The organism is Haemophilus parainfluenzae, from assembly GCF_900638025.1.
GTDB classification, from domain to species: domain Bacteria; phylum Pseudomonadota; class Gammaproteobacteria; order Enterobacterales; family Pasteurellaceae; genus Haemophilus_D; species Haemophilus_D parainfluenzae_J.
In genome coordinates, this window is the sequence record NZ_LR134481.1 from 115,343 (window position 1) to 173,013 (window position 57,671).

57 protein-coding genes and 1 riboswitch (2 of these 58 running past the window's edge) are annotated in these 57,671 nt (G+C 39.2%); of the genes, 35 read left to right on the forward strand and 22 right to left on the reverse strand.

Annotated features, from left to right (window positions below):
- Positions 1–1,095, reverse strand: the 5' portion of a protein-coding gene (locus tag EL215_RS00590; protein ID WP_164757086.1) for a protein-disulfide reductase DsbD. It extends 672 nt beyond the left edge of the window; the window shows 1,095 of its 1,767 coding nt (coding positions 1–1,095); its start codon is at positions 1,093–1,095; the stop codon falls past the left edge of the window.
- A 180-nt stretch (positions 1,096–1,275) separates the two neighbouring features.
- Between EL215_RS00590 and arcA the strand changes: the two genes are divergently transcribed.
- The 4 genes from arcA to ykgO all read left to right on the forward strand — a co-directional run bounded on the left by arcA (position 1,276) and on the right by ykgO (position 3,157).
- Complete coding sequence (gene arcA, locus EL215_RS00595; protein WP_049357638.1) at positions 1,276–1,989, forward strand: two-component system response regulator ArcA; 714 nt, start codon at positions 1,276–1,278, stop codon at positions 1,987–1,989.
- 112 nt (positions 1,990–2,101) lie between these two features.
- On the forward strand, positions 2,102–2,584 hold the full coding sequence (gene smpB, locus EL215_RS00600) for an SsrA-binding protein SmpB (RefSeq protein ID WP_049357636.1): 483 nt from the start codon (positions 2,102–2,104) through the stop codon (positions 2,582–2,584).
- A gap of 159 nt (positions 2,585–2,743) precedes the next feature.
- Positions 2,744–3,010 carry a type B 50S ribosomal protein L31 gene (locus EL215_RS00605; protein WP_005695437.1) on the forward strand — a complete coding sequence of 89 codons (267 nt, stop codon included), beginning with the start codon at positions 2,744–2,746 and terminating at the stop codon, positions 3,008–3,010.
- Between the two features lie 9 nt (positions 3,011–3,019).
- On the forward strand, positions 3,020–3,157 hold the full coding sequence (gene ykgO / locus EL215_RS00610) for a type B 50S ribosomal protein L36 (RefSeq protein ID WP_005695435.1): 138 nt from the start codon (positions 3,020–3,022) through the stop codon (positions 3,155–3,157).
- A 51-nt stretch (positions 3,158–3,208) separates the two neighbouring features.
- Here the strand turns inward: ykgO and cgtA are convergent, their stop codons facing one another.
- From cgtA to rplU, 4 genes are all read right to left on the reverse strand, one after another.
- Positions 3,209–4,381 carry an Obg family GTPase CgtA gene (cgtA, locus tag EL215_RS00615; RefSeq protein WP_049355464.1) on the reverse strand — a complete coding sequence of 391 codons (1,173 nt, stop codon included), beginning with the start codon at positions 4,379–4,381 and terminating at the stop codon, positions 3,209–3,211.
- Between the two features lie 27 nt (positions 4,382–4,408).
- A complete protein-coding gene (locus tag EL215_RS00620) occupies positions 4,409–5,326 on the reverse strand; it encodes a DMT family transporter (protein ID WP_049355465.1) in 918 nt (305 codons plus the stop codon).
- Positions 5,327–5,512: 186 nt separating this feature from the next.
- Complete coding sequence (gene rpmA / locus EL215_RS00625; RefSeq protein WP_005539872.1) at positions 5,513–5,770, reverse strand: 50S ribosomal protein L27; 258 nt, start codon at positions 5,768–5,770, stop codon at positions 5,513–5,515.
- Positions 5,771–5,790: 20 nt separating this feature from the next.
- Positions 5,791–6,102: a 50S ribosomal protein L21 gene (rplU, locus tag EL215_RS00630; RefSeq protein ID WP_049355466.1), complete on the reverse strand. Its 312-nt coding sequence runs from the start codon at positions 6,100–6,102 to the stop codon at positions 5,791–5,793.
- Between the two features lie 227 nt (positions 6,103–6,329).
- On the opposite strand from rplU, the gene ispB reads away from it, so the two are divergent.
- Both ispB and EL215_RS00640 read left to right on the forward strand, forming a co-directional pair.
- Complete coding sequence (gene ispB, locus EL215_RS00635) at positions 6,330–7,319, forward strand: octaprenyl diphosphate synthase (protein ID WP_126469531.1); 990 nt, start codon at positions 6,330–6,332, stop codon at positions 7,317–7,319.
- 1 nt (position 7,320) lies between these two features.
- On the forward strand, positions 7,321–8,061 hold the full coding sequence (locus tag EL215_RS00640; RefSeq protein ID WP_164757042.1) for an epoxyqueuosine reductase QueH: 741 nt from the start codon (positions 7,321–7,323) through the stop codon (positions 8,059–8,061).
- A 49-nt stretch (positions 8,062–8,110) separates the two neighbouring features.
- Here EL215_RS00640 and EL215_RS00645 read toward each other — a convergent pair whose 3' ends face one another.
- Positions 8,111–8,416: a cell division protein ZapA gene (locus EL215_RS00645; RefSeq protein WP_126469533.1), complete on the reverse strand. Its 306-nt coding sequence runs from the start codon at positions 8,414–8,416 to the stop codon at positions 8,111–8,113.
- Positions 8,417–8,576: 160 nt separating this feature from the next.
- Here EL215_RS00645 and polA point away from each other — a divergent pair, with 160 nt between their 5' ends.
- From polA to EL215_RS00660, 3 genes are read left to right on the forward strand one after another with little or no spacing between them, the layout of a single operon-like run.
- Positions 8,577–11,375 carry a DNA polymerase I gene (polA, locus tag EL215_RS00650; protein ID WP_126469535.1) on the forward strand — a complete coding sequence of 933 codons (2,799 nt, stop codon included), beginning with the start codon at positions 8,577–8,579 and terminating at the stop codon, positions 11,373–11,375.
- A gap of 11 nt (positions 11,376–11,386) precedes the next feature.
- Complete coding sequence (locus EL215_RS00655; protein WP_054419865.1) at positions 11,387–11,701, forward strand: cupin domain-containing protein; 315 nt, start codon at positions 11,387–11,389, stop codon at positions 11,699–11,701.
- A 19-nt stretch (positions 11,702–11,720) separates the two neighbouring features.
- Positions 11,721–13,025: an L-cysteine desulfidase family protein gene (locus tag EL215_RS00660; protein WP_126469537.1), complete on the forward strand. Its 1,305-nt coding sequence runs from the start codon at positions 11,721–11,723 to the stop codon at positions 13,023–13,025.
- Positions 13,026–13,089: 64 nt separating this feature from the next.
- Here the strand turns inward: EL215_RS00660 and EL215_RS00665 are convergent, their stop codons facing one another.
- Entirely contained in the window at positions 13,090–13,455 is a 366-nt protein-coding gene (locus EL215_RS00665) for a transcriptional regulator (protein WP_049355479.1), read from the reverse strand.
- A 100-nt stretch (positions 13,456–13,555) separates the two neighbouring features.
- Between EL215_RS00665 and EL215_RS00670 the strand changes: the two genes are divergently transcribed.
- From EL215_RS00670 to EL215_RS00750, 17 genes are all read left to right on the forward strand, one after another.
- Positions 13,556–14,557: a TerC/Alx family metal homeostasis membrane protein gene (locus EL215_RS00670; RefSeq protein WP_049355472.1), complete on the forward strand. Its 1,002-nt coding sequence runs from the start codon at positions 13,556–13,558 to the stop codon at positions 14,555–14,557.
- Positions 14,558–14,562: 5 nt separating this feature from the next.
- On the forward strand, positions 14,563–14,931 hold the full coding sequence (locus tag EL215_RS00675) for a hypothetical protein (RefSeq protein WP_039851547.1): 369 nt from the start codon (positions 14,563–14,565) through the stop codon (positions 14,929–14,931).
- A 9-nt stretch (positions 14,932–14,940) separates the two neighbouring features.
- Positions 14,941–15,579, forward strand: a complete 639-nt coding sequence (locus EL215_RS00680; RefSeq protein ID WP_049355473.1) for a vWA domain-containing protein — start codon at positions 14,941–14,943, stop codon at positions 15,577–15,579.
- A gap of 18 nt (positions 15,580–15,597) precedes the next feature.
- Positions 15,598–16,233, forward strand: coding sequence for a vWA domain-containing protein (locus tag EL215_RS00685; RefSeq protein ID WP_032821871.1), 636 nt, complete (start codon positions 15,598–15,600; stop codon positions 16,231–16,233).
- 8 nt (positions 16,234–16,241) lie between these two features.
- A complete protein-coding gene (locus EL215_RS00690; protein WP_049355474.1) occupies positions 16,242–17,279 on the forward strand; it encodes a TerY-C metal binding domain-containing protein in 1,038 nt (345 codons plus the stop codon).
- Between the two features lie 2 nt (positions 17,280–17,281).
- Positions 17,282–18,832 carry a PP2C family serine/threonine-protein phosphatase gene (locus EL215_RS00695; protein ID WP_049355475.1) on the forward strand — a complete coding sequence of 517 codons (1,551 nt, stop codon included), beginning with the start codon at positions 17,282–17,284 and terminating at the stop codon, positions 18,830–18,832.
- Positions 18,832–20,331, forward strand: a complete 1,500-nt coding sequence (locus tag EL215_RS00700; RefSeq protein ID WP_049355476.1) for a helix-hairpin-helix domain-containing protein — start codon at positions 18,832–18,834, stop codon at positions 20,329–20,331. Before EL215_RS00695 ends, EL215_RS00700 begins: the two co-directional genes overlap by 1 nt.
- A gap of 36 nt (positions 20,332–20,367) precedes the next feature.
- Entirely contained in the window at positions 20,368–20,946 is a 579-nt protein-coding gene (locus EL215_RS00705) for a TerD family protein (protein WP_049355477.1), read from the forward strand.
- A gap of 12 nt (positions 20,947–20,958) precedes the next feature.
- Positions 20,959–21,606 (forward strand): stress protein, encoded by a 648-nt coding sequence (locus EL215_RS00710; protein WP_049355478.1) that lies wholly within the window; start codon positions 20,959–20,961, stop codon positions 21,604–21,606.
- A 162-nt stretch (positions 21,607–21,768) separates the two neighbouring features.
- Positions 21,769–22,812: a YeeE/YedE family protein gene (locus EL215_RS00715; protein ID WP_126469538.1), complete on the forward strand. Its 1,044-nt coding sequence runs from the start codon at positions 21,769–21,771 to the stop codon at positions 22,810–22,812.
- Positions 22,813–22,821: 9 nt separating this feature from the next.
- Positions 22,822–23,043 (forward strand): sulfurtransferase TusA family protein, encoded by a 222-nt coding sequence (locus tag EL215_RS00720; RefSeq protein ID WP_005631077.1) that lies wholly within the window; start codon positions 22,822–22,824, stop codon positions 23,041–23,043.
- Between the two features lie 238 nt (positions 23,044–23,281).
- A complete protein-coding gene (locus EL215_RS00725) occupies positions 23,282–23,758 on the forward strand; it encodes a hypothetical protein (RefSeq protein WP_049355847.1) in 477 nt (158 codons plus the stop codon).
- A 405-nt stretch (positions 23,759–24,163) separates the two neighbouring features.
- Positions 24,164–25,426, forward strand: a complete 1,263-nt coding sequence (locus EL215_RS00730) for a TolC family protein (protein ID WP_049355849.1) — start codon at positions 24,164–24,166, stop codon at positions 25,424–25,426.
- 28 nt (positions 25,427–25,454) lie between these two features.
- Entirely contained in the window at positions 25,455–27,665 is a 2,211-nt protein-coding gene (locus EL215_RS00735; RefSeq protein ID WP_126469541.1) for a type I secretion system permease/ATPase, read from the forward strand.
- A 1-nt stretch (position 27,666) separates the two neighbouring features.
- Positions 27,667–28,899 carry an HlyD family type I secretion periplasmic adaptor subunit gene (locus tag EL215_RS00740; protein ID WP_049355853.1) on the forward strand — a complete coding sequence of 411 codons (1,233 nt, stop codon included), beginning with the start codon at positions 27,667–27,669 and terminating at the stop codon, positions 28,897–28,899.
- A 437-nt stretch (positions 28,900–29,336) separates the two neighbouring features.
- Positions 29,337–30,380 (forward strand): YeeE/YedE family protein, encoded by a 1,044-nt coding sequence (locus EL215_RS00745; protein WP_126469543.1) that lies wholly within the window; start codon positions 29,337–29,339, stop codon positions 30,378–30,380.
- 9 nt (positions 30,381–30,389) lie between these two features.
- Positions 30,390–30,611, forward strand: a complete 222-nt coding sequence (locus EL215_RS00750; protein ID WP_005631077.1) for a sulfurtransferase TusA family protein — start codon at positions 30,390–30,392, stop codon at positions 30,609–30,611.
- A 67-nt stretch (positions 30,612–30,678) separates the two neighbouring features.
- Here the strand turns inward: EL215_RS00750 and nanQ are convergent, their stop codons facing one another.
- Complete coding sequence (gene nanQ, locus EL215_RS00755) at positions 30,679–31,146, reverse strand: N-acetylneuraminate anomerase (protein ID WP_126469545.1); 468 nt, start codon at positions 31,144–31,146, stop codon at positions 30,679–30,681.
- A 242-nt stretch (positions 31,147–31,388) separates the two neighbouring features.
- Here nanQ and pnp point away from each other — a divergent pair, with 242 nt between their 5' ends.
- The 5 genes from pnp to EL215_RS10245 all read left to right on the forward strand — a co-directional run bounded on the left by pnp (position 31,389) and on the right by EL215_RS10245 (position 38,148).
- Positions 31,389–33,527, forward strand: coding sequence for a polyribonucleotide nucleotidyltransferase (pnp, locus tag EL215_RS00760; protein WP_126469547.1), 2,139 nt, complete (start codon positions 31,389–31,391; stop codon positions 33,525–33,527).
- A gap of 64 nt (positions 33,528–33,591) precedes the next feature.
- Positions 33,592–34,533, forward strand: a complete 942-nt coding sequence (gene nlpI / locus EL215_RS00765) for a lipoprotein NlpI (protein WP_126471965.1) — start codon at positions 33,592–33,594, stop codon at positions 34,531–34,533.
- A gap of 74 nt (positions 34,534–34,607) precedes the next feature.
- Entirely contained in the window at positions 34,608–36,458 is a 1,851-nt protein-coding gene (locus tag EL215_RS00770; protein ID WP_126469549.1) for a DEAD/DEAH box helicase, read from the forward strand.
- A gap of 95 nt (positions 36,459–36,553) precedes the next feature.
- On the forward strand, positions 36,554–37,948 hold the full coding sequence (gene mltF / locus EL215_RS00775) for a membrane-bound lytic murein transglycosylase MltF (RefSeq protein WP_126469551.1): 1,395 nt from the start codon (positions 36,554–36,556) through the stop codon (positions 37,946–37,948).
- Between the two features lie 56 nt (positions 37,949–38,004).
- Positions 38,005–38,148, forward strand: a complete 144-nt coding sequence (locus tag EL215_RS10245; RefSeq protein ID WP_164757043.1) for a hypothetical protein — start codon at positions 38,005–38,007, stop codon at positions 38,146–38,148.
- Between the two features lie 58 nt (positions 38,149–38,206).
- Here the strand turns inward: EL215_RS10245 and EL215_RS00780 are convergent, their stop codons facing one another.
- Positions 38,207–39,337: a transferrin-binding protein-like solute binding protein gene (locus EL215_RS00780; RefSeq protein WP_126469553.1), complete on the reverse strand. Its 1,131-nt coding sequence runs from the start codon at positions 39,335–39,337 to the stop codon at positions 38,207–38,209.
- Positions 39,338–39,493: 156 nt separating this feature from the next.
- Here EL215_RS00780 and EL215_RS00785 point away from each other — a divergent pair, with 156 nt between their 5' ends.
- Positions 39,494–41,794, forward strand: coding sequence for a TonB-dependent hemoglobin/transferrin/lactoferrin family receptor (locus EL215_RS00785; RefSeq protein WP_126469555.1), 2,301 nt, complete (start codon positions 39,494–39,496; stop codon positions 41,792–41,794).
- Between the two features lie 64 nt (positions 41,795–41,858).
- On the opposite strand, the gene hpf is transcribed toward EL215_RS00785, so the two are convergent.
- The 5 genes from hpf to EL215_RS00810 form a co-directional block, all read right to left on the reverse strand.
- Positions 41,859–42,182, reverse strand: coding sequence for a ribosome hibernation-promoting factor, HPF/YfiA family (gene hpf / locus EL215_RS00790; RefSeq protein WP_126469557.1), 324 nt, complete (start codon positions 42,180–42,182; stop codon positions 41,859–41,861).
- A gap of 241 nt (positions 42,183–42,423) precedes the next feature.
- Complete coding sequence (locus tag EL215_RS00795; RefSeq protein ID WP_126469559.1) at positions 42,424–43,794, reverse strand: alanine/glycine:cation symporter family protein; 1,371 nt, start codon at positions 43,792–43,794, stop codon at positions 42,424–42,426.
- Positions 43,795–43,881: 87 nt separating this feature from the next.
- A riboswitch (glycine riboswitch) is annotated at positions 43,882–44,003 on the reverse strand.
- 268 nt (positions 44,004–44,271) lie between these two features.
- Positions 44,272–44,754, reverse strand: coding sequence for a pyridoxamine 5'-phosphate oxidase family protein (locus EL215_RS00800; RefSeq protein ID WP_126469561.1), 483 nt, complete (start codon positions 44,752–44,754; stop codon positions 44,272–44,274).
- A 63-nt stretch (positions 44,755–44,817) separates the two neighbouring features.
- Positions 44,818–46,815, reverse strand: coding sequence for a transketolase (gene tkt, locus EL215_RS00805; RefSeq protein ID WP_126469563.1), 1,998 nt, complete (start codon positions 46,813–46,815; stop codon positions 44,818–44,820).
- Between the two features lie 85 nt (positions 46,816–46,900).
- Positions 46,901–47,575, reverse strand: coding sequence for a YtjB family periplasmic protein (locus EL215_RS00810; RefSeq protein ID WP_126469565.1), 675 nt, complete (start codon positions 47,573–47,575; stop codon positions 46,901–46,903).
- Between the two features lie 67 nt (positions 47,576–47,642).
- Between EL215_RS00810 and serB the strand changes: the two genes are divergently transcribed.
- On the forward strand, positions 47,643–48,587 hold the full coding sequence (gene serB, locus EL215_RS00815; RefSeq protein WP_126469567.1) for a phosphoserine phosphatase: 945 nt from the start codon (positions 47,643–47,645) through the stop codon (positions 48,585–48,587).
- Positions 48,588–48,607: 20 nt separating this feature from the next.
- Positions 48,608–49,099 carry a YajQ family cyclic di-GMP-binding protein gene (locus EL215_RS00820; RefSeq protein WP_005695407.1) on the forward strand — a complete coding sequence of 164 codons (492 nt, stop codon included), beginning with the start codon at positions 48,608–48,610 and terminating at the stop codon, positions 49,097–49,099.
- A 111-nt stretch (positions 49,100–49,210) separates the two neighbouring features.
- Here the strand turns inward: EL215_RS00820 and argH are convergent, their stop codons facing one another.
- A complete protein-coding gene (gene argH / locus EL215_RS00825) occupies positions 49,211–50,584 on the reverse strand; it encodes an argininosuccinate lyase (RefSeq protein WP_126469569.1) in 1,374 nt (457 codons plus the stop codon).
- Positions 50,585–50,814: 230 nt separating this feature from the next.
- Here argH and rho point away from each other — a divergent pair, with 230 nt between their 5' ends.
- A complete protein-coding gene (gene rho, locus EL215_RS00830; protein ID WP_126471967.1) occupies positions 50,815–52,077 on the forward strand; it encodes a transcription termination factor Rho in 1,263 nt (420 codons plus the stop codon).
- 61 nt (positions 52,078–52,138) lie between these two features.
- On the opposite strand, the gene rplS is transcribed toward rho, so the two are convergent.
- The 7 genes from rplS to tatC form a co-directional block, all read right to left on the reverse strand.
- Positions 52,139–52,489, reverse strand: coding sequence for a 50S ribosomal protein L19 (rplS, locus tag EL215_RS00835; RefSeq protein ID WP_049358025.1), 351 nt, complete (start codon positions 52,487–52,489; stop codon positions 52,139–52,141).
- 36 nt (positions 52,490–52,525) lie between these two features.
- Entirely contained in the window at positions 52,526–53,266 is a 741-nt protein-coding gene (trmD, locus tag EL215_RS00840) for a tRNA (guanosine(37)-N1)-methyltransferase TrmD (protein ID WP_126469572.1), read from the reverse strand.
- Positions 53,267–53,303: 37 nt separating this feature from the next.
- Positions 53,304–53,831 carry a ribosome maturation factor RimM gene (gene rimM / locus EL215_RS00845; RefSeq protein WP_126469574.1) on the reverse strand — a complete coding sequence of 176 codons (528 nt, stop codon included), beginning with the start codon at positions 53,829–53,831 and terminating at the stop codon, positions 53,304–53,306.
- A 43-nt stretch (positions 53,832–53,874) separates the two neighbouring features.
- Positions 53,875–54,120, reverse strand: a complete 246-nt coding sequence (gene rpsP / locus EL215_RS00850; RefSeq protein WP_049374354.1) for a 30S ribosomal protein S16 — start codon at positions 54,118–54,120, stop codon at positions 53,875–53,877.
- Positions 54,121–54,347: 227 nt separating this feature from the next.
- Positions 54,348–55,697 carry an NADP-specific glutamate dehydrogenase gene (gene gdhA, locus EL215_RS00855; RefSeq protein WP_126469576.1) on the reverse strand — a complete coding sequence of 450 codons (1,350 nt, stop codon included), beginning with the start codon at positions 55,695–55,697 and terminating at the stop codon, positions 54,348–54,350.
- A gap of 233 nt (positions 55,698–55,930) precedes the next feature.
- Positions 55,931–56,953 (reverse strand): porphobilinogen synthase, encoded by a 1,023-nt coding sequence (hemB, locus tag EL215_RS00860; RefSeq protein ID WP_126469578.1) that lies wholly within the window; start codon positions 56,951–56,953, stop codon positions 55,931–55,933.
- A 56-nt stretch (positions 56,954–57,009) separates the two neighbouring features.
- Positions 57,010–57,671 carry the 3' portion of a twin-arginine translocase subunit TatC gene (tatC, locus tag EL215_RS00865; protein ID WP_049358029.1) on the reverse strand. It continues 133 nt past the right edge of the window, so the window shows 662 of its 795 coding nt (coding positions 134–795); its start codon lies beyond the right edge, outside the window — the gene reads right to left on this strand; the stop codon is at positions 57,010–57,012.

Sequence of the window (57,671 nt, forward strand, 5' to 3'; positions counted from 1 at the left end):
AAATAAAGTGATTAAAATCAGCGGTACGCCCATACCCAACGCGAGCAAATAAAGCGTGATCGCACCTGTAAACAAATCCCCACTCTGCGCCACATAAAGCAACGCGCCAGAAAGTGGTGCTGATGTGCAAGGTGAAGCTACAAGTCCCGCAATCATGCCCATTAAGAACACGCCACCCAAAGCGCCAGCTTTTTGCTGTTGGCTAAGTAAAGACAGTTTTGTTTGTAAGGAGCTTGGAAGCTGTAAGGTAAATACACCGAACATCGACAAGGCTAACAAGACAAAGATGATTGATAAACCAATCATCACATAAGGATGTTGTAAAGCCACTTGGAACGGTAAACCAATTGCGGCGACAATCAAGCCTAGCAAGGTATAAGTCAGCGCCATCCCCTGCACATACACAAAGCTTAATGCAAAAGCACGCCACATATTAGGTCGCTGATTTTGGCCAATCACAATCGCTGAAAGCAGTGGTAGCATTGGCAATACACAAGGGGTAAAGGCCAATCCTAAGCCTAATAAGAAAAAACCAAATACGGCATATTTGCTATTAAATAAGCTTTCCGCTAAACGGTCTTGTTCTGCTTTGGGTTGTGCTGAAAGTGCGGTCGAATTTTCCGATATTTTTTCAGTATTAGCGACCTGTGCAATAGGCAAATCTGCCACTTTAATTTCTTTCACTTCAGGCGGATAACAAAAGCCCTCAGTACAGCCTTGGTAAGCAATCTCAACCACATCTTCTGCTTTTAATGGCGACTGACTCGCTTTAAAAATAGCTTGCACGGGCTTTTTGAAAATTTTCATCAAGCCAAAATAAGGATCGTTATAATCCTCGGGGGAAATAGAAAATGTCGGTGCATCAAATGATGCATTTTCTTCTTGATTGAGCTTGACGGAAATTTTCTCTTGATAGAGATAATACCCTTCTGCAATCGACCAATTGACGATCACATTTTCTTGATTCTCACTTTTCGCAGCTGAAAATTGAAAAGCTTCATCAATAGGTAAAAAAGCCGTTTTCTTATCAAAAAGACTAGCTTGAGTGGAAAGTGTGGTAAAAATAAAAAATAAAAAAAGAAGAATTCGCTTCATCATAAAGTTCCATTTGTTGTTCCTATTAAAATTCTAGCATAGATAAAAAGAATGTTAATAATTTATGACTCAGATCATAAAATTAAATGTAATTTAAAAAAATCGTCACACTTTTCTGTTGTTGCAGCAATGTTACAATTATAAAATACACCCAGAACAAAGTATAACAAGGAGAGACGAATGGCTACCCCAAAAATTCTCATCGTGGAAGATGAAGCGGTAACCCGTAATACGTTAAAAGGAATTTTTGAAGCTGAAGGCTATGAAGTATTACAAGCACAAGATGGTGCGGAAATGTATCACCAGTTAAACTCAGAAATAGTCAATCTCATCGTATTAGATATTAATTTACCCGGTAAAAATGGTTTATTACTGGGTCGCGAATTACGTGAGAAAGCTGCAATTCCGTTAATTTTTCTCACAGGGCGAGATAACGAAGTCGATAAAATTTTAGGCCTAGAAATTGGAGCGGATGATTATCTCACTAAACCATTTAACCCAAGAGAGCTCACTATTCGTGCACGAAATTTATTGCATCGCTCCATGGTATTAAATGGTAAAGAACCCCATTTACAACGTGAAAATTATCGCTTTAATGGGTGGATTCTGGATTTAAATAGCCATAATTTAATTACACCTGAAGGCGTCGAGTTTAAGCTCCCCCGTAGTGAATTTCGTGCTATGTTACATTTCTGCGAAAACCCAGGTAAATTACAAACTCGTGAAGAATTATTATTAAAAATGACGGGGCGAGAATTAAAACCACAAGATCGCACAGTGGATGTAACAATTCGTCGTATTCGAAAACACTTTCAAGATCACCCTAATACGCCTGAAATTATTGCGACGGTACATGGTGAAGGCTATCGTTTCTGTGGTGAATTAGAGGAATGATCTAGCCTTAAGTAATAAAAGGCTGGATCAAATCAGCCTTTTGTTTTTTGCTATCCACGGCGAGATTCGGTAAAATCAACGCCAATTTACGATTAATAAACAACGGATAACAATGACCAAGAAAAAAGTCAAAGTCGGCTCCAACACCATTGCGTTAAATAAACGAGCTCGACACGAATATTTTATTGAAGATGAAATTGAAGCCGGCCTTGAATTACAAGGTTGGGAAGTAAAATCAATGCGCGCAGGTAAAGCCAATATCAGCGACAGCTATATCATTTTTAAAAATGGTGAAGCTTATTTATTTGGTGCGACCATTCAACCATTGAGCTTAGCCTCTACCCACGTGGTTTGCGATCCGACGCGTACACGTAAGCTTTTATTGAATAAACGTGAATTGGATAACCTTTTCGGCAAATCAAGCCGTGATGGTTTTACCATTGTTGCCCTTTCTCTTTATTGGAAAGGTGCTTGGGCAAAGATCAAAATTGGTCTTGCGAAAGGTAAAAAACAACATGATAAACGTGATGATATTAAAGAACGTGAATGGAAGGTGGCGAAAGAGCGTATTATGAAAAATGCGCATCGAGGATAACTCTCCCTCCAAACGAAAAAATGCCTTTCAACCGAAAGGTATTTTTCTTTTTCTCAATATGAAAAAAATTCTCATCGTCATGAATAAAAGTACATTGATAATCATTTGCTTTTGAATTAGTATCTTCGCCCAATTATTTCCGTCATATAAGGAGTTCTAATGAAAAAAGGCATTCACCCTGAAAATTATCGTACCGTTTTATTTTACGATTCCAATGCGAAACAAGGCTTTCTCATCCGTTCTTGCGCTAAAACCAACAACACCATGAAATGGGAAGATGGTAACGAATACCCTGTATTTATGTGTGATACCTCATCTGCATCTCACCCATTTTATACTGGTAAAACTCGTCAAATTGGTAACGAAGGTCGTGCAAGTGAATTTGCAAACCGCTATGGTAAATTTGGTGCATTTAAATCTAAATAGGAATATTCAATGAAAGTATTATCTTCACTCAAAAGTGCTAAAAACCGTCCAGGCTGCAAAATTGTTCGTCGCCACGGTGTCGTCTATGTTATTTCGAAAACCAACCCTCGCTTTAAAGCGCGTCAAGGTGGAAAAAAGAAAGGTTAACCCCAATAAAAAAAGAGCGGTCAAATTTCCGCTCTTTTTTTCATTTAGGCATTAAGGTTTATAAATAAACTCAACGCCTTCTTCATCTTCTTCGTCCCAATCATCCCAATCGTCATCTTCATCATCAAATTGATGTTCAGCAAGCTGTTCTTGATGGTAATCTTCCCATTTGAATTTCACTTCTTCCGGTTTATTTTCTTTTACTTCCGCATCACGTGGATTTGCTTCAATGAAATCCATAATATCACGACAAAGTGGCGGTACATTTTTACCGGTTGCGGCAGAAATAAGGTGATACCCTTCTTCCCAGCCAAGACGTTCGGTAATCGCTTGTGCTCGTTCATGAGCCTCTTCTTCAGTCATCGTATCAATTTTGTTGAAGACTAACCAACGCGGTTTATCTGCCAATTTTTCGCTATATTGGAATAATTCTGACTCGATGATCGCAATATTATCTGCAGGATCAGATTCATCAATTGGGTTAATATCTACCAAATGAATTAACACACGACAACGTTCTAAGTGCTTTAAGAAACGAATTCCCAAACCCGCACCATCCGATGCACCTTCAATCAATCCAGGAATATCTGCTACTACAAAGCTATGACTCTCATCCACTTTCACTACGCCTAAACTTGGCACTAAAGTGGTAAATGGATAATCAGCAACTTTTGGTTTTGCAGCTGAAACGGCGCGAATAAAGGTGGATTTACCCGCATTCGGTAAACCTAACATCCCGACGTCCGCAAGAAGCATTAATTCTAATAATAAATCGCGTTTTTCACCTGGTGTCCCCATGGTTTTTTGGCGAGGCGCACGGTTCACTGAAGATTTGAAACGTGTATTACCTAAACCATGATAACCACCTTTCGCCACTAACATTTTGGCGCCATGCTTTGTTAAATCGCCAAGTACTTCTTTAGTGTCATTATCAATTGCACGCGTTCCCACCGGCACACGTAACGTAATATCTTTACCGCGACGACCGGTACAATCTGAACTATGACCATTCTCACCGCGTTCTGCAGCAAAACGTTTAGTAAAGCGATAATCGATCAAGGTATTTAAGTTTTCGTCTGCAACCAAATAGACATCACCTCCATCACCGCCATCTCCCCCATCCGGGCCACCTTTGGGGATAAATTTTTCACGGCGGAAACTGACACAACCGTTTCCACCATCCCCTGCTTCCACACGAATCAGGGCTTCATCAATAAATTTCATAAAAACTCTCCAATATTTAACCGCACTTTACTTTGATTGCGGTAATAACTTATGTCCTATTGCCGACAAAATTGCTCCGCATACTACAACAAACGCCCCGATATAGCTAATCATATTTAATTCTGGCGCGGCAAAATTCTCAGGGTTCGCATAATGTGCAAGATGAGCAAAGAAAATGGTAAATAACGGCACTAAGGTTATCACAACGCTCACTTTAGAAACTTCCCAACGATTAAGGGCTTCGGCATAGGCACCATAACCAAATAGGGTATTTAAGCAACAATAAGCTAAACAACCAAATGCTAACGGGCTGAGCTCTCTCACTTGGGAAAATTCAGCAATAGGCGTAAATACCAAAAGACAACCGAAATAAATCATTAATAAAATCTGTGGTGAACTAAAACGACGAAGCATGAGCTTTTGCGCCATACCATAAGCAACCCAAATTAACGAGCCTGCCAGACTTAATAATACGCCCGTTAAATAGCGGCTTTCCCCTTGAAACCCATCTAGCTTATCATTGAAGAAAAGCACTAATCCTACAAGTAATAAGACTAAACCTATTTTTTGGTGTAATCCGAGCTTTTCTTTAAAGACAAAAAGACCACAAATCAACATGCCAAAAGAGGAAAAGTGAATAAAAATTTGAGCCGAAGAAGGATCGATAAACTTAAGTGAGCTATTAAATAAGAAGAAGTTACCAGACAACCCTATGACACCAATTACTACCAACCAAATAAATTGACCACCTTTCAAAAATTGTGGCAATTTTTTCTTATAGGCAAGCAAAATAAAGAGCGCTAAAAATGCCACAATAAAGCGATACCATACGATCGTTTGTGGCGTCATCACGGATAAAACCTGTTTTAACGCAATAGGTAAAGATCCCCATGCCATCGCTGTAATTAAAGCAAATAGAAATCCTAAAAGAGGTTGTTGTTTCATGATGTCTTCCTTTATTTGGCTAAAGCACAGTTAGGAATTCAGATAGATTTCATTCTCAAAAATATTGAAGAGAATGAATGACAGTGCCAAGATAACAGATTTGATTAATGATTGTAAATCACAGGTAAGAAAACAAAGAAAACGCCCCACAGACAATGCGGGGCGTTTATCAAATCAGATGTAAAATTATTCAGTTACAATACTTACGTATTTACGGCTTTTCTCGCCTTTCACTTCAAATTTTACTTTACCGTCAGCGGTAGCAAATAAGGTGTGGTCACGACCCATACCTACGTTGTTACCTGCGTGGAATTTAGTACCACGTTGACGTACAATGATGCTACCTGCTAATACAGATTCGCCACCGAAACGTTTAACACCAAGGCGTTTAGCTTCAGAATCACGACCGTTACGAGTTGAACCACCAGCTTTTTTAGTTGCCATCTACTTGATCTCCTCTGAAATTATGCTTGAATCCCAGTGATTTTCACTTCTGTGAACCACTGACGATGACCTTGTTGCTTACGGCTGTGTTTACGACGACGGAACTTAACGATTTTAACTTTATCGCCACGACCTTGTGCCATAACTTCAGCCACTACTTTTGCGCCAGCTACTACTGGTGCACCAATTTTAACATCTTCACCATTAACGACCATCAACACTGAGTCGAACTCAACTGTTGCGCCAGTTGCAAGTTCAAGTTTTTCTAAACGAACGACTTGACCTTCGCTCACACGGTGTTGTTTACCGCCACTTTGGAAAACTGCGTACATAAATACTCCGCTATAATTATGCTTATCCTTTTATTTTCGGTTAGCACTTCACAATTCATATAAATAGGTCGCAAATTCTACGGAAAAAACCGCTCGATCGCAAGCACTTATTTGCAATAAAATAAAAAAAAGCACTTTCCCTCGAGTTTAATTTCAGAAACCCTGAAAAATCAGGTAAAATTCACCAAACTTTCCTTTTTCATATACAACCATCGAACCAAATGAAGATGAACAAACAAGATTTAATGGATATGCATGCAATCCAAGCATTAACTGATGCGGATATGCAGAAAGTAGACCGAGCTATTCTAGCACAAATTAACTCCGATGTGCCGATGGTTAATCAGCTTGGTTTTTATATTGTACAAGGTGGCGGAAAACGTATTCGACCACTTATTGCGGTTTTAACGGCTCGTGCATTAGGCTACGAAAGCGATAAAGTGGCAACTTGTGCGACTTTTGTAGAATTTATTCATACCGCTTCTTTATTACATGATGATGTGGTTGATGAATCGGATATGCGTCGCGGCCGCGCAACAGCAAACTCTGCCTTTGGTAATGCGGCTAGCGTATTAGTAGGCGACTTCATTTATACCCGTGCATTCCAGTTAGTGGCACAGCTACAATCGCTAGATATTCTTCGAATTATGGCTGACGCCACCAACGTTTTGGCAGAAGGTGAAGTTCAACAATTGATGAATGTGAATGATCCCGATACCACGGAAGAAAGCTATATGCGTGTGATTTATAGTAAAACAGCACGTTTATTTGAAGTGGCGGCACAATCTGTGGCGATTGTTGCGGGAGCTGAAAAATCAATTGAAAGTGCATTTCAAGAATATGGTCGCTATCTTGGCACCGCATTCCAATTAGTAGATGATGTGTTAGATTACAGCGCAAACGCTGCCGCATTAGGCAAAAATGTGGGTGACGACCTCGCCGAAGGTAAACCGACTCTTCCTTTATTACACGCAATGCGTCATGGTAATCCACAACAAGCCGCACTTATTCGTGAAGCCATTGAACAAGGCGGAAAACGTGATGCAATCGATGACGTGCTTACGATTATGGCTGAACATAAATCCCTTGATTATGCGATGGATCGTGCGAAACAAGAAGCCAAAAAAGCCGTTGATGCCATTGCTTTATTACCTGAAAGCGAATACAAAAAAGCCTTAATTTCACTGGCTTATTTATCGGTAGACCGAACTTATTAATATGACTGAAGAACAAATTCAACCGCAAAGTGCGGCCGATTCTCAACCTAAATTTCAAAAAACACGCAAACAAAAAGTGCGTAAGGATCCTAATGCGCCTTTTATTCGCGAAAAACTTGAATTACCTGAAGGACATAATAAGTTACTTCTCCACTCTTGCTGTGCGCCTTGCTCAGGTGAAGTGATGGAAGCTATTTTGGCCTCAGGTATTGAATTTACAATTTATTTTTACAACCCGAATATTCATCCCTTAAAAGAATATCTAATTCGTAAAGAAGAAAACATCCGCTTTGCCCAAAAATTTGGGATTCCGTTTATTGATGCAGACTACGATCGCCAACAATGGTTTGATCGCGCAAAAGGTATGGAATGGGAGCCAGAACGTGGCATCCGTTGCACCATGTGCTTTGATATGCGTTTTGAAAAAGCCGCCGAATATGCTCATGAGCATGGTTTCCCTGTATTTACCAGCTGTCTTGGTATTTCTCGCTGGAAAGACATGGATCAAATCAACGGTTGCGGTCACCGTGCAGCTGAAAAATATGATGATGTAATTTATTGGGATTACAACTGGCGTAAAGCTGGCGGATCGCAGCGCATGATCGAAATCAGTAAGCGTGAACGTTTTTATCAGCAAGAATATTGTGGCTGTGTTTATTCTTTACGAGATAGCAATAAATGGCGTGAAGAAACAGGGCGACAAAAAATTGAAATTGGTAAACTCTATTACACACCTGATTAAAAACACATAAAAAAAGAACCGCACTTTCAACATGTGGTTCTTTTTTTATTTAATCTATGATGAAACGCCCACCTAATGCATTCTCTAAAGAATGATCTAACTGCTGAATTCGCGTACATAACACGTTTTCAATCTGGGCATTTTTGTTTTTTTCTTGGGTTAATTCGAAACTTAAATTTAAGGCAACAATAGAAAGCACACGGTCTAATTGCAATAAACCTGTACGCTCTTTCATTTCAGATACTTGGAGATCTAAACTACGCGCAGCCTGACGCAAAATCTCCTCTTGTTCTGCAGGGACATTCAAGCGCAACACTTGCCCTAATACAACAACTTCAACCAGTTTTAATGACATGCTATTCCCTTATGTTGAATATTTAAGTATACCTATTATGCCATAGCCAAATGCCTTCGTCATACTTTTTACATTTAATTAACCGTACTTTATATGTTCGCCCCATTTCCCAATTTAGGCTATAATGCGGCACTTTTCATTATTTTTGAACGGAATATTTATGCCAACTATCGCTCCTAATCCATTAGTCCTAGTGGACGGTTCATCTTATTTATATCGTGCTTTTCATGCTTTTCCGCCACTTACCAATTCTGCCGGTGAACCGACTGGCGCCATGTACGGTGTATTAAACATGCTTAAAAGCCTGATTTCGCAAGTGCAACCAAGCCATATTGCGGTGGTCTTTGATGCGAAAGGCAAAACTTTCCGTGATGAAATGTTTGAACAATATAAATCTCATCGTCCACCAATGCCTGACGATCTGCGCAAACAAATTCAGCCGTTACACGATATTATCCACGCCCTTGGCATTCCTCTTTTAGTTATTGAAGGCGTGGAGGCTGACGATGTCATTGGTACTTTAGCGGTAGCGGCTTCTAAAGCTAATCAAAAAGTCTTGATCAGCACTGGCGATAAAGACATGGCGCAGCTAGTGGATGACAACATTATGCTGATCAACACCATGAATAATACCTTATTAGATCGCGAGGCCGTGATTGAAAAATACGGTATTCCGCCAGAACTCATCATCGATTACTTAGCACTAATGGGCGATAGCGCCGATAATATTCCAGGCGTAGCAGGTGTGGGTGAAAAAACCGCACTTGGCCTCTTGCAGGGTATCGGCAGCATGGCAGAAATTTATGACAACTTAGACAAAGTGTCTGAATTGCCAATTCGTGGGGCAAAAAAATTAGGAGATAAATTATTGGCGGAAAAAGAAATGGCTGATTTATCCTATCGTCTTGCCACCATCAAAACCGATGTTGCCCTTGATATCACCCCAGAACAACTCACTCTTGGTGCAAGTAATAACGATCAACTCACTGAATATTTCGGCTGTTATGAATTTAAACGTTGGCTCAATGAAGTGATGAATGGGGCTGATTCAATCACCAATAATCACGAACAACCGACCAAGATTAATCACTATCAAGCTACGCCTGCACTCGCTCAAGACAATAGCGAGGAAGCATTGCCGGCAATTCAAATTGATCGCAGCCGTTATGAAACCTTACTCACTGAAGCGGATTTAAATCATTGGGTGGACAAACTCAAACAAGCCAAACTTTTTGCCTTAGATACAGAAACCGATAATTTAGATTATATGGCTGCCAACTTAGTGGGCATTTCCTTTGCGTTAGAAAACGGTGAAGCAGCTTACTTACCGCTGCAATTAGATTATTTAGGTGCACCAAAAACCCTTGAAAAAACAACCGCACTTTCGCTGTTAAAACCGATTTTAGAAAATCCAGCCATTCAAAAAGTCGGGCAAAACTTCAAGTACGATCTCACTATTTTCGCCCGTAATGGCATTGATGTGCAAGGTGTAGCTTTCGATACCATGTTGGAGTCCTATGTCCTCAACAGCACTGGTCGCCACAATATGGACGATCTGGCGAAACGTTATTTAGGACACCAAACCATCAGTTTTGAAGAAATTGCAGGCAAAGGTAAAAATCAGCTGACCTTTAACCAAATTCCATTAGAACAAGCCGCCGAGTATGCGGCGGAAGATGCTGATGTAACAATGAAGCTGCAACAAGTGCTATGGGAAAAACTTTCTAAAGAACCCACGCTTGAAAAACTCTTTAAAGAAATGGAATTGCCATTGTTAGGCGTACTTTCCCGTATGGAGCGTCGCGGTGTCTTAATTGATAGCGACGCACTATTCCTACAATCTAATGAAATCGCTAACCGTTTAAGTGAACTAGAAGAACAAGCCTATGTCTTGGCGGGGCAGCCATTTAATTTAGCCTCAACCAAACAATTACAGGAAATTTTGTTTGATAAATTAGGTTTGCCGGTTATTCAAAAAACACCAAAAGGCGCGCCATCCACCAACGAGGAAGTATTGGAGGAACTCGCATTTAGCCATGAATTACCGAAAGTGTTGGTAGAACACCGTGGTCTCAGCAAACTAAAATCCACCTACACTGACAAATTGCCGCAAATGGTGAATCCGCAAACGGGTCGAGTGCATACTTCCTACCATCAAGCGGTAACAGCCACCGGTCGTCTTTCATCAAGCGATCCGAATCTACAAAACATTCCGATTCGTAATGAAGAAGGCCGCCGTATTCGCCAGGCATTTATTGCACGCGAAGGCTTTACTGTTGTTGCTGCCGACTATTCACAAATCGAGCTGCGCATTATGGCGCACCTATCTCAGGATCAGGGCTTAATTAACGCCTTTACCCAAGGCAAAGATATTCACCGCTCTACCGCAGCAGAAATCTTTGGTATCGCACTGGATGAAGTGACATCCGAACAACGCCGCAATGCTAAAGCGATTAACTTCGGTTTAATTTATGGTATGTCAGCCTTTGGATTATCGCGTCAACTCGGTATTGGCCGTGCGGATGCCCAAAGCTATATGGATTTGTATTTCAAACGCTATCCTGGCGTACAAACCTTTATGCACGATATTCGTGAAAAAGCTAAAGCCCAAGGCTATGTGGAAACCCTATTCGGCCGTCGTTTATATCTGCCGGATATTAACTCCTCTAACGGTATGCGCCGTAAAGCTGCTGAGCGTGTCGCAATCAATGCACCAATGCAAGGCACCGCCGCAGACATTATCAAACGTGCCATGATTCAATTGGATCAAAAACTACAAAACGATCCCGATATTGCGATGATTATGCAGGTACACGATGAATTGGTGTTTGAAGTGCGGTCAGAAAAAGTCGCGTTTTATAGCGAACTCATCAAAACACAAATGGAAAGCGCAGCCGATTTAGTGGTGCCACTGATTGTAGAAGTAGGTCAAGGTACGAACTGGGATGAGGCTCACTAACAAATTTAGTCATGAATAAAGTTATTAGAAGTCACCTCTTTACGGCTGAACGCGCTTGGGGATCCCTTGATATTACCAATATGAATGGCATTTCCGTTCGTCTTCACTGGACAGACAAACCTTACAAATGGCATATCAATGACGGTGAAGAGGTCTTTGCGGTCATGGATGGGACGGTGGAAATGCGCTACAAAGAAGAGGGTCAAGAGAAAGCCGTATTGCTCCATACGGGTGATATTTTTTATGCGGGTATCGGTACCGAACATGTTGCGCATCCACAAGGTGAAGCGCGCATATTAGTCATAGAGAAAGAAGACAGCATTTAACAGACTTAAAAAGAATTTTATGAATCAAGAAAGACTCAACGAAATCGAAAAACCATTACTTCACCTTGTGGAACGCGATGTGGTTCCTGCACTTGGCTGTACTGAGCCTATCTCTTTAGCGCTTGCAGCAGCAACGGCGGCTAAATTTTTAGGCAAAACACCTGAACGTATTGAAGCTAAAGTATCACCAAACTTGATGAAAAATGGATTGGGCGTTGCTGTACCAGGAACGGGCATGGTGGGCTTACCTATTGCGGCGGCGATTGGTGCTTTAGGCGGTGATCCTAAGGGTGAATTAGAAGTATTAAAACACATCACACCAGAGCAAGTATCCCAAGCCAAGGCAATGCTTGATAAAAAACTTGTTAATGTGGATATTCATCAAACCGATCATATCTTATATTCAGAAGCCGTGTTATTTGCCGATAATGACCGAGTGAAAGTAGCCATTCAGGATCAACACACAAACATCATTTTAATTGAAAAAAATGGCGAAGTTGTTTTTGAGAAAGAACACGATGAATGTGCTGATTGCGATCCCTATGAAGTTTTTAAACAAATTAGTGCTCGCGAGATTTTTGAGTTTTCCAATGCTGTTGAATTAGAAAAAATTCGTTTTATTAGTCAAGCTGCAAAGCTTAATCGTGCGCTCTCAGATGAAGGTTTGCGAGAAAATTATGGTTTGCATATTGGTCGCACGTTGAGAAAACAAGTGGGTAGCGGTTTAATTTCTGATGATTTGCTAAGCAAAATTATGATTGAAACCACAGCCGCATCAGATGCAAGAATGGGCGGAGCAACTTTGCCTGCGATGAGCAATTCGGGCTCGGGCAATCAAGGGATCGCGGCAACGATGCCTGTTGTCGTTGTTGCAGATTATCTCAAGGTGAGTGAGAAAAAACGAATACGCGCACTTTTCTTATCTCACTTAATGGCCATTTATATTCATAGTAAATTGCCAAAACTATCCGCCCTTTGTGCGGTAACCACTGCCTCTATGGGGAGCTGTGCAGGCATTGCCTATTTGCTTACGGGTAAATTCGAAACCGTGTGCATGGGGATTTGCAGCATGATCGGTGATATTAGCGGAATCATCTGCGATGGCGCATCCAATAGCTGTGCAATGAAAGTGTCCACCAGCGTAGCATCTGGCTATAAATCAGTTCTCATGGCCATGGATGAAACCCATGTTACGGGTAATGAAGGCATTGTCGAACACAATCTTGAGCGAACCATTGATAACCTCTGCGCTATTGCATCAAAAAGTATGCAACATATAGACAGACAGGTTATCGAAATTATGGTGAGTAAGCCTTGTCCTTAACGAAAATAAAGTGCGGTAAAAAATCCATATAATTTTTTGCCGCACTCATTGTGTATAATTTTGATTAGAGTTTATTTTGAAAAGAACTAATAAAAGCAATTAGTGCTGATTTTTGCTGTTCCGATAGTCCAACAATCATCTTCAACAAAACTTCATCTAACATTGTCATTTTTTCATTATCACCCACACCGTAACGCAACCATTCTGGTTTAACTGATAACCACTTAGATAAGGTTTCAATTTTATCCATTGATGGTATAGCCAAACCATTAAGCCATTTATGGACAGCTTGTTGAGTAACTGACTCATTTGGGTGCTGTAAATTAAATTTAGTTGCTATTTCACTTGTCTTCAAATTCTGCATAGCCATTGCTGAAAGAGCTAATTTTAAACGTGCACTAAATTTTTCTTTTTCACTTAATATTTGCATAATGAAAATAATTATGACTAAATCTAAAAAGATCTTGTAAACCATTCTGGTTTTTATATAAACTATATTGGTTTATAGCTTTTCATTTTAGGTTTCATCTATGCATCATTTTGGTTTTCCTTTAGAAGTTCTTATTGTCTTCTTTTCAGCCATCTTATTTTCTGTTTATGTGGATTTAATATCTCACCGTCAAAGTAAAGAAATTACAGTAAAAAATGCCGCACTTTGGTCAATCTTTTGGATTTCATTAGCATTGGCGTTCTACGTTTATCTTTATTTCCGTTTTGAGCCAGAATGGGCAGATCTCTATCTTTCCGGTTATGTACTTGAAAAGAGTTTATCCATTGATAACTTGATGGTATTTGTTGCGATCTTTGCATCTTTTGGCATCAAAGATCATCTTCAACATCGAATTCTTTATTGGGGTATTTTAGGCGCATTAATTTTCAGAGCTATTTTCGTTTTGATTGGAACAGGATTATTTGCCGCAAGTCCTTGGGTTGGATTTATCTTTGCTGCTTTTGTACTTTGGAGTGGTTCGAAAATGTTACGAGGCGGAGATGATAGTGAAGAAGAAATCGAAGACTATACTCATCACTGGAGTGTTCGTTTAGTAGGGAAAATGATGCCTGTTTTCCCAAAACTAGTGCAAGAAAAATTCTTTGTAAAACATCACGAATTAAATGCAGATCAAATAGTTTCCGTCACTCGTCAAGGTTTGCGTTACGCAACACCTGCATTTTTATGTTTAATGGCAATTGAAACATCTGATGTAGCATTTGCCTTTGACTCAGTACCCGCCGTGATTGCCGTAACTCAAGAACCTTTATTGGTTTATGCCGCAATGATTTTCGCCATTCTTGGCTTGCGTAGTCTCTATTTTATTCTTGCTGCACTCACAAAATATCTTGTTCACCTCGAAAAAGCTGTCATTGCCTTATTGTTCTTTATTGGTATCAAAATGGGAATTCAATCTTGGAATCATGCGGTATTTGATACAGGTATTCATATTCCAGCAAACGTAAGTCTTTATATTGTATTAGGTGTTTTGCTAATAGGAGTTATTGCTTCATTTATTTTCCCTGACAAAGAACAGGAATAATCTATATGGTTACTAAAAAATTAATACTACTTTCAATCGGTTTAATTTCCATTAATACAATGGCTAATCAATATTATGTTGCCCCACCAACATCTTCTACGAGGGGGCATGTTCCGGTTATTAGTGATGAACAAATGGAGAAATGTGTTGAAATCTATAACCAATCAAAATGGTTAGGTGATTCACTTCAAAATACTTATGTTGATCAATATTCGAGTGCATCAGTAAATGCTTATAACCAAAAAATAGCTCAACATTCACAAATGATAAATTGGTTTAATCAAAATTGCGCAGGAAAACAATCACGTTCTGCTTGTGAAGCTGCAATGGAACTAAATCGTAAAAATGGGATACCAACACAAAATTGCTATTAGGAGAAATTTATGCGTCGTTTACCTGTTTATTTATTAGTCGACACTTCTGGCTCAATGATGGGCGAGGCTATTGAATCTGTGCGTAATGGTTTACAAATGCTAGTTTCTGCGTTACGTCAAGATCCTTACGCATTAGAAACGGCTTATCTATCTGTGATTACTTTTGATAGCAAAGCCAAACAAGTTACACCACTAACGGAGCTAATGAGTTTCCAGCTTCCAACTATTGAAGCATCAGGCTTAACATCAATGGGCGAAGCGTTAAGTTTACTTACAGATTGTATCAATCGCGAAGTACAAAAAGGTTCTGCTGAAATAAAAGGTGACTGGAAACCAGTTGTATTTTTACTTTCTGATGGTGTGCCAACAGACGATCTGCAAAAGGGAATTAATGCATTGAGAACCGTGAAAACTGGCACCTTTGTGGCTTGTGCGGCAGGTGCTGGAGCAGATACCAATGTATTAAAACAAATTACAGAAAGTGTAGTGTCATTAGATACCGCAGATGCTAACTCTATTAAAGCCTTCTTTAAATGGGTATCTGCCTCTATTTCTGTATCAAGTCAAAAAGTAGATCTCAACAAAAAAGATGTAGGCGGATTAGGTGAGCTTCCTCCACCACCAGCAGAATTAAATATTGTTTTATAATTTAGGTGGTTAGTAGATATGTCTAGAAGACTACTCACTTATATTTGTATTGATACATCAGGCTCGATGAAAGGCGAACCAATTGAAGCAGTGAATGTTGGTTTGCAATCACTGCTTTCCGCCTTACGACAAAATCCTTATGCGTTAGAAAGTGTGTATCTCTCCATTTCAACATTTGATACGCAAATAAAAAATGTGCTGCCATTAACCGCACTTGAAGATGTGGTATTGCCGACCATTAGTTGCCCTGATAGTGGGGCAACCTTTCTTGGCAAAATGTTAGAAGAAATCTCACAAGCGGTTAAAAAAGATCGTATTCTTGCTACATCTGAACAAAAAGGCGATTGGCGACCGATTTTAATTTTACTCACAGACGGAAAACCTTCCGATACATTAGCTTATGAACTCGCCATTCCACAAATTAAAGCCTTAAATTTTGGCAATATTGTCGCTTGTGCAGCAGGTCCAAAAGCGGATCCAAACATCTTAAAAAAATTGACGGATACCGTTGTATCACTCGATACAATGGATGCAAATAGCTTTGCACAGTTCTTCCAATGGGTTTCTGCTTCGGTTGCTCAAACCAGTGTCAGTGTGGGCTCAACAAGCAATGCTCTCCCGCCTCCACCTGATGAAATCACTGTTGTATTTTAGGAGAAATTATGCGTCGTTTACCTGTTTATCTTGTTGTTGATATCTCCGAAAGTATGGCTGGCGAAAATCTTCGTCAAATGCAAGAAGGCATTAGCCGCTTGGTTAATCAACTTCGCCGTGATCCTTACGCGTTAGAATCTGTTTATCTTTCTGTGATCGCATTTGCTGGGGCGGCTGGTACGCTTGCACCATTAACGGAATTAATGAGTTTTTACCCACCTCGTTTGCCTATTGGTTCTGGCACATCTATTGGTGCAGCACTGAATCATTTAATGGATTCTTTAGAAAAAGATATTGTGCGTAGTACTCCAAGGAAAAAAGGCGATTGGAAACCATTGATTTACATTATGTCAGACGGTTCGCCAACAGATGATCCTGCACAAGCTATTTCTCGCTGGAAACACCATTTTCAAAATAAAGCGAAGCTAATCAATATTGGCATTGGTAAATTTGCCAACCTTGACACATTAAGTGAAATTAGTGATTTAACCTATCGACTAGATGATGAAGATATAGAAAAAGTTTACCGTGCTTTATGTGAATCTGTTGCGGATTCCATTCTAAGTCAAAGTCGCTCGTTGGGTGTGGAATTGCCTATATCACTGAATAAAGAAATTTTAGAAAGCGGTGCGATTTCTTTGATTAAAGAAAAAGAGCAAGCGGTCGCTTTAGATGAAAATTATGCAATCATCGTAGGTAAATGTAGCAAGGTGAAATTGCCTTATTTAATGAAATATGAACGGCTTGAAAACAGTCCGCTTGATAATGCGATTTTTCAATATGTTGGTGTTTACCCTGCTGAAAAAGATTACGTAGATTGGTCTGATCATCGCCCAAATTACAGCAAAATTTCTACCTCACAATTATGGGGTGGTGGCGGTTGCCCCCATTGTGGAGCTGCTTTTGGTTTGTGTATGTGCAACTGTGGGCAAATTTTCTGTGCTAACGGCGAAAAAGAAGTCGTCTGCCCTGGTTGTAATGAAACCTTGTATTTTAATGATGAAACCAATGATGTTGATTTCAATATTACTCGTGCAAGGGGCTAAAAATGAATGCAATTGAGCAATTAGAGAAATTTAAAACGTGGCTAAATCAAGCGGATGAAAAATGGCTTGATGCTTTTGCAAGCCAAAATTTTACACTGATTGCCCACCTTTCAGAGGTGTGGCAACGCTTTCAAACATCTACAAATTCAACATTACTGGAAAATGATATGTTGATACATCAACCAACAGAAATTACTCCGATACACAAAAAAGATCTCATTATTACGCTTCCAAATGCGAAGCAAGACGAACCTTACTCTTATTTAAAACCAACCGAATTGTCTTTAGTTCAATCCATCAAAACAGAAGATGAGATTGGCTTAACTTGGAATATAGAAAACCAAACTTTGGAAGGTACTCCGACAAAGAGCGGTGAATTTTTAGTAACTTTTCAACTTAATGAAGGTCATTTAGCTCATGCTACGTTGTTTGTTAATCCAAATCCTAAGTATTTATGGAAAAATATTCCTTCCGATCCTAAATCACGTTTTTGGAAATCGGATAGTGCAAATAAAAGAATTACAACAGAGAGTGGTCAATTAATAGCAGCACGTATGCGCGGACGTACTCATGCAATGAAAGGAACATGCTGTGATGATGATTTTGCTATCGGGTATCACGAAAAATCAAAATTTCATTTCATTGCTGTTGCCGACGGTGCTGGAAGTGCAGAATTTTCTCGCCAAGGCTCAAAACTAGCTGTAGAGGCTGCAAAAAATAAATTTTTTGAGTTACTGAATATTGAAGGTAAGGACTACCAAAAACTTTCCCAAAAAAACGAACAAGAACTCGCTTATATTACCAAAGTGATGTTTAAAGAAGCGGTTCAAGCCGCTTATCTTGCCCAAGAAACAGCGGCAAAAGATTATGTCATTGAACAGAAATCACTTTCTTGCACATTATTGCTTGCGTTTACATTGCCTTTAATTGATGGGAAATGGTTCACTGCTTGTTATTGGGTGGGGGATGGTGCAGCAGCAATCTTTGATCCCGCTATACAAAAAATCAAATTATTGGGTGAAGTGGACTCAGGACAATATTCAGGTGAAACGCAATTTTTAACTTTAGCGGAAGCCAATGCGGAAAAAATTACCGCACGCATTGATACAGATGTTCGTGATTATCCTCCAATCCTGATATTAATGACAGATGGCGTTTCCGATCCTAAATTTCATAGTGATGTACAGCTCAACACCTTTGAAGCTTGGCAAATCTTTTGGCAAGAATTACGTGAATCATTACAAAAAGAGCAACCTGAAAAAGCTTTGGAGGAATGGCTAGATTTCTTCTCAAAAGGAGAGCACGATGATCGCACTTTAGCGATATTTATTCCGCAGTCAGAGTGGCAAGCGATGACTTATACATCAATGAATAATGAAATTTTGGAGAAAGAGTCAACAATAGTGAATGAGATAGCTCCACAAGCGGCTGAAAATAATCAAGAATTTGCTAATGAAGAAGTCAGAACTATCAACATTACTCAGAACAATGAAACAAAAACAATCACGCTCCAGAAAGCAAGTGATGTACAAGTTCAAAAAGGAGTTGAGTAATGAGTAAGGTTATTACGCTCACTGCAACAAATGGTGAAACCATTCAATTTGTTGATGAAATCAAGGCTCAAGGTGGAATGAAAGATGTGATGTTCTCACCTAATAAAGATTATGTTGTTGCTTTCTTCCGAGAACCAGCCGATCTTGCTACAAAAGAGCGGTTAGAAATGATCACTGGAACATATCGCGAGAAAATCTTTAATCAAGAAGGGGGCGAATATCTTAAAAAATTATTCTGCTGGCCCACTGCCGTGGTGGAACATCAAGGAAAACTTGGTGTGGTGAGCCCTTTTTATCGTGATTGCTTTTTCTTCCAATATGGCAGCCGTAATAACGATATGTTGGGCATTAAAGGTAAAGATAAAGATGGTAAATGGTTCGCCAGTGCATCTAATCGCAATAAGTTTCTTGACTCACGAGAGCTAGGCGATTGGATGTTGCATTTGAAAGTCTGCTTGATGCTGGCTCGTGCCGTTCGCCGCATGCATATGGCCGGATTAAGTCATAGTGACTTAGGTTACAAAAACTGCTTAATCGATCCAACAACTGGTCAAGCGAGTTTAATTGATATTGACGGCTTAGTTGTGCCAGGAAAACATCCACCAACAGTGGTGGGAACACCTGATTTTATTGCACCTGAAGTAGTGGCAACTCAACATTTAGACAAAAGTGATCCGAAACGTAAATTACCAAGTCGAACCACCGATCTACACGCATTAGCTGTTTTGATTTATATGTATTTACTTTATCGACATCCGCTTCGGGGAGATAAGGTCTTTGATACGAATGATAGCCAGCGTGATGAAGAATTAGGAATGGGAGAAAAGGCGTTATTCATTGAACACCCAACTGATCATTCTAATCGTATAAAAGTAGGAAATGTTAAACCTAGCGAACAGCCTTGGAAAGACACACAAAAAATGCCTTATACCATTACTGGCCCTTATTTAAGCGAATTATTTAAACGAGCTTTTATTGACGGATTACATAATCCTATTGCTCGCCCGACAGCAGATGAATGGGAACAGGCATTAGTAAAAACAGTAGATTTGCTTCAGCCTTGTCAAAACGCTAATTGTGATCAGAAGTGGTATGCTTTTGATAATTCTAAATCGCCTAAATGTCCGTTTTGTGGCACAGCACATCAAGGTAAATTGCCCGTGTTAAATTTATATTCTGCTGCACCAAATGGTAGTTATCGTCCTGATAATCACAGAATTATGGTCTACAGCGGGCAATCACTTTTCAAATGGCATTCAGATAACCGTATTTTCCCTAATGAGAAATTAAAATCGGAAGATGCAAAACGCATTGGCTATTTCGTGTTACATCAAGGAAATTGGTGGCTTGTGAACGAAAATCTGACTGATATGGTAGATGTTAATACGAAACAATCTATTCCTATTGGTGGAAAAGTGAAGCTCAAGGAAGGCACCAAAATTCTTTTGAAAAAAGGCGAAGGCGGACGACTTATCGTTGTTCAAATGGCTGGTGCATAAGATTTATTAACCTAATAACAACTGGAGAATTACAATATGGCAATTTCATTAACTAAAGGTCAAAACGTTTCACTTAGCAAAACTGATCCAAGTTTAAAAAATGTATTAGTGGGTTTAGGTTGGGATGCCCGTTTAACCGATGGACAAGACTTTGACTTAGACGCAAGTGTATTTATGGCAACAGAAAATGGTAAAGTGCCTTCTGATAGACATTTTATTTTCTATAATCAATTAGTTTCACCTTGTGGTGGCGTAGAGCATACTGGCGATAACCTCACTGGTGATGGAGAAGGTGATGATGAAAGCGTGATAGTTCGTTTGGACAAAGTTGAAAGTAATATCAAATCACTTTTTATTACTGTAACTATTCACGATGCAGAAGCTCGCCGTCAAAATTTTGGTCAAGTCAGCAATGCATTCGTACGTATTGTTAATAATGATACTGGTGATGAAATTGTTCGCTTCGATCTTTCTGAAGATTACAGCACTGAAACAGCAATGGTGTTTGGTGAAATTTATCGTCATAATGGTGAATGGAAATTTCGTGCAATTGGTCAAGGATATACAGGGGGATTATATTCACTTTGCCAACAATATGGTGTAAATGTAGGCTAATTGGAGTGAAAAATGGTTTCATTAAATAAAATTACTTTAGAAAAAAAAGGTGATTCACATAAAATTAATTTATCGAAATCAACTGATCAGCAAATTACTATTAACTTAAATTGGACTCAACAAAAACCCACAGGTTTCTTCAGTAGCTTATTTGGTTCAAATAAAGAGATTGACTTAGATCTTGGGTGTTACTGGGAGTTACAAGACGGAACAGCTTCACTTATTGACGGTTTGCAATTTTCCAAAGGTCAAGGCGGTCCCAAAGATCGTTTTACTCGTCAAGGATGCTATACACAAGCGCCTTGGGTATGGCATTGCGGAGATGATAGAAATGGGAGTTCATTCGAAGGCGAAAATATTCTCGTCAATCCTAAAGGTATCAAAGACTTACGACGTTTGGTAATTTATTGCTTTATTTATGAAGGAGCCGCTAAATGGGCTGAATCCGATGCAATTATCACTGTCAAAGTTCCTAATCAACCTGAAATTGTAGTTGAAATGGGAAAACAAACTGACCCTCGAACATTCTGTGCTATTGCAACGATTGATTTTGAGTATACACAAATGTCTGTCCGTAAAGATATTAACTTCTTTAATGGACATGCTGATTGTAGTCAATATTATGGTTGGGGTTTTAACTTCTCCGCAGGCTCAAAATAATCAAAAATTCTCTCCCCTGTGCGCTCAGAAAAATACACAAATTTCTGAGCGCACTTTTTTTATATCAAAAAAACATATTTTCTAGCCAAAAGTTATTGGTGCTACCTTCTTATTTTTTTAGAAAATACCGACCTACTCAGTTCTAAAAAAGAAGGAATATTTATGCTTTTAACCGGATTACTTTGCGGAATTTTACTCGGATTTGTGATGCAGCGTGGGCGCTTTTGTATTACTGGCGCATTTCGCGATATGTATGTCACCAAAAATAACAAAATGTTTGTTGCCCTTCTACTGGCGATTACCGTGCAATCTATTGGTTTCTTTCTCTTAAAAGAAATCGGTGTTTTAAATGTTGATCCCGCTGAAAATTTTGCCTTTTTAGCGGTGATTATCGGTGCCTTTGTGTTTGGCATCGGTATTGTTCTTGCTGGCGGTTGTGCGACAGGTACGTGGTACCGTGCTGCGGAAGGCTTAGTCGGTAGTTGGGTCGCGTTGTTTACTTATATGTTATTAAGTGCCATCATGCGCACCGGCCCATTAGGTGAATTTAATAAAACTTTACGCAATATCAATATTGAACAACGCAATATTTACGATACATTCGGTATTTCACCTTGGTGGTTAGTGGCACTATTAACTTTAGTGACAGCTTTCTATGTGTACAAACATCTCAGTAAACCCAGCGTAAAAGTAGCGGCATTAAAACCGAAAAAAACGGGGCCTGCTCATTTATTATTTGAAAAACGCTGGCACCCATTTTTCTCAGCAGTGCTAATCGGATTAATTGCGCTTGCCGCTTGGCCATTAAGTGTCGCTACGGGTCGTGAGTTTGGACTTGGGATCACTGGTCCATCCGCTAATATCATGCAATTCCTCGTTACTGGCGACGGTAAATTTATTAACTGGGGCGTATTCTTAGTTTTAGGGATTTTTATCGGCTCATTCATCGGCGCGAAAGCAAGCAATGAATTTCGTGTCCGTGTACCAGATGCCACTACGATTCTACGCAGTGGACTCGGCGGTATTCTTATGGGTATTGGTGCAACGCTTGCGGGTGGCTGCTCTATCGGTAATGGCTTAGTCGAAACCGCCTTTTTCTCTTGGCAAGGTTGGGTATCATTACCATTGATGATTTTCGGCACTTGGATGGCCGCCTACTTCACCATTATCCGTCCACAACGTTTAAAATTAGCAAAAGCATCATAAGGAGTTTATATGATCGTTAAATTACCAACACTCGGCCTTGTTTGCCCATTTCCTCTCGTTGAAGCTAAGGAAGCCATGGCTAAGCTAAATAAAGGCGATGGCCTAGAAATTGAATTCGACTGTACACAAGCCACTGAAGCCATTCCCGCTTGGGCTGCTGAAGAAGGCTATGAAGTGACAAACTTCGAACAAATTGATGATGCCAAATGGTCAATTACAGTGATTAAATAATCAACAAATATTGATTTAAAAAAGAACTATCTCTTTACCTTTTGGCTTGATTACGTTCATAATCAAGCCTTATAAAACAATTAGTTAAGATTTTTTTGTAAATTAAATGTAAAAAACTATAAATAGCCTTCCTTTATTATAAATTTCAGGTAGAATCTTGCGCCGAGCACAAGCAATATCTGTGCAATTTTTAGTCACTACAGACTGTAATTATCATTATTTACATTGGGAGCTACCTATGAAACTTTCTAAATTATTAACTGCAGTCTTTACTGCCTCCATATTAGCTGCTTGTACATTAAGCAATGAAAAATGGTCAAATTTTGATAATCAATCAGCGAATGTTAACCCACAAGAAAATCATGCTGGTTTAGTATTTTTCCGTACTGATGCGGGTTCAAACTCTATTGCTGTGAATATTAAAGTAAATGGAGAATACCTTTCTTCTCTTCAAGTCGGTGGTTTTACCAAGACAGAAATTTGTGCAAAACCAACCACAATTGAAGCATACTATGTTGAAATGAAGCCAGGAACAAACTTAAACGTAAATCTAGCAAAACAATCTATACGTTATTTCGCAATAGATACTTCAAATACATCTAATCCTCAAATCATAGAGGTTGATACAACATCTGCACAAAAAATATTAAAACAACTTAAACATCAAGCTCATACTATTTCTCGCATAAACAATGCAACTTGCCTTGGGAATTAAAGAATATAAAACTTATCTAAAACATATTAGCTTAAAATAAATAAACACTAAAAATAATTGAAACCAAAAAGAATCAGTAATTTTTTAGCTACGAGCCATATAAAAATCACCAGCAAGCAAGAAGATGGATGTCACCCTAAGTCACTTTAAATACTCATCATGTTTAAAGGCCTTAACTTATCCGATTGTACTATAGGTGAAAATTGTGGCTTGCCTCTCTCCTATTCATTATTGATATAAATACTAGTAAGAAATCAGCTATTTTCCTGCCACTAAAAATAAATATATTGATTGCTAAATAGTCAGAAAATTTACATATAATTTACATTTAAAGTATCCACACTGAACTAATTTGAGCTATAATCCTCAGACTGTCTTTTATACTTACCGCGAAGAGTCCATTCTATGAAACTAACACGTAATAAAATCTTCTCATTACTAATGTTTGGCGCACTGCAATCACAACTTGTATTTGCCGAAGACTTAGCTTCGATCCTACAACTCTCGCTTCAACAGGATCCTGTGTTAACTGAAGCTAATGCAAATACTGAGGGTGCTTACAATGATATGAAAGCATCAGAAGCAGGTCATTACCCAACCCTATCCTTAACGGGACAAAACGTATTAGCCCAACAACATACATCAAATAATTCTAAAATGCGTGATGATGTCGGCGTAAGATCCCGTTTAAATCTATATGCTTGGGGTGGAATTCAAGCAGCAGTTGAACGAGATAAATCGAAAATGGAATATTTTCAATATAAATATTATGAAACACGGGAAGAACTCGCAAATACAATAAGTACGCTTTATTTAACCGCACTTCGCGCAAAAGAGTCGATATCAATCGCCAAAAAAAATATCCGTCGACATGAAAAATTCATCGCAGATTTGAAAGTAATCAATCAATACGATGAAGGTCGTCGTTCTGAAATTGCACAAGCTCAATCTCGCTATTTACAAGCGCAATCCACAGAAGCAAATTTAGAAAAAATCTTATCCATCAACTTAAGTAAATTGAGTAAATATACCTCTAAGAAACTCACAGAAAAAGATATTGTTGATCCATTTAATAAACAAAACTCAACTCAATTAATCGCTTTATTCGATAATGTGGAAGCTAATAATCACCCTAGTTTTAAAGCTCAAGAAGCTGAATATAATAGTGCCTTAGCAGATTCAGAAGCAACTAAAGCATCAAAATATCCTTCTATTAATTTGGAAGGTAGCGCCACTCGCCGAGATAGAAGTATTGCGTTAACGATGTCTTGGGATTTATATAATAAACCTGTAGACTATGCTACAGAAAAAAGCCGAGCAGTTGTACTATCAGCTAAAGCTCGCTCACATGAGATGCTAAGAGATATTAAAGAACGTGCCGAAACCGCCAAAGTTGATATGAAGCAAAGTGAACGTCGAGCTAAAATTGCGAAATCATTGATTGCAACCCAAACTCAAGTTGCCCAAGACTATGAGCAACAATTTTATATTTCCAATAGAACCTTATTAGAAGTATTAGACTCTTATGCAGAGTTAGCCTCAACTGAAACGAATTATGTAGAGGCCCAAAATGATTATCGTGATGCAGCAATCGCCTACTTACTTGCTAAAGCTAGTTTAGCAAAATGGGCAAAAGTGCCAGATTTCAATACAACTAATCATTTTTAAAGTTCAATCATTATTGTAAATAAATTTTATGAATTCAATTATCAAACATTTAGCCATAGCAACAAAACTACTTAATCAACCGGTTGCTGAAGAAGCGCTAGCCTCAAATGTTGCTAGAGATCGAAATTTAAATGCCAATATTCAATCTTTAAGTGAGGTTTTACGTAGTTACGGGTTCGAAAATCATATTTCTCGTCGAAAACTCTTAGAGATACCTTCGCTTGCAATGCCTGCTATCATTATTCTCAATAATGAGGAAGCTGCAGTTATTACAGACGTAAAAGGTCACGGAGAAGAGCGCACTTACGTTATTCGCCAGGGTGATGCTCCAGCACATGAAATATCTCACAAAGATCTCGAGTCAAAATATTTAGGCTTCTGTTGGTTTATAAAGCCTAAATTAACTGCAGATCATCGTTCAGAATTACCTGAATATCATTTACCCAAAGCCTGGTTTTGGAAGGTAATTGCTCGTTTTAAAAAATATTATTATCAAGTTATTCTCGCTTCCTTTTTAATTAATATTTTAGCGTTAATTAGCTCCTTATATGTAATGAATGTGTATGACCGCGTCATTCCTAATGAAGCCTATTCAACATTATGGGTATTGAGTATCGGTGTATTTCTCGCCATTCTCTTCGAGTTTATCGCTAAAATGATACGGTCCCATTTAACCGATATTGCAGGCAAAAAAGCAGATTTGATAATCAGTTCTGCACTATTCAGACGAGTAATGGCATTACGTCTGATTGAACGCCCGATTTCATCCGGTTCTTATGCTAATAATCTTAGAGATTTCGAAGCTGTACGTGAATTTATGACAAGTGCCAGCTTACTAGTATTGGTAGACGCGCCATTTTTATTATTATTCCTTTTTGTAATGTTTATTATTGGGGGAAAATTGGCAATCGTACCTGCGGTGATTTGTACTTTAGTATTAATTGTTTCTTTTGCTGTTCAGCCTGTTTTAGCAAAACGTATCAATGAGAGTATGAGAGAAAGTTCACAGCGGCAAGGTTTAGCTGTCGAAGCAGTGGAAGGTATTGAAACATTAAAAGTAAATAATGCAACGAACTGGGCCCAGCAACGTTGGGATCGATTAAATGCGTTAACCGCAGCTAGTTCAATGAAAGTAAAGGAAATTAATGAGTTTGTGTCTAACCTTACAGTTGGATTACAGCAACTGAATACAGTGGGGTTAGTGCTCTTAGGGACCTACTTAATTCATGATGATGTCGTTGAAGCTCGAATTACAATGGGGGCCGTGATTGCCTCAGTTATTCTTTCTGGTCGAGCACTCTCATCATTGGGTCGAGTAGCTGGATTGGCTATTCGTTTCCAACAGGCAAAAAATGCGCTAAAAGGTGTCAATGCAATTATTGAAAGACCTATTGAACGTAGTCCTGAACGTTCTTACGTTACACTGACCCAAGTACAAGGTCAGCTTACATTTAAAAATGTTGTATTTCAATACAATGAAGATACGCAACCGGCTATTGCCAATTTAAATTTAACGATTCGACCAGGCGAAAAAGTAGCTATTCTTGGACGAATTGGTAGCGGAAAAAGCACCTTATTAAAATTAGCTGGCGGCCTATATGAACCAACAGGCGGAAATATTTTGTTAGACGATGTTGATACTCGCCAAATTGATCCAAATTTCTTGCGAGATAAAGTGACATTACTCAATCAATCACCTCGTTTATTCCTTGGTACATTGCGTGAAAATTTAGATTTGGCTCGAATGGATGGATATTCTACTGATCAAGAATTACTTGCTGCATTACGAAATTTCCATCTCGATCAATTAGTCAGAAATCATCCAAAAGGATTAGATATGCCATTAGGAGAGGATGGGTTAGGTCTTTCTGGGGGACAAAAACAGATCGTTTCATTAGCTCGTTTAACTTTAAGACATCCTAGAGTGGTATTACTTGATGAGCCTACAACGGGATTAGATGAACAAACAGAACGCCAAGCCCTAAATGTTTTAGCTCAATGGGCAAGAGATAAAACCGTTGTTGTTGTGACACATCGACTACAAGTATTACCTATGGTAAACAGAGTAGTTGTTGTAGACAATGGTCGCGTAGTGATGGATGGACCACGTGATGCTGTGATTGCTAGATTACAAGAAAATGAGGCTCGTCATAATCAAGCCACACCAGCTCAGACTTCACCTAATGAAAATAATACGCCGAAAAATGCAGTTAAAAAACAAGAAGAGAAGAGTAAATAATATGTCAAATCAGCCACAAGAAAAAATTAATAAAGAAGATTTAAAGCTGATTAATGATTTAAGTGCAGCTTTACAATCCGAGAAACACACCGGTTATTTTGCAATTATTAGCCTGTTTTTGTCTTTCATGGTTGTTTTTATCATTTGGGCTTATTTCAGCCCGCTTGAAGAAGTGGCGCAAGGACAAGGACGCATAATCCCAAGTAGTCGTGAACAAATCGTACAAAGTCTAGATCCTGGTACTATTCAACAGATGTTAGTAAAAGAAGGTGATACTGTAGAGAAAGGACAAATTTTACTGAAACTAGATGATACTCGAAGTTCTGCAATTTTACGTGAAAGCAAAGCCAAAGTAGAACATTTAGAAGCAATGGTCGCACGTTTACAAGCTGAAGCATATAACACAAAACTGACCTTTCCTGAGGATATTTCTGATGAACTAAAGAAACGTGAAGAAGCTGCCTATGTCTCTCGCCGCCGAGCAATGGAGGAGCAAGTTTCAGGGCTACAGAAAAGTAAAGCAGCATTAGAGCAACAAATTGCAATTACAACGCCTATGGTAAAACGTGGAGTAATGTCACAAGTTGAACTATTAAGAATGCAACGAGATTCACATGATTTAGCCGTGCAAATTACTGAACGCCAAAATCGTTATACTACTGATGCAAGTAACGAATTGGTAAAAACGGAATCCGAGCTAGCGCAAGCCAAAGAGAATATGGCTATGCGAGCAGATCCTGTCGAACGTTCACAAATTCGAGCTCCAATGAAAGGGATTGTAAAGAATATCCGAATTAATACTATTGGCGGTGTTGTAAGTGCTGGACAAGATATTCTTGAAATTGTCCCTATTGAGGATAATTTATTAGTTGAAGCTTATATTAGACCTAACGATGTGGCATTTATTCGACCTGGATTACCTGCTGTAGTCAAGTTAACGGCTTACGATTATGCTATTTACGGTGGATTAGAGGGTAAAGTCACATTGATTAGTCCAGATACACTAAGCGATGAAAAACGTAATGCAAGTGAATTAAAACTAAATATGAATAACGTATATTATCGAATTTTAGTACAAACTTCAGGTAGCAATCTCGTCGACAAAAATGGTAACGAAATGCCAATTATTCCTGGAATGGTTGCGACAGTGGATGTCAAAACAGGTGAGAAAACTGTGTTTCAATATCTAATTAAACCGATTACACGAATGAAACAGGCATTAAGAGAGCGATAAATTTAAAAGTGCGGTCAGAAAAATATATAAATTTCTGACCGCACTTTGATTTATGCCCCAAAATTGGATGATTAATTGATTAAATAGAGAGCCCTGTATGTCTAGAACTTCCGACCTTAAGATACTTAAAAGTTTTAAATCAAAGCAGTCTCCCTTCTGATAATGCCTTTGTATTATTTTATCTTCCCAAATCTCCCCCCATTCTTCAGCCCATAAAGCATAACTTGGATCATTCTAAATATGTGATAAACAGTAATAATACCTAAGCCAAATTAGGGATAATGGACAAATCTATATCTCAACTAGGTATCTAATTTGAGTAACAAATTACTTTTTATATCAAAAAAACATATTTTCTAGCTAAAAGTTATTGGCGCTACCTTCTTATTTTTTTAGAAAATACCAACCTACTTAGTTCTAAAAGAGAAGGAATATTTATGCTTTTAACCGGATTACTTTGCGGAATTTTACTCGGATTTGTGATGCAGCGTGGGCGCTTTTGCATTACTGGCGCATTTCGTGATATGTATGTCACCAAAAATAACAAAATGTTTGTTGCTCTTTTATTGGCAATTACCGTGCAATCCATTGGATTCTTCCTCTTAAAAGAAATTGGTGTATTAAATGTTAATCCGGCTGAAAATTTTGCCTTTTTAGCGGTGATTATCGGTGCCTTTGTGTTTGGTATCGGCATTGTTCTTGCTGGCGGTTGTGCGACAGGTACATGGTACCGTGCTGCAGAAGGCTTAGTCGGCAGTTGGGTCGCATTATTCACTTATATGTTGTTAAGTGCCATCATGCGTACTGGCCCATTAGGCGAATTCAATAAAACTTTACGCAGTATCAATATTGAACAACGCAACATTTACGATACATTCGGTATTTCACCTTGGTGGCTAGTCGCATTATTAACTTTAGTGACGGCTTTCTATGTGTACAAACATCTCAGCAAACCAAGTGTAAAAGTCGCAGCATTAAAACCGAAAAAAACGGGGCTTGCCCACTTATTATTTGAAAAACGCTGGCACCCATTTTTCTCTGCTGTATTAATCGGATTAATCGCACTTGCGGCTTGGCCACTCAGTGTCGCTACTGGCCGTGAGTTTGGACTTGGGATTACTGGCCCATCAGCCAATATCATGCAATTCCTCGTTACTGGCGACGGTAAATTTATTAACTGGGGAGTATTCTTAGTCTTAGGGATTTTTATCGGGTCATTCATCGGCGCGAAAGTAAGCAATGAATTCCGTGTCCGCGTACCGGATGCCACTACGATTCTACGCAGTGGACTCGGCGGTATTCTTATGGGTATTGGTGCAACGCTTGCGGGTGGCTGCTCTATCGGTAATGGCTTAGTCGAAACTGCCTTTTTCTCTTGGCAAGGCTGGGTTTCATTACCATTGATGATTCTCGGCACCTGGGTGGCCGCCTACTTAACTATTATCCGTCCACAACGTTTAAAATTAACAAAAGCATCATAAGGAGTTTATATGATCGTTAAATTACCAACACTCGGCCTTGTTTGCCCATTTCCTCTTGTTGAAGCTAAGGAAGCTATGGCTAAGTTAAATAAAGGCGATGGCCTAGAAATTGAATTCGACTGCACACAAGCCACTGAAGCCATTCCTGCTTGGGCGGCTGAAGAAGGTTATGAAGTGACAAACTTTGAACAAATTGATGATGCAAAATGGTCAATTACGGTAATTAAATAATAAAAAAGTGCGGTCAGAAAAATATATAAATTTCTGACCGCACTTTTTCTTTAATAAATCGAAATAATTAAATTAATTCTACCGGTACTTTCACCACCAGTTTTTTCACAAAACTTGATTTACCGTTTACGGTGCAACCTGGTTTATGTGGCTCATAAGGGAAAAAGACAGCGAACATTTTTGGTAAAAGTGTCACGGTGCTTTTATCTTCAATTTGTGGGGTAAGTTGGTAATCATCTTCATCACGATATTCATCGTATAAGCTGAGATTTGGATAAGTTGCGCTTACTTCAACATTTTCTTCGCCACGAATAAGTAATTGAATATCTAGATATTTATGGTGAAGTTCAGCCTGTTTGCTATCCGCTTCAACCGTATCAAATTCCATGACATTCATATAAACTTGCTCGCTTAAATCATGACGACCATTTTCTAATGCTTCAAGATCTAAAGTATTGAGATGATCGCAAATGTCCGCGATAACTTTTGGTAAACCCACTTTGAAATTTGGGTTATTTAATGCACTGATAATCATAGTGTCTCCTTACGTATGTATTTGTATGAGAATATGATAACAAGTTGCTTATATTAAATAAAGTTACCAATAAATTTAAAACTCTGTATAATAAGCTGGCTTTATTTTCTGCATTAGCGTGCGGCTATCAAAAGAGAGTTTTAAACGCCCAAAGTGCGGTCATTTTTTCAAGAGATTTCTTTTGCTAGTCGCAATCTGGAAAATAAAGCTTTGTTTTAAATATTATTTTGAAGGAAAACATTGTGAATCCAATTGTTAAACAATTTAAATACGGTCAACATACCGTTACTCTAGAAACCGGCGCAATTGCACGTCAAGCAACGGCTGCGGTTATGGCAAGCATGGACGATACCACGGTATTCGTGACTGTTGTTGCTAAAAAAGATGTGAAAGAAGGTCAAGACTTCTTCCCATTAACCGTAAACTACCAAGAGCGTACTTATGCAGCAGGTAAAATCCCTGGTGGTTTCTTCAAACGTGAAGGGCGTCCATCTGAAGGCGAAACCTTAATTGCACGTTTAATCGACCGTCCAATTCGCCCATTATTCCCAGAAGGTTTCTTCAACGAAATACAAGTTGTGGCAACTGTGGTTTCTGTAAACCCACAAATCAGCCCAGACTTAGTAGCAATGATTGGTGCTTCTGCAGCATTAACCTTATCTGGTGTACCTTTCAACGGCCCTATCGGTGCAGCGCGCGTTGGTTTTATCGACAACCAATTCGTATTAAACCCAACTATGGCTGAACAAAAACAAAGCCGTTTAGACTTAGTGGTTGCAGGTACTGACAAAGCTGTATTAATGGTTGAATCTGAAGCTGACATTTTAACTGAAGAACAAATGTTAGCGGCGGTCGTATTCGGTCATCAACAACAACAAGTTGTAGTTGAAGCAATCAAAGAGTTTGCGAAAGAAGCCGGTAAACCACGTTGGGATTGGGTTGCGCCACAACCAAACACAGATTTAATCAACAAAGTAAAAGCGATTGCTGAAGCACGTTTAGGCGATGCATACCGCATTACTGAAAAACAGGCACGTTACGAACAAATCGATGCGATTAAAGCGGATGTGATTGCACAAATCACAGCTGAAGATGAAGAAATCAGCGAAGGTAAAATCGTGGATATTTTCACCGCACTTGAAAGCCAAATCGTTCGTGGTCGTATCATTGCCGGTGAACCACGTATTGATGGCCGTACTGTTGATACCATTCGTGCATTAGACATTTGTACTGGTGTATTACCACGTACTCACGGTTCTGCAATTTTTACCCGTGGTGAAACGCAAGCATTAGCCGTTGCAACATTAGGTACTGAACGTGATGCACAAATCATTGATGAATTAACAGGTGAACGTCAAGATCACTTCTTATTCCACTACAACTTCCCTCCATACTCTGTAGGTGAAACCGGTATGATTGGCTCACCAAAACGTCGTGAAATCGGTCACGGTCGTTTAGCAAAACGCGGTGTCGCTGCGGTTATGCCAAGCCTTGCAGAATTCCCGTATGTCGTGCGTGTTGTATCTGAAATCACCGAATCTAACGGTTCTTCTTCTATGGCTTCTGTATGTGGTGCGTCTTTAGCATTAATGGATGCAGGTGTACCAATCAAAGCCGCTGTTGCAGGTATCGCAATGGGCTTAGTGAAAGAAGAAGAGAAATTCGTGGTGCTTTCAGATATCTTAGGTGATGAAGACCACTTAGGTGATATGGACTTTAAAGTGGCTGGTACACGTGAAGGTGTAACTGCACTTCAAATGGACATCAAAATTGAAGGTATCACCCCTGAAATTATGCAAATTGCATTAAACCAAGCAAAAGGTGCGCGTATGCACATTCTTGGCGTAATGGAACAAGCAATCCCTGCACCACGTGCAGATATTTCTGACTACGCACCGCGTATTCACACCATGAAAATTGATCCTAAGAAAATCAAAGATGTTATCGGTAAAGGTGGTGCAACTATCCGTGCATTAACTGAAGAAACTGGTACTTCTATCGATATCGATGATGATGGTACAGTGAAAATCGCTGCGGTAGATAGCAGTGCAGCGAAAAACGTGATGGCACGTATCGAAGAAATTGTTGCTGAAGTTGAAGCGGGCGCAATTTACAAAGGTAAAGTGACACGTCTTGCTGACTTCGGTGCATTCGTTGCTATCGTAGGAAATAAAGAAGGTTTAGTTCATATTTCTCAAATCGCAGAAGAACGCGTAGAGAAAGTGAGTGATTATCTTCAAGTAGGTCAAGAAGTGACGGTTAAAGTGGTTGAAATCGATCGCCAAGGTCGTATCCGCTTAACCATGAAAGATCTTGCACCAAAACAAGAAACTGAAGTAGAATCTGCACCAGCAGAAAACATTTCAGAAGAACAAGAATAATCTCACAGGGTGTGTGAATTTAGTTTATACACCCGCCTTGATTATCAAACTAACTTATAAAACAATGCAGTATTTTCGGTTATTCCGTTTTCTAGTTTCGTTGTCTAGCCTAAGTGTGATTTTATTTATTTCTGGTTGTGTTCAATCGGGAAATGTGTTTGTCGCACCAAATAAAGTTGTGCTAGCGGATCAAACCCCGAATACGCACTTCGAACAAGAAGTGATGATTACCCGAATCGGGCAGGTTTTATTAGTTGGAAAAATGAGTAATGAAGAACGGGCGATGCTTCACTTTGAACGTGGCGTATTATACGACTCCCTCGGTTTATGGGGCCTCGCACGTTATGACTTTACACAAGCCCTTGCATTACAGCCAAAGATGGCTTCTGTTTACAATTATTTAGGGCTTTACTTACTGCTTGAAGAAGATTACGACAGTGCATTAGAAACCTTTAATGCGGTGTTTGAATTGGATCCAAGTTATGACTATACCCACCTTAATCGTGGTTTAAATTTTTATTACGTCGAACGCTATAATCTTGCTGAAGACGATTTTATGAAGTTTTATGAAGCCGATACCAAAGATCCCTATCGCGTACTCTGGCTCTATTTGAACGAACAAAAATTAAAACCACAAGAAGCCCATGCCAACCTTGTTGAACGAGCGAAAGGGCTATCTAAGGACTTCTGGGGAACAAATATCGTTCAATACTATTTAGGTAATATTTCCGTGAGTAATTTGCAAGAGCGGGCAACCAAATTTGCAGAAAACTCGCAACAATATGCAGAAATATTAACCGAAACCTATTTTTATCTAGCAAAACAAAAACTCAATATAGGGCTAGTAGATGAGGCTGCAGCCCTATTTAAACTAGCTATGGCAAATCAAGTTTATAACTTTGTTGAGTATCGTTTTGCCGCATTTGAACTAATGAAATTAAAACCTGTTCAAATAGAAGACGAAAAAGAAAAAAGAAGTGCGATCGCAAAAACGGTTGTTTTTTAGCTCTTCCACTTTCTTTTTAACAAATGAACTTGAAAGCTAAATTGAGCTTTCCTTACTTACATTCGAGTATCTTAATGACTGACAAAATCACTTTTAATGATTTAGGCTTGCCTGAATTCATTCTAAAAGCCGTTTCTGACCTTGGTTTTGAAACACCTTCGCCAATCCAACAAGCTTGTATTCCTGCTCTTCTAGAAGGCAGAGATGTACTTGGTATGGCACAAACCGGTAGTGGTAAAACTGCCGCATTCTCGTTACCTATTTTGGCTAAAATTGATCCCGCCGCAAAACATCCACAATTATTGGTGATGGCACCAACACGTGAACTTGCCATTCAAGTTGCCGATGCTTGCGAACACTTCATGAAATATGCCAAAGGTATCAATATTGTGACTCTTTATGGTGGTCAACGCTATGACATCCAATTACGTGCATTAAAACAAGGTGCACAAGTTGTTGTAGGTACACCAGGTCGTATTTTGGATCACATCCGTCGTAACACATTAGATCTATCTGAATTAAAAGCAATCGTACTTGATGAAGCAGATGAAATGCTTCGTATGGGCTTTATTGATGATGTAGAAACCGTTATGGCTGAATTACCAGAAGAGCACCAAACTGCCCTTTTCTCTGCAACCATGCCTGAGCCAATTCGTCGTATCACAAAACGCTTCATGAATAATCCGCAAGAAGTGAAAATTAAAGTAAATAACGATAATGCGCCTGATATTGAGCAAAATTGTTGGTATGTTCAAGGTTTCCGTAAAAATGATGCATTATTACGCTTCTTAGAAGTGGAAGATTTTGATGCGGCTATCATTTTTACCCGTACTAAAACAGGCACACTTGATGTGACTGAATTATTAGAAAAACACGGTTTCCGTGCTGCAGCTTTAAACGGTGATATGACACAACAATTACGTGAACAAACCTTAGATCGCTTACGTAATGGTAGCCTTGATATTGTGGTTGCAACTGATGTTGCTGCGCGCGGTATCGATATTGAACGAATCAGTCTTGTGGTGAACTATGACATCCCACTTGATGCAGAGTCGTACGTTCACCGTATCGGCCGTACTGGTCGTGCTGGTCGTTCTGGTCGTGCATTGTTATTCGTTGAACCACGTGAACGCCGTTTACTTCGTAACATCGAACACTTGATGAAAAAACCAATCAATGAAGTTGAATTGCCAAATCATGAAGTGTTGCAAGCCTGTCGTCGTAAGAAATTCCAAGACAAGATTACCAAACAATTGGAACATCACGATCTGGAAATGTATCGTAGCCTATTGGAAGATTTATTCACGGCAGATCAGGATCAAGAAGATATTGCAGCAGCCATGTTGATGTTGCTTCAAGGTAAACAAAAACTGATTCTTCCACCTGACCCACCAATGGATAAGCGTCGTCGTGACCGTAATGATCGCGCTGATCGTCGTGAAAACCCACGTTCAGCTGAACGTCGTGGTGAGCGTAAAGGCTATGGCACCCCACAACCGATGGATTTATATCGTATCGAAGTAGGTCGTACAGATGGTGTAGAAGTGCGTCATATCGTAGGCGCTATCGCAAATGAAGGTGATATTAACAGTCGTTATATTGGTCATATCAAACTTTATGATGATTACTCTACTGTTGAATTACCACAAGGCCTGCCGAAAGAATTACTTCAACAATTCGGTAAAACTCGCGTTTTAAACAAACAAATGCAAATGAGCTTTATGGGTGCGGCACAATCAGACAGTGGACGTGGTGGTAACGATTTTGGTGGGAAAGGCCGTCGTGATGGTCGACGTCATGAGCGCGGAGAGCGTGGCCAAGATCGCTTCCGTAGTGAGCGTAATGGTGAACGTCGTCAGCGTAAATTTAACGATAAAAACGACCGCACTTTTAATGAACGAAGTCGCCGAGATCGCCAACGTTAATCCTTATTTAGCAGCCCCTTGAAGTAAAAGGGGCTTTTTTATTATCTTAATTCTGGTTACAATCGTCTCTTATCTCAATTTATAAGGTTTATCTATTGAAAGGTTTATTTCTACGTATTATTGCTGCTTTTGCATTATTACTTTGGGCCATTGATATGGTGTTCCCTTGGCAAAAAATTATGCAGTCAGAGCAAAACCCTTATGCTGCGATCAAAAACCGCGGTAGCCTTATTGTTGGCACCATTAACAATCCCATTTACTATTTTATTGGGAATGAAGGTGAATCTGGCTTGGAATACGAATTAGCAAAAAACTTTGCTGATTACTTAGGGGTTCGCTTACAAATTAAAACCTTAGAAAATAACGATCAACTTTTTAACGAATTAGAGAACAACAATATTGATATTGCAGCTGCGAATCTTTTGTTCCAGCCTCAACGTGCAGAAAAATTTCAGTTAGGACCCTCTTATACTTCTGCCTCTTGGCAGCTTGTGTATAAAAAAGGGGAAAATCGCCCGAAAGATTTGGCTCAAGTCCAGCAAGAAATTATTATTTCTGCGGGAGAAGACTTAGAAAAATTACTATCTCAAGCACAGAAAAAACACCCTGCACTCAAATGGCAGAATAACAAGCAATTGACTCAAGAGGAATTATTGATTCAAGTGGCGGAAGGGAAAATTCCTTACACCATCGCCAATAGTATTGATGTGGCTGCGGCACAACAAATTCGCCCTAACTTAGCGATTGCATTTGACCTAACAGATGAAATGACCGTGCATTGGTATCTCTCCAATAAATCCTATAATGAGCTACAAGCAGGCTTGTTAGATTTTATGAATAATGCCATTGAAACAGGATTAATTGATCGCATTGAGGAAAAATATTTCCGTCACATTACCACCTTTGATTATGTGGATACTCAGGCTTATTTAGAGGCCGTAGAAAAAATTCTACCCCAATATCAACCGCTCTTTGAAAAATACAAAGGGAATTTAGACTGGCGATTATTAGCGGCTATAGCCTACCAAGAATCGCATTGGGATCCTTATGCGACCTCGCCTACAGGTGTACGGGGCATGATGATGCTAACCAAAGATACGGCTGCACGTATGAATATTAATAACCGTACCGATGCCGAACAAAGTATAAAGGCGGGCTCGGAATATTTACATTGGCTACTCAATCAAATGCCTGATAGTATTTCAGAAGAAGATCGAATTTGGTATTCTTTAGCCGCATACAATATGGGCTTAGGACATATTCTAGATGCTCGACGCCTAACTAAAAAGTTAGGAGGAAACCCAGATAACTGGTTAGATGTAAAAAATAATCTTCAACTATTATCGGAAAAACGTCATTATTCTAACTTAAAATATGGCTATGCTCGCGGTTATGAAGCCTACCAATATGTCGAGAATATTCGCCGTTACATGAACAGTATTATGAATTATCATCGTGTTCAAGAAAACCAAGCGACCGCAACAGAATAAGTGCGGTCAGAAAAAATAGCGTTTTTATTGAATAGAAAGAAAACAAGGAGAAAAAAATGTTAAAAAGAAAAACCTTCTTAAAGAAAAAAGCATCAAGAGATATCTCTGCCTCACGCAACTTACGTTTAAGACGACTAAAACACCGCAAAGAGCAGCAATTTCAACGTCAGGCTTTACAATTTGTAATTCAAAATATTTAAAAAAAGGCGAACAATTATGTTCGCCTTGTGCTAATTATTGGTTAAAAATCATATAACATCATTCTTTAATGCCACCGAATGCTCCACGAGATTGATCTGCTTCATTAATAAATAACCCTGTCATTTCCTTGGCATTTTCACCAAAGAAACCACCTTGGGTTTTGATACCATTTACTTCACCTGAAAAGCTATTACCTGTGATTTTACCACCAAAATTCATACCTGGTACGGCATTAGCTTTTTCCGTAATATTAATGTCAATGACTTTATTAGCAAAATCAGCTGTAGCTTTCATTTCACTACGCTCACTATTACTTCCATCTTTTTGATAAGCTATACCACCTTTATACTCCACCAATCCTGTTGTTGGGATTTGTGCTATAGCTGTCGGTAAGCCTTGTGCAAAGAAATATTGATTACCACTTAAGTTGTCAAAATATGTACCAAATGCACTAGCTTGAAAATTGCTATTACTTAAAATAGTTTGTCCTTCTTTACGAAGATTATATAAATCGTTATATTCTTCATAAGTCCATGGGTCAATATCCCCGGCTCTTCTCAAGATATCAATGTCAACTAATTTACCTGATTTATCAATTATTGTCAGATCTCGTATATCTCGAGTTAACGGACGATTTACATCGCTTCCTTCTGAGGCTAAAACGCCCCCAGAAATAGCATCCTTCATCTCACCATTAATGCCACCAAAGATCTTATCACTCAATGGAATTCTTGCCTTTTCATCAGCTTTTAGATTTTCTAGTTGCTTTAATCTTTCCTCTGCAGCTTTTTTAGCTTCCTCTGCAACTTTTTTGGCTTCCTCTGCTACTTTTCTCTCTGCTTCAGCCGCTTTTATCGCGGCTTCAGTTGCTTTTTTCTCTTCTTCAGTTTGATTGCCATTGCTTTGAGCTACCTTGATGGCTATTTCTGCTTTTTTTATAGACTCCTCTGCTTTTTGCACGGACTCATCCGCTTTTTTCACAGACTCTTCTGCTTTTTTCAAAGAGTCTTCGGCTTTTTTTGTAGCAGTTTCAGCTTTCTTATTCGCCTCCGTGATTCTTTGATTTAATTCAGTCTCAGCTTGTCGAAGCTGCTCTGAATTATCTGTACCACCTTTTGAGCTAGAAGAACAAGCGCCTAATGCCATAACACATGAAAGCGCAATGATGGAAAGTTTAATTTTGTTCATAAAAAGATCCTTATTATCTTGTTTTTTAGACTAAATGATGACTTCACACAATTTAAATGAAATAAAAATAATTTTCAATACCATTGAAAGGTTTCTTTAACTTTTGTAAACTTCGCTCCGGATTCTACTAAATTAGATAAAATTTCAGGTAAAAATATGACTCATAAATTTCTCCTTTCTTTAGGTGCATTCTGTGTAGCCTTCACTTTACAAGCTTACGCAGAAGAACAAACAACATTAGATACAATTACTGTTAATGCTAATGCCTCTGAAGTCAAAGCAAATCAAATAAAAAAGACACGTAAAGCCATCCAAGAAGAACTTGTTTCTGATAACTATGACTTAGTACGTTATGCTACTGATGTCGGTATTAGCGATAATGGCCGTCGTAATAAAGGTTTTGCAATGCGTGGTGTTGAAGGGAATCGAGTGGGCATCAGTATTGATGGCGTTAATTTGCCCGAATCAGAAGAAAACTCACTTTATGCACGTTATGGTAACTTTAATAGCTCACGATTAAGTATTGACCCTGAATTAGTACAAGGTATTGATATTATGCGTGGTGCCGATTCTTTCAATGCGGGAAGTGGTTCTTTAGGTGGTTCTGTAAACTACCGCACGTTGGGTGCTGATGATATTATTCTACCAAATAAAAAATGGGGTGTATTGCTTAAAAACGGTTATGCGAGTAAAAATAGCGAATGGACACACACTTTAGGTGTGGCTTATAAAGATGACAAATTTGATGCAACTTTGCTCTATTCCTACCGCAATGGGCATGAAATGAAAAGTAGAGGAAAGGGACAAGATATTTTAGGTAATGCTCGAGGTATTCCTGATCCATCCCATCATAAAAATCATAGCTACTTAGCTAAAGTTGGCTATTTTATTACTCAGACACAACGTGTAAGTGCATCATTTAACGCTCAAAAAGCAAATAATTTTGTTGATGAAAAGTCTTATCAACTTGCAGGGCTTTGGCGGGAGTCGGATGATATTAGTAAACGATATAATGCAAATGTTGCTTACGAATATTTTCCAGAAAATAGCCGCTGGTTAAGTTACCTAAAGACCGAACTAGATTTTCAAAAAACCAATATTGGCTCAAAAAATTATAAGGGTGGACATCGCTATAATTCTGATTTTAGTGCATACATAGGAAAAGATTTAATTGAAATCCAGGACACGAGTATGAATAGCCGTTTTATGCGAGCTTCTCTACGAGCAGATTTCATGCCATGGGAAAGTCGCTTCGGTAGTCATCAATTTACGCTAAGAACGGGTATTTCACAAAAAGATTTTGATAATCGCAATGATCATGAATATCCCAATGTAGGTGCCAATGGTAGTAGTGCTAAAGATAGTGAATCTATTCAACATCCAGTCAGAACCCGTTCATTTTTCGCTCAATTACAAGATCATGTCATGTGGAATGATATTTTTTCTAGTCAATTAGGTATTCGTTATGACTGGGATGAATTAGTACCGCAAGATTTAAAAGCCTTTTGCCGAGCTTGTAGCCGTAAACCCGCATCAAATACCTTTCAAAGTTTAAGTGGCTCGTTTGGATTAGAGGCTCAGCTTAATGATATTTGGAAGATCGGCTATAACATTTCTACTGGCTTTCGCATTCCAACCGCTTCAGAAATGTACTTCTCTTTTGAACATCCTGCTGGTAACTGGAGACCAAACCCTGATTTAAAAGCTGAACAAGCATTAAATCAATCTATCTATATCCAAGCAGAGTATCAATTAGGTACATTTGGGCTGAATTTTTATCACACACATTATAAAAATTTCTTAACTGAGCAAGAGTCAACTTATAAAAAACGTAACCCGTATTACAATGCCTATAGTGCAAGTTATGGTCAACAAGCTTATTACACAACGATTGCCCAACAAGCTATAAACATTGATCAAGCGCGTATCTCTGGTATTGAATTCACGAGTAAAGTTAATTTAGATCAGATTATTTCTGTAATTCCACAAGGTTGGAAATTTACAGCAAATCTCGGTTATGCAAAAGGGAAACTAAGTGGTACTGAGGCTAGCCTACTTTCTATCCAACCAATCAAAGTAATTTTAGGAATTGGCTATGAAGATCCAAATGATCGCTGGGGAGTTAACGTCAAAGCGAGTTATCTTGGTGCTAAAAAAGCTAAAGATGCCCAAATAGTACAATATTCAACTAACTTTGTTAGAGAAGTAAAAACTTACCCTTATCTTAATAATTCGGCAGTATTATTTGATTTGTATGGTTTCTATAAAATCAATCAAAATATTACACTCCGAGCAGGACTTTATAACTTATTTAATCGCAAATATCACACTTGGGATACCCTACGTGGTATTAACAAAATAAGTACGACTGATTCTGTTGATAAAGAAGGGAAAGGTTTAGAGCGTTTTTATGCACCAGGGCGTAATTTCGCAGCATCTGTTGAAATTCGTTTTTAATTCATTATTTCCTTAATAAGAAAGGGCGAACATCATGTTCGCCCTTTTATTTACTTACTATTCTTTATTTTTCAAAAGAATCTTTCAAACGTTCTTCTGCTCGACGGGATTCACCTTTATGTTGAAGTTTATTCAATTGACGCTCCAATTTCTCTTCTACTTCATTAATGGCTTTATACATATCATCAGCGGTTGCAGTCGCAAGCAGATTACCTAATGGGGTTCCAATTGAAGCCTCTACAGAAAAGCCGTTTGGTACTTTACTTAAAACAAAGTGCGGACTAATCAGTTGAGTGTGCCATTTCTCTAATTTTGCAAGTCTTCCCTCCACATGTTCACGAATTGCAGGGGTGATATCCATTTGTTTACTTGTGATATTGAGTGTCATAGCATTTACCTCTTTTGCTTAAATGAACCCTTCGGTTCCGTTCATCTTTAATAACAACATATCGACCTTGAACCACTTTTTCAAGTGCTTTTAGGTAAATAAAAAAACAAATGTTCAAAAATATGATCGGGATCTAATTTCTGCAAAAATGTAATTTCATTTCTGTGTAAACTTGTTATGATGTAAAGCTGTAAACAACAAAGGGAGGCACTCGACTTCCCTTTTCTTTTTATGAGATAAATTAGGCTAACTCATCTTGATCATGTTGTGTTGCTTTTAAACGTTCGAAGTAATCCTTAGTTTCTGAAATAATTTCTTTACGCAAACCAATTAATGCTATCAAGTTCGGGAAGGCCATTAAACCATTCACGATATCCGCTAAAATCCAGATTAAATCTAAGGTGAGGAATGAACCCGCTCCAACCAGAACAATAAATACGAAGCGATACAATTTAATACCACGAATACCAACTAAATAAAGAAAACAACGCTCACCGTAGTAACACCAACCTAAAATTGTGGTGAAAGCAAAGAATAATAAACCAACGGTTACAATAGTTGCACCAATTGATGTACCTAATCCCTGTGCAAAAGCATAGTTAGTCACACTTGCACCTGAAAGCTCTGGGTTACTCCATGCTCCTGTAATCACAAGCACTAAGCCTGTCATCGTACATACGATGATGGTATCTAAAAACGTCCCCGTCATCGAAATTAAACCTTGGCGAACGGGCTCTTTCGTTTGCGCTGCTGCGGCTGCGATCGGCGCACTCCCTAAACCTGATTCATTTGAGAAAATACCGCGCGCCACACCTGATTGAATGGCTTTCATCACGGTAAAGCCAACTGCACCACCTAAAGCTGCCTGAGGATTAAACGCACTCTGAATAATTAATGAAATTGCAGCAGGTAATTTGTCGTAATTAACGATTAAGATGATAATTGAGGTCGCCACATAGCCGATTGCCATAAAAGGCACAATCACTGAAGAAGCTGTCGCAATACGTCTTACACCACCGAGAATAATCATAGCGACCAATACGGTCACCACTGTTGCCGTAATAATAACGGGTACATTGAATGTGTCTTGCATCGCATGCGTAATGGCATTTATTTGAGGGAAGGTACCAATACCGAAAAAGGCCACTAATACCCCAAAGAGCGCAAATAATTTGGCTAACCATTTAATACCAAGACCACGCTCAATGTAATACATTGGTCCACCGGCCATAAAACCGTATTTATCTCGAACACGATATTTCACGGCAAGTAAACATTCAGCATATTTAGTTGCCATGCCTAATAATGCAACCAACCACATCCAAAAAATCGCACCTGGTCCACCTGCTTGCACCGCAGTGGCTACACCAACGATATTCCCTGTACCAATAGTTGCTGCTAATGCCGTACAAAGTGCGGCAAAAGAAGATACATCTCCCTTGCCTTTATTCGCACCACGAGCAAATAAATAGCCCAATGCACGCGGCAAATAACGAATTTGTAAGAAACCTAAACGCAGGGTGAGATAAAGTCCGGTTCCGGACAATAGAATGAGTAGAGGCGGTCCCCATACAAAGCTGCTAATAGCAGATAAGGTTGTCTGTAATGACATTGATGATTCCTCGTCGTTTAAAATACAAATAAACTCGACAAGGAGACAAGAAGAATCCCGATAGAAATATTTTGATAATACCGATTGTCTTTTGCCCCTGTCCTTTTGCCTGAGCGTTTGGAAAACAATCGAAAAATCGACCGCTCTTTTGCGCCTTCGGCGTCCATTTACATCAATAAAATGCAATGGATCTCTCCAAGGGTTCGTCCAGTAACAGTCCCTGCAATCTTGCGATTGCGCCTGAAAGATTTTACCTCGTCGGCGTAGGGGCAATTCCCTACTCTCCAGCTACCTTCTTCCGAACTCACTTTTTACGTTTTATTCTTATTGCAAAAAGTACCGCAAATTTTAACAAACTTGGAAAACTAACTCAATGGATTGACAAAAAAAGGCTTTGATTACAAGGTGAAAGCAGATAAAAATAAAGTGCGGTCAAAATTTTTCTTATTTTTGACCGCACTTCTCTCAGCAATAAAATTAGTGCTCTTTACATGACCATTGAGTCACATTCATCTTAATAACTACAATTTTGTTTAGCTCATTCTCACTAAACTGCCAATCATTTTTCTGTGTATAGTGTTCCATTAAATATTGTAGAGCATCAATCTTCTCATCTTTATCTTCAATAATGAATAAATTCCCTTTTCCAATAATGCTCTGATATAAAAAAGAATAATCACAGGCAATTTCTGCTTTTACAATTTCATGTTTTCGGTCCATTTCAAAACCAGCTAATTTATTCTTTTTAATCAGTTCAATCTTTTTCCCTTTAACAAATCCATGGAAATAAAGAGTAAGTTCTTCATTATCTGCCTTAAAACCAAAATTTAATGGAACAATATAAACACTTTCATCATCTTGTAATCCTAAACGGCAAATATCACACTGCTTCATAATTTCTAACATACGGTGATAATCAGTGATCGCCCTATCCTTACGTCTAATCTTAGAACATTCCATATTATACTCCCCCTGCTTATTAGATAAAAAAGGCAGATAAATATCTGCCTTCAATTTTAATAATTATAAAATCTCTTTTGCTTTTGCTACCACGTTATCCACGGTGAAACCAAAGAGTTTGAATAATTGATCTGCTGGAGCTGATTCACCGAAGCTATTCATACCTACCACGCGACCTTCAAAGCCGACGTATTTATACCAGAAGTCTGCAATACCTGCTTCGATTGCAACACGTTTGGTTACGGCTGCAGGTAACACACTTTCACGATACTCTGCATCTTGTTTATCGAAACGGTTAGTACTTGGCATAGAAACTACACGTACTTTTTTACCTTCAGCACTCAATACATCTGCTGCTTTCATCGCTAATTCTACTTCAGAACCTGTTGCAATGAAGATTAACTCAGGTGTGCCATCACAGTCTTTTAACACATAGGCACCACGTTTAACCGCATCTAATTGTGCAGAAGTGCGGTCCATTTGGGCTAAGTTTTGACGGGTAAAGATCAACGCACTTGGACCATCTTGACGTTCAACCGCTTGTTGCCATGCGATAGCTGATTCCACTTGATCACATGGACGCCATGTTTCAAGATTTGGAATTAAGCGTAATGAGGTGGTTTGCTCAACTGGTTGGTGAGTTGGACCATCTTCACCTAAGCCGATAGAGTCATGAGTATAAACGAATAAAGCGCGTTGCTTCATTAATGCTGCCATACGCACCGCATTGTGTGCATATTCGTAGAACATTAAGAAGGTTGCACCGTAAGGAATGAAACCACCATGTAAAGCAATACCATTCATGATCGCTGACATACCGAACTCACGCACACCATAGTTAAGGTAGTTACCGCCTACGTTTTCATGAGCACGAATTGGTTTAGAGCCGCTCCATAACGTTAAGTTAGAGCTTGCTAAGTCTGCAGAACCACCTAAGAATTCAGGTAACACATGAGCATATGCTTCGATTGCATTTTGTGATGCTTTACGGCTTGCAATACTCGCTGGATTTGCTTGTAATTTTTCAATGAACGCTTTGGATTCAGCTGCCCAGTTTGCTGGTAATTCACCGTTTACACGACGTGTAAATTCTGCGGCAAGTTCTGGATATGCTTTTGCATAAGCAGCAAATTTTTCTTCCCAAGATTTTTCTGCTATCGCGCCTTTTTCTTTCGCAGACCATTCTGCATAGTATTCAGCCGGAATTTCAAATGGAGCATATTCCCAGCCTAGCGCTTTACGCGTTAATGCGATTTCTTCATCACCTAATGGTGCGCCGTGGGAATCATGAGAACCTGATTTATTTGGTGAACCAAATCCGATGATGGTTTTACAAATAATTAACGTTGGTTTTTCTTTCTCTGCTTGAGCAAGAATGGTTGCAGCACGAATTTGTTCTGCATCGTGACCATCTACATTACGAATTACTTGCCAGCCATAAGCTTCAAAACGAGCTGCAGTATCATCGCTGAACCAACCATCAACATGACCATCAATCGAAATGTTATTGTCATCGTAGAATGCGATTAATTTACCAAGGCCTAATGTTCCCGCTAAAGAGCAAGCTTCATGAGAAATCCCCTCCATTAAACAACCATCACCTAAGAACACATAAGTGTGGTGGTCTACGATTTCATGGCCTTCACGGTTAAATTGCCCCGCTAAGGTTTTCTCAGCAATCGCCATACCCACCGCATTAGTGATACCTTGTCCTAACGGACCAGTTGTGGTTTCAACACCTGGTGCATAGCCATATTCTGGGTGGCCGGGGGTTTTAGAATGTAATTGACGGAATTGTTTTAAATCTTCGATAGAAAGATCGTAGCCTGTTAAATGTAATAAGCTATAAATCAACATTGAACCGTGTCCGTTAGAAAGCACAAAACGGTCGCGATCAGCCCATTTAGGATTGTTTGGGTTGTGTTTTAAGAAATCGCGCCATAATACTTCAGCAATATCCGCCATTCCCATCGGTGCACCTGGGTGGCCTGATTTTGCTTTTTGTACTGCATCCATTGATAGCGCACGAATTGCGTTGGCGAGTTGTCTACGAGTTGCCATGTTTTTCTCCTATCTAAATAATTCTCAGTATTCTACCCTATTTACTGATTGGCTTAACCAATATTTGCAATTTTATTTAACTTGATCAAATTCTTCGACGACGTTGATGAAAACGCAAACTACTCGATTTACTTTTTTTAACCACATTTGTTGTCTCTATCGGCTTACGGTATGCTCGACGATAATGACTTAAAAAATAATGAATAGAGCTTGCAAATAACGCGCCCAACAAAAAGATAATGATCAATTCACCATATAAACGATGAAATACTTGATTAATTTTACCCTGTGTCGTTTGCATATATTGGGCATCAAAGGTTACACGTAAAAAACCACGAATACCGTTATTTGAGCTGGAATAAATAGGCTCTACGATCTGTTGCGTCGAAAACTCGCTTTCATTTTTATGTTCTAAGCCAAGTTGTTCACGCAAATTACCTGTATTGCTGCTCTGAGCTAGCACTTTACCGTTATAGTCATAGATCGTTGCATCCAACACAAAATTTTCTTTCGCTAAGTTATCTAAATTTTCAGTGAACTGCTCTGATTTCGCATTATTAGTCAACAATACTGAAAACAAATTTGCTTGCTGGCGCACCAAAATATGCGATAAATTTGCAACCTGATTGACACTTGAAAGCTGTGAGCCGATCTTAAATTGCTTCACACCAAATAATATTACGGCCATTGCACTTACACAAAACACAACTATAAGCCCAAGCATCAGTGATTTTTGAAGTTTTTCTCTAATTAATTGCACGTTATCTTTCCATTTTTTTACCAAGATAGCTAAAATAAACAAGTTTTCACAATTTACAGGATTTTCTATGCAAATTCAAAACCTTGCAAGTATTACCCAAAAATATCTCAAATTTCCCACCGCACTTTCGTCTGATTTACCTCATTCCGATGAAACACATGCATTTATTTTATACGGAACAACGCTGAATTTAACGAAATTACTTGAATTCCAACAAAAGTGTGGTCAATCTTTTCAGTGTTTTGATGCATGGAACGTTGAAAAAAATACCGTTGTCCTTTTAAAAGGCGAATGGCTAGGCGATTTTATAGTCTATGCCCACGACCTACAATTAGACATCGCCAAACTGGATTTTGATGCAAAATTATCAGAAAAAGGTTTATTGGTAATGGATATGGACTCGACTGCCATTCAAATTGAATGTATCGATGAAATTGCCAAACTGGCTGGCACGGGTGAATTAGTTTCTGCCATTACTGAAAGCGCCATGCGTGGCGAGCTTGATTTTGAACAAAGTTTGCGTCGTCGAGTGGGTACACTTAAAGGTGCACCAGAAAGTATTTTGCGGCAAGTACGTGAAAAATTGCCTTTAATGCCAGGCTTAATTGAAACCATTAAGACATTACAACAACATGGTTGGAAAACCGCCATCGCTTCTGGTGGTTTTACCTATTTCGCCGATTATTTAAAAAATTTATTAAACCTCGACTTTGCGGCTTCTAATCAATTTGAAATTATTGATGGCACGCTGACTGGCAATGTAAAAGGTAGCGTAGTCGATGCACAATACAAAGCGAATACCTTGCAAAAACTCGCTGAAGAATACAATATTCCACGCAAAGACACCCTTGCTATTGGTGATGGCGCCAATGATTTGGCTATGATGAATGTTGCAGGATTAGGTGTGGCATTTCATGCGAAGCCGAAGGTGCAACAACAAGCGCAAATTGTGGTAAACTTTGCTGACTTAACCGCACTTTTATGTCTTTTAAGTGCAAATGATCGAATTTAATTGATTTTGGGAGAAAATTTATGCCATCTTTTGACATCGTATCTGAAATTACTATGCACGAAGTGCGTAATGCGGTTGAAAATGCAAACCGCGTATTAAGTACACGTTATGATTTCCGTGGCGTGGAAGCCGTCATTGAATTAAATGAAAAAAGCGAAACCGTGAAAGTGACCACCGAATCTGATTTCCAATTAGAACAATTAATTGAAATCTTGATTGGTGCGTTTGTAAAACGTGGCATTGAGCATAGCTCGTTGGATATTCCAACAGAAAGTGAACATCACGGCAAACTTTACACCAAAGAAATCAAATTAAAACAAGGGATTGAAACGGAGATGGCGAAGAAAATCACTAAACTAGTGAAAGATTCAAAAATCAAAGTGCAAACTCAAATTCAAGGTGAACAAGTGCGCGTAACAGGTAAATCTCGTGATGATTTACAAGCTGTTATTCAATTGGTAAAAGGCGCTGAATTAGGCCAACCATTCCAATTTAATAACTTCAGAGATTAAGAAAACGAAAGAGCGATCAAAAACACAATATTTTTTGACCGCTCTTTGATCTGCCCCCCAAAAAATCTGAATACCTACTTTGAAGTACAGATCACTTTTTATTTACGCTAATTAAGTTAATCTCACTTTTGCTTCTGCAATCGCCTCTGCTACTCGAAGTGGTGAAACCCCACCTTTCGCACAACGTTTATCTAAACAAGATTGCAAAGAAAGAATGTCATAGACATCATCCCCGACCACATCACTGAATTGACGGAATTCTGGGATGGTTAAGTCTTCCAAGGCTTTGCCTTTTTCAATGGCATAAACTACCGTTTCACCAACAATATGATGAGAATCACGGAATGGTACACCTTTTGCCACAAGGTAATCCGCTAGCTCTGTTGCATTTGAGTAACCTTTTAAGGCAGCTTTGCGTGTACGGTCGGTATTCACTTTTAATTCGTCTAATACAAAAGTCGCCATATCTATACAATCTTGCCAGGTATCTAGCGCATCAAAGATCCCTTCTTTGTCTTCTTGCATATCTTTGTTATACGCTAATGGCAAACCTTTTAAGGTCATCAACATACCGGTTAATGCCCCCATGACACGGCCCGCTTTACCACGAATCAATTCACAAGCGTCTGGATTTTTCTTTTGCGGCATTAAAGACGAGCCTGAAGTCACACGATCTGACAACTCCACAAAATTCGCTTCACCACTATTGAAAATAATCATATCTTCTGCGAAACGAGAAAGGTGCGCCATACTTAAAGACGCCGTTGAAAGTAATTCCACAATATGATCACGATCAGAGACGCTATCCAAACTATTACGCGTCGCAAAAGCAAAACCAAGATCGGTGGCTAATTGTTCACGATCGACTGCATAGGCTGTTCCTGCAAGCGCACCACTGCCTAATGGGCAGCTATTCATGCGTTTATAAGCATCGGTAAGGCGTGAATAATCACGCTCAAACATTTCCACATAAGCCATACACCAATGGGCAAAAGTGATTGGTTGTGCACGTTGTAAATGGGTATAACCCGGCATCACCGCATCTTGCGTATTTTCAGCAGTTTGTACCAAGTGACGTTGAAGATTACGAACAGACTCTTGCAACTCAACTACACGCTGTTTACACCACATTTTAATATCAAGTGCAACTTGGTCATTACGGCTACGACCCGTGTGTAATTTTTTACCTAAATTACCCACCTTATCGATAAGTTTACTTTCCACCCAGCTATGAATATCTTCTGCATCATCTTGTAAAATTGCTTGTAGATTTGACCGCACTTCGATTAATAATTCATTTAAGGCAATCTCTAGCTGTTGTTGCTCTTCAACACTTAAAACACCAACATTCACTAAAGCTTTAGACCAACCAATGGAGCCTTTAATATCTTGCTCTGCCAAGCGATAATCAAAACGCAGGCTATCATTAAAATCTTTAAAACGTTTGTCTGCCGCTTGTGTAAAACGACCACCCCAGAGAGCCATAAGTTATCCTTATCTCGATTATAAAAATGATTAATTATTCAATTATCACGCATAATTAATCAATATGCAATGATAATCTCTATATCGTCCGCTATTTTACCCTGTTTTTTCTAACAAAAACTAGACAGTACTGCATTTTAGTGGTAATTTACGTAGCATTCTTAAGGGCATTGCCCACCATTCAAACAATTCAGTATTATCAACTCTTATTAATTCCAACATTATTAATTATGCATCTTACAGAACTTAAAAACACGCCTGTTTCTGATCTTGTGAAACTTGGCGAAGAACAAATGGGTTTAGAAAATCTTGCCCGTTTACGTAAACAAGATATTGTTTTTGCTATTTTGAAACAACACGCCAAGAGCGGTGAAGACATTTTTGGCGGCGGCGTGTTAGAGATTTTACCCGATGGTTTCGGTTTCTTACGCTCCGCAGACAGTTCCTACCTTGCTGGTCCTGATGACATCTACGTTTCCCCAAGTCAAATTCGTCGTTTCAATCTACAAACTGGTGATAAAATCGAAGGCAAAATCCGTCCACCAAAAGAAGGTGAACGCTATTTTGCACTTTTAAAAGTCGACCAAGTCAACGATGATAAACCTGAAGTCTCTCGTAGCAAAATCCTTTTCGAAAACTTAACCCCACTACACGCGAATTCTCGCTTAAGAATGGAACGTGGTAATGGCTCAACCGAAGATTTAACTGCACGTATTTTGGATTTAGCATCTCCAATTGGTAAAGGGCAACGTGGTCTTATCGTGGCTCCGCCAAAAGCCGGTAAAACCATGTTATTACAAAACATTGCACAAAGTATCACGCACAATTATCCAGAATGTGAACTTATCGTGCTTTTAATTGATGAGCGTCCAGAAGAAGTAACCGAAATGCAACGTTCGGTAAAAGGTGAAGTGATTGCCTCTACCTTTGATGAACCAGCAACCCGTCACGTTCAAGTGGCAGAAATGGTTATTGAGAAAGCAAAACGTTCTGTTGAGCATAAAAAAGATGTGGTGATTTTACTCGACTCTATTACTCGTTTAGCGCGTGCTTACAACACCGTGACACCAGCATCCGGTAAAATTCTTTCTGGTGGTGTGGATGCAAATGCTTTACATCGTCCAAAACGTTTCTTTGGTGCGGCGCGTAACGTAGAAGAAGGTGGTAGTTTAACCATTATTGCGACTGCACTTGTGGATACCGGTTCAAAAATGGATGAGGTTATCTTCGAAGAATTTAAAGGTACCGGTAACATGGAATTACATCTTTCTCGCAAAATTGCAGAAAAACGTGTATTCCCTGCAATTGACTTCAACCGTTCTGGTACGCGTAAAGAAGACTTACTTACCACTCCGGATGAATTGCAAAAAATGTGGATTCTGCGCAAAATCCTTAACCCAATGGGTGAAGTGGAAGCGATGGAATTCCTCATCGACAAACTTATGATGGCTAAAACCAACGATGAGTTTTTTGAAATTATGAAACGGTCTTAATTCTGACCGCACTTAAAAAATAAAAAAGGCTTGGAAAACCAAGCCTTTTTTATTTTGCGAATTATTCGCCCAAACGCTCTTTAATACGAGCAGATTTACCTGAACGTTCACGTAAGTAGTAAAGTTTAGCTTTACGTACTGCACCTTTACGTTTAACAGTGATTGAATCTACAACTGGTGAGTGAGTTTGGAATACACGCTCAACACCTACACCGTTAGATACTTTACGTAAAGTAAATGCTGAGTGCAAGCCACGGTTACGAATTGCAATAACCACGCCTTCGAATGCTTGCAAACGACGTTTGCTACCTTCAACTACCCATACTTTAACTTCTAAAGTATCACCTGGGCGGAAGCTAGGTACGTTTTGTTTTAATTGTTCTTGTTCAAGTTGTTTGATAATGTTAGACATTGTTTGATCCTTTATTGATCCTAGATGTAACTGAAACTAACTGTTATGCTCGGCTTGCGCCTCTTTTAACAGTTTACGTTGTTCGTCAGTCAGAGCTAGGCCTTCTAAGAGCTCAGGGCGTCGGAGCCACGTTCTTTGTAGCGATTGTTTTAATCGCCATTTCCGAATTTCTTCGTGATGTCCCGACATCAGCACGGATGGCACAGTTAATCCTTCTAACACTTCCGGTCTGGTGTAATGCGGGCAATCTAATAAACCGTCTGCAAAAGAATCTTCTTCTGCGGAGGCTTGTTTGCCTAATACACCGGGAATAAAACGCGCAACAGCATCAATTAATGTCATTGCCGGCAATTCCCCACCGGTCAGAACGTAATCACCAATTGACCATTCTTCATCAATTTCAGTTTGAATCAACCGTTCATCAATACCTTCGTAACGCCCACATACCAAAATCAATTTCTGATTTTGAGCAAGCTCGGTTACGCCACCTTGATCGAGTTTACGTCCTTGTGGCGAAAGGTAAATCACCTTTGCGCCTTCTCCTGCCGCTGCTTTCGCAGCATGAATCGCATCCCGTAAAGGTTGCACCATCATCAGCATTCCCGGGCCACCACCATAAGGACGGTCATCCACAGTTTTATGCTTGTCGAATGTAAAATCTCTTGGATTCCAACATTCCACTTGCAGAAGATTATGTTTTACAGCTCTACCTGTAACCCCAAATTCCGTAATCGCTTTAAACATTTCGGGAAATAATGAAATCACCCCTATCCACATAAAAAGCCTACTACATTACGTTTGTGCATACTTGAGATTAGAAACCAGCGTCCCAATCCACTTCAATTGTTTTCGTGGTGAGATCGACTCTTTTAACTACTTGTTCATACAAGAACGGAATTAACCGCTCTTGTTTTCCAAAAGCATCTTTGGTATTGGCTTTCACCACTAACACATCATTAGAACCGGTTTCCATCATCTCTGTTACCGTTCCCATTGTATAACCTTCTAAGTTTACGACTGAACAACCAATTAAATCGTGCCAGTAATAATCCCCTTCTTCCAGTTCTGGGAATATAGATAAATCCACACCAATTTCAACATTTGCTAAAATTTGTGCGGCTTCACGGTCATCAACGCCTTTTAATTTAACGATGATTTCGTGATTATGATGACGCCAATTTTCTAATTCTGCAGGCTGCCATTCACCTTTGATTTTTAAAAACCAAGGTTGATAATCAAAAATACTTTCAGCTTGTTCTGTTGATGAATAAATACGTAACCACCCACGAATACCGTAGGTTGAGCCTAATTTGCCCACAACTTCAATACGTTGTTGTTCCATATTTTCACCTATCTTAGTTTAAGAACTAAATCAAAAAGCGAGATTATGCTTTTTGAGCTTCTTTTACCAAAGTTGCAACACGGTCTGAAAGTGAAGCACCTTGAGCAACCCAGTGGTTTACACGCTCAAGATCAACACGAAGACGCTCTGCGTTACCTTGTGCGATTGGGTTGAAGAAACCTACACGCTCAATGAAACGACCGTCACGTGGTGAACGACTGTCAGTTACTACGATTTGATAAAATGGGCGTTTTTTAGCTCCGCCACGAGATAAACGAATGGTTACCATAACCTTCCTCTAAATGTTTAATGACTAAAAGAATATTCTCAAATTCGAAAGTGATTTAAGAATATAGCTTACTTTTTTCTCTGTATATATAGACAAAAAGCCTGAAGATTTTACACTTTTTGAGCAAAAAAGCAAGCCACAAGCCCATTTCAAACTTGAGAAATTCACCATAAAAAATGACCGCACTTCATCACAAAGTGCGGCCAAATTTTCATTCATTTATTGGATTAATAAACCCCTTGCGCCAACATTGCATCAGCCACTTTCACAAAGCCTGCGACATTTGCCCCGACAACATAGTTGATGTTTGCTTGACCAGCGACAGTGCCATATTTTTTACAGTTTGCATGAATATCTAACATGATACGATGAAGCTGTTTATCCACCTCCTCAGCAGTCCAATACAAACGTTGTGAGCTTTGTGCCATTTCTAAACCTGACGTTGCAACGCCACCCGCATTTGCCGCTTTACCCGGGCCAAATAACACGCCCGCCTCTAAAAATGCCTCTGTTGCTTCAATAGTGGTTGGCATGTTTGCACCTTCAGCCACTAATTTCACGCCATTCGCAATTAAGGTTTTAGCGTCTGCAATCTCTAATTCGTTTTGAGTTGCGCAAGGAAGCGCAATATCTGCTTTTACTTCCCACGGGCGTTTACCCGCGACATATTGCAAACCAAACTGTTCCGCAAATTCTTTCACTCGACCACGTTTTACATTTTTGAGCTCTAATAACGCCGCTAATTTTTCATGGTCAAAACCTTCTGGTAAATACACATAACCCGCCGAGTCAGAACAAGTCACTACTTTTGCTCCGAGTTCCATCGCTTTTTCAATGGCATATTGAGCCACGTTACCCGAACCAGAAACTGAAACAGTTTTACCTTGGAAGCAATCTCCTTTTTCTGCGAGCATTGCTTGTGCAAAATACACTAAACCATAACCCGTCGCTTCAGGACGAATTAAACTTCCACCGAATGAAAGACCACGCCCCGTAAACACACAAGCAGCTTGGTTTGATAATTTTTTCATATAGCCTGCAAGATAGCCTACCTCTCGACCACCTACACCGATATCACCTGCCGGCACATCGGTATCCGACCCAACATGACGATAAAGTTCCGCCATTAACGCTTGGCAAAAACGCATCACTTCAGCATCTGATTTACCTTTAGGATCAAAATCTGAACCCCCTTTCGCACCGCCCATTGGTAATGTGGTTAAGGCATTTTTAAAGATCTGTTCAAAACCTAAGAATTTTAAAATTGATAAGTTAACGGATGGATGAAAACGAATTCCACCTTTGTATGGACCAATTGCACTGTTGAATTGCACACGGAAAGCACGGTTTACTTGAACTTGGCCTTTATCATCAGTCCATGCCACACGGAATTGGATTGCTCGCTCAGGTTCTACTAAACGCTCTAATAAAGCTTCTGAACGGTATTTAGGGTTTGCCTCCAAGAAAGGCCAGATTGACGTAAAGACTTCACGAACGGCTTGTAAAAATTCAGGTTGCTGGCCGTCACGTTGAGCCACTTTTTCAAGAAATACGTCTAATGATGCTACTGCTGACATAGAATTTTCCTTCTAGTAGTGAGTGAGTATGATGTGTATAGCGTTATTTTATTTATCACCGTCTTGTTGCGGCATGTCATTAATATAACAATAGAAAAATCAACTAGGCAATAGCTTTTTTATAGGAAAAATGAAGAAAAAATAAAAAACGAGAAAACATTTAATATTTTCTCGTTTCTATTAGATAAGATCTAAAATTAGCATCCAAGCTAACACTTCAACTTAAAAAATCTCTATTTATTTTTACCTTCTAAGTAAAGCCACTCTGCAACCTGCTTCGCAAAGTACGTCAAGATACCATCTGCACCCGCACGTTTAAAACAAAGCAATGATTCCATAATGCATTCTTTTTCTTTCAACCAACCATTTTGAATGGCGGCCATATGCATCGCATATTCGCCAGAAACTTGGTAAGCAAAAGTTGGCACGCCGAAATACTCTTTCACGCGATAGACCATATCCAAATATGGCATACCTGGTTTCACCATCACCATATCAGCACCTTCTTGTAAATCAAGAGCCACTTCTTGCAGACCTTCATTACCGTTGGCAGGATCGAGTTGATAGGTTTTCTTATCGCCACCTTTCAAATTACCCGCAGAACCGACTGCATCACGAAATGGGCCATAGTAATTAGACGCATATTTCGCTGAATACGCCATAATTTGTGTATTAATATAACCACTCTCTTCCAATGCCTGACGAATACGACTAATACGTCCATCCATCATATCACTCGGCGCCACAATATCAGCACCTGCTTCAGCGTGTGAAACAGCCTGTTTAATCAGGATATCTGTTGTGATATCGTTCAATACATAGCCTTCTTCATCAATGATCCCATCTTGTCCGTGTAATGTATAAGGATCGAGTGCGACATCTGTTAACACACCTAATTCTAGATAAGCGCCTTTTAATGCTCTCACTGCTCGCTGTACCAAACCATTCGGGTTAAATGCCTCATCAGCCATTAAAGATTTTTTATCTTGCTCAACCACAGGGAATAATGCGATCACTGGTACACCATATTTCACTAAAAGGCCAGCTTCAATTAATAACTGATCAATGGTTAAACGCTCAACTCTAGGCATCGAAGGCACTGGTTCACGATGATTTTCGCCTTCAATAATAAATACTGGATAAATTAAATCATTAGCTGTTAAGGTATTTTCTGCCACTAAACGACGGCTAAAATCATGTTTACGTAAACGACGAAGACGACGGGTTGGGAAACCGCCTAAAATTTGTTGAGTCATAATAATATTCCTGTTTTTTATGATGTTAAAAGGGCGTATCACCTACGCCCATTTTCTTAATATTTGTGATTTAAATCAGCCTGATTTTCTACCGCACTTTCTTCATCCGTTGTCTCTTCTTCATCATCTTTCGGTTGATAGAAACGAGCAACTAACAAGCCTAATTCAAATAAAAGGCACATCGGTACAGCGAGTAAAGTTTGAGAGAAGACGTCTGGGGGCGTTAAGATCATACCGACAAAAAACGCACCGACAACAATATAAGGACGTTTTGAAGCCAATGCTTTCGTCGTGGTTGCACCTGTCCAACAAAGTAAAATAATGGCAACCGGTACTTCAAAACACACACCAAATGCCAAGAATAACGCTAAAGCAAAATCAAGGTAACTACTGATATCTGTAGCGATAGCCACCCCTTCCGGAGCAGTTTGGGTAAAGAAACTAAACACAAAAGGGAAAACAATATAATAAGCAAATGCTACACCGCAATAGAATAAAACTGTACTAGAAAATAATAGCGGATAAATTAAACGTTTTTCATGTTGATACAGCGCCGGTGCAACAAACGCCCAAATTTGATAAAGCAAATAAGGCACCGAAATAAACACCGATACAATTGCGGTTAATTTAATTGGTGTAAAGAAAGGCGTTTGGATATTGGTGGCAATCATCGTTGCCCCCTTTGGCATGACTGCCGTTAAAGGTGCAGCAACAAAAT

Coding starts and splice junctions, on each gene's coding strand:
- EL215_RS00620 (WP_049355465.1), bottom strand. CDS start 5,326: ATGAAACAACAACCTCTTTTAGGATTTCTATTTGCTTTAATTACAGCG.
- cgtA (WP_049355464.1), bottom strand. CDS start 4,381: ATGAAATTTATTGATGAAGCCCTGATTCGTGTGGAAGCAGGGGATGGT.
- EL215_RS00645 (WP_126469533.1), bottom strand. CDS start 8,416: ATGTCATTAAAACTGGTTGAAGTTGTTGTATTAGGGCAAGTGTTGCGC.
- EL215_RS00800 (WP_126469561.1), bottom strand. CDS start 44,754: ATGGAATGTTCTAAGATTAGACGTAAGGATAGGGCGATCACTGATTAT.
- EL215_RS00785 (WP_126469555.1), top strand. CDS start 39,494: ATGACTCATAAATTTCTCCTTTCTTTAGGTGCATTCTGTGTAGCCTTC.
- EL215_RS00665 (WP_049355479.1), bottom strand. CDS start 13,455: ATGCAAATATTAAGTGAAAAAGAAAAATTTAGTGCACGTTTAAAATTA.
- EL215_RS00675 (WP_039851547.1), top strand. CDS start 14,563: ATGGTTACTAAAAAATTAATACTACTTTCAATCGGTTTAATTTCCATT.
- nlpI (WP_126471965.1), top strand. CDS start 33,592: ATGCAGTATTTTCGGTTATTCCGTTTTCTAGTTTCGTTGTCTAGCCTA.
- EL215_RS00750 (WP_005631077.1), top strand. CDS start 30,390: ATGATCGTTAAATTACCAACACTCGGCCTTGTTTGCCCATTTCCTCTT.
- EL215_RS00770 (WP_126469549.1), top strand. CDS start 34,608: ATGACTGACAAAATCACTTTTAATGATTTAGGCTTGCCTGAATTCATT.
- EL215_RS00795 (WP_126469559.1), bottom strand. CDS start 43,794: ATGTCATTACAGACAACCTTATCTGCTATTAGCAGCTTTGTATGGGGA.
- nanQ (WP_126469545.1), bottom strand. CDS start 31,146: ATGATTATCAGTGCATTAAATAACCCAAATTTCAAAGTGGGTTTACCA.
- EL215_RS00655 (WP_054419865.1), top strand. CDS start 11,387: ATGAATAAAGTTATTAGAAGTCACCTCTTTACGGCTGAACGCGCTTGG.
- EL215_RS00685 (WP_032821871.1), top strand. CDS start 15,598: ATGTCTAGAAGACTACTCACTTATATTTGTATTGATACATCAGGCTCG.
- EL215_RS00780 (WP_126469553.1), bottom strand. CDS start 39,337: ATGAACAAAATTAAACTTTCCATCATTGCGCTTTCATGTGTTATGGCA.
- EL215_RS00695 (WP_049355475.1), top strand. CDS start 17,282: ATGAATGCAATTGAGCAATTAGAGAAATTTAAAACGTGGCTAAATCAA.
- smpB (WP_049357636.1), top strand. CDS start 2,102: ATGACCAAGAAAAAAGTCAAAGTCGGCTCCAACACCATTGCGTTAAAT.
- EL215_RS00720 (WP_005631077.1), top strand. CDS start 22,822: ATGATCGTTAAATTACCAACACTCGGCCTTGTTTGCCCATTTCCTCTC.
- hemB (WP_126469578.1), bottom strand. CDS start 56,953: ATGACTCAACAAATTTTAGGCGGTTTCCCAACCCGTCGTCTTCGTCGT.
- EL215_RS00670 (WP_049355472.1), top strand. CDS start 13,556: ATGCATCATTTTGGTTTTCCTTTAGAAGTTCTTATTGTCTTCTTTTCA.
- EL215_RS00690 (WP_049355474.1), top strand. CDS start 16,242: ATGCGTCGTTTACCTGTTTATCTTGTTGTTGATATCTCCGAAAGTATG.
- EL215_RS00640 (WP_164757042.1), top strand. CDS start 7,321: ATGACTGAAGAACAAATTCAACCGCAAAGTGCGGCCGATTCTCAACCT.
- EL215_RS00715 (WP_126469538.1), top strand. CDS start 21,769: ATGCTTTTAACCGGATTACTTTGCGGAATTTTACTCGGATTTGTGATG.
- rplU (WP_049355466.1), bottom strand. CDS start 6,102: ATGTACGCAGTTTTCCAAAGTGGCGGTAAACAACACCGTGTGAGCGAA.
- trmD (WP_126469572.1), bottom strand. CDS start 53,266: ATGTGGATAGGGGTGATTTCATTATTTCCCGAAATGTTTAAAGCGATT.
- ispB (WP_126469531.1), top strand. CDS start 6,330: ATGAACAAACAAGATTTAATGGATATGCATGCAATCCAAGCATTAACT.
- EL215_RS00605 (WP_005695437.1), top strand. CDS start 2,744: ATGAAAAAAGGCATTCACCCTGAAAATTATCGTACCGTTTTATTTTAC.
- EL215_RS00660 (WP_126469537.1), top strand. CDS start 11,721: ATGAATCAAGAAAGACTCAACGAAATCGAAAAACCATTACTTCACCTT.
- arcA (WP_049357638.1), top strand. CDS start 1,276: ATGGCTACCCCAAAAATTCTCATCGTGGAAGATGAAGCGGTAACCCGT.
- gdhA (WP_126469576.1), bottom strand. CDS start 55,697: ATGTCAGCAGTAGCATCATTAGACGTATTTCTTGAAAAAGTGGCTCAA.
- rplS (WP_049358025.1), bottom strand. CDS start 52,489: ATGTCTAACATTATCAAACAACTTGAACAAGAACAATTAAAACAAAAC.
- hpf (WP_126469557.1), bottom strand. CDS start 42,182: ATGACACTCAATATCACAAGTAAACAAATGGATATCACCCCTGCAATT.
- EL215_RS00725 (WP_049355847.1), top strand. CDS start 23,282: ATGAAACTTTCTAAATTATTAACTGCAGTCTTTACTGCCTCCATATTA.
- EL215_RS10245 (WP_164757043.1), top strand. CDS start 38,005: ATGTTAAAAAGAAAAACCTTCTTAAAGAAAAAAGCATCAAGAGATATC.
- EL215_RS00700 (WP_049355476.1), top strand. CDS start 18,832: ATGAGTAAGGTTATTACGCTCACTGCAACAAATGGTGAAACCATTCAA.
- EL215_RS00735 (WP_126469541.1), top strand. CDS start 25,455: ATGAATTCAATTATCAAACATTTAGCCATAGCAACAAAACTACTTAAT.
- EL215_RS00710 (WP_049355478.1), top strand. CDS start 20,959: ATGGTTTCATTAAATAAAATTACTTTAGAAAAAAAAGGTGATTCACAT.
- EL215_RS00730 (WP_049355849.1), top strand. CDS start 24,164: ATGAAACTAACACGTAATAAAATCTTCTCATTACTAATGTTTGGCGCA.
- argH (WP_126469569.1), bottom strand. CDS start 50,584: ATGGCTCTCTGGGGTGGTCGTTTTACACAAGCGGCAGACAAACGTTTT.
- serB (WP_126469567.1), top strand. CDS start 47,643: ATGCAAATTCAAAACCTTGCAAGTATTACCCAAAAATATCTCAAATTT.
- rimM (WP_126469574.1), bottom strand. CDS start 53,831: ATGGAACAACAACGTATTGAAGTTGTGGGCAAATTAGGCTCAACCTAC.
- rpsP (WP_049374354.1), bottom strand. CDS start 54,120: ATGGTAACCATTCGTTTATCTCGTGGCGGAGCTAAAAAACGCCCATTT.
- tkt (WP_126469563.1), bottom strand. CDS start 46,815: ATGGCAACTCGTAGACAACTCGCCAACGCAATTCGTGCGCTATCAATG.
- EL215_RS00745 (WP_126469543.1), top strand. CDS start 29,337: ATGCTTTTAACCGGATTACTTTGCGGAATTTTACTCGGATTTGTGATG.
- EL215_RS00820 (WP_005695407.1), top strand. CDS start 48,608: ATGCCATCTTTTGACATCGTATCTGAAATTACTATGCACGAAGTGCGT.
- rho (WP_126471967.1), top strand. CDS start 50,815: ATGCATCTTACAGAACTTAAAAACACGCCTGTTTCTGATCTTGTGAAA.
- EL215_RS00705 (WP_049355477.1), top strand. CDS start 20,368: ATGGCAATTTCATTAACTAAAGGTCAAAACGTTTCACTTAGCAAAACT.
- rpmA (WP_005539872.1), bottom strand. CDS start 5,770: ATGGCAACTAAAAAAGCTGGTGGTTCAACTCGTAACGGTCGTGATTCT.
- EL215_RS00740 (WP_049355853.1), top strand. CDS start 27,667: ATGTCAAATCAGCCACAAGAAAAAATTAATAAAGAAGATTTAAAGCTG.
- EL215_RS00680 (WP_049355473.1), top strand. CDS start 14,941: ATGCGTCGTTTACCTGTTTATTTATTAGTCGACACTTCTGGCTCAATG.
- polA (WP_126469535.1), top strand. CDS start 8,577: ATGCCAACTATCGCTCCTAATCCATTAGTCCTAGTGGACGGTTCATCT.
- ykgO (WP_005695435.1), top strand. CDS start 3,020: ATGAAAGTATTATCTTCACTCAAAAGTGCTAAAAACCGTCCAGGCTGC.